This is a genomic window from Gracilinema caldarium (assembly GCF_029265695.1).
GTDB lineage: Bacteria > Spirochaetota > Spirochaetia > Treponematales > Breznakiellaceae > Gracilinema > Gracilinema caldarium_A.
In genome coordinates this window covers 1-50,671 of record NZ_JAJUHW010000020.1, presented here as the reverse complement: position 1 = coordinate 50,671, position 50,671 = coordinate 1, and the positions used below count along the sequence as shown (strand labels likewise).

Genomic DNA, 50,671 nt, shown 5'->3' with positions numbered 1-50,671 from the left:
TTACAATAAAGAGCGGTTTCATCAGGGGCTTGATTACCAGACCCCTGATCAAATGTATCAGTCATTCCAGATCATTGATCTGGCAGAACAAGCGGTATAATACACCTTAATGTACTGCAAAATGTGTGTTGACAAAAAGGCTCAGTATAGAAACCGTAGCGTTAGATGGACTATTTACTCCCATATTAACTAATTTTTTACTAGAGAAAGGTTTAAGTCTAACTGATATACTTTTAAAAGTTAGGAACGAAGTATACCATGCATCAGGAGGTCTTCAAATACCTGGTGAATACAACCAACTATTAATAAATGTTTATTTAAATGGAAAAAACACCAATCAATCTGAAAACAAATCTATTTTTACTACAAAGAATCAACCTCTAAAAAGCTCATTTATAGAAATGCTGCGTAATATTAATTTTAAGGATTTTAATACATTTGTTTTAAATAATTATAATGTAATATACGATGCTAGAGGATTTATTGATATTAGAAAAAAATGGGCCTTTTCTATGGGCGGAGATATAAAAGCATCAGATAAAATCATCTTTGCAAATAACAATGAATTCCCGTCAGCAGCAATTTCGCATGGTCCAATATCTATAGACAGTATAGTTCTTTTTAGTTTCACAACAAAAGAAAGCCCAATATTAAATATTAATATTGAAGGATCCGATGATAAAGGCAGAAACGATATTATTTTTATTTCTACAGATGGTACTTATTTCAAACTAAATCACACAAATTCTTTTAATTATGGAATTGTAGATAATATTGATTGGGAATACAGCGATTTACGATATTTACCAAACAAACAATATATAACTGTTTTTCAATATGACAAGAATGGATAATTAATTGTTTTTATTATCGATGATAAAGGTAAATATTGTTATTATAAAATAAATAAACCTTTATATAATTCAAATAAGACATTTGTATTTAAAATAAGAAAAGGTGAAGTAATATTAAATCATTATTTTGAAGTTTGTGAATGATTTTAAAATGTTAAATAATTCATTCAAGGAGTAATTTAAATGAAAAGGGTATCTATATTTGTTATTTTAATTTTTTTATTCGTATCTTCATGTAGTATTACAGATACTAGTGATGTATTAACAACTCCCGCTGATTATATTAACCTGACAGTTGCTGGTATTTAAAAAGGAACTATAAACAATTTAGATTTGTTTGAAAATGGTTATAATTTAATACCTTTCAGAATCGATTCTAGTTTCAGCTATGATGATTTGAGTTTAATGCGTATTTATTACACACTAGACGAAACTCCACCAACTGAAAATTCAAGTAATTTCCTATATTTCAAAACAGGAGAAATTAGCCGTACAAATCCTTTATTTATATCTGAAATTAAACCTTATAGGGTAAGAGCGTATGTCGAATATCAAAACATAAGATCAGAAATAGATGTAACATTTACACCAAAAAACTTACCTTTAACAGAAGATAATACTAATCCGGGATTAGAAGTTGATAAAGAGTTCTTTTTATCAAGTGCGTTTAGCATTGCATCATCAACAAAATACACTTATTTTGATATACTGTCTGATGGAATATTAAATTATTCAATTATTAATAATTCTTTTGGAAAAATCAATATTTATGTAAAGCAAGGTACAAACGATTATATTTTAATAAATACAAACGACTATCCTGTTAATAAAAACGACCGTATTAGAATTGTTGCAAATCCTGGTACTTATTACAGTTTATATGGTTCTAATTCATACAGGGTAAGAATTAAGTTAAATAAAAATTAAATAAAATATTAATTTGTATTGAGTGTGGCAATTCAATATTTATTTTAAACTTACTTTTAAACCAAATCGTTTTAGGAGGATTTAGGAGAAAGCTCTTTTCTACAGGATTTATTTTAATCGTTTTATCATTTTTATCTGTTAGTTGTACTACCATTACTGCAAAGACCTATTCATACCCAGAGGAAAACCAAAGCAAAGCAACAGTTTTTCTTATTAGAGGAAATCCTAGTGTATCAATATTTTCTATTGAAGAAATAAAGATCCCCGAAGCTGAAAAGAATACATACTGGAATCCAATTGAAGTTCCTGCTGGAAAAGAAATTACACTAAAAGTACATGCAGTGTATTCTCAGCAGGGTCAAAATTCTGGCAATTTAATTGTTCTCTTAGCTACATCAGCAATTGCTGCATCGAGAAGCACTGATAAACTTGTTGACTTTGTATGTCCAGCTTTAGACGAAAATACTGAATATGTGCTTGAATATAAAAAAGGATCTGGATTAAAAGGATCAAATACTCTTATCCTTACAGAAAAAAATTCAGGCAAAATTATTAAACAGCAAGATTTTACAAGCTAATATTTTTTAATGCTACGCTCAAAACTATATTAACAAGCTTAATAACTAAATAAATAGATTTTAAATTAATTAAGGGGATGTCCTAAACCTATTGGACATCCCCTTTTTTTTTGTTTATTCCTTCAAGCTGCCCATCGAAATACCGGCAATAATAAACTGTGATGCAAATGAATAGAAAATTATAATTGGTATAAGTGAAATTGCGATACCAAGATATATAGAACCGTACTCCGTTCTGTATATATCGCCACGAAGCATTTGGACAAGCATTGGCAAGGTATACTTTTTAGGATCTGAGATCAAAATAAAGGGGGTCATGAAGTTGTTCCAAGATCCGATAAAACTGAATATCGCCTGGGTTGCAAGGGCTGGCTGTATGACTGGTAATATAACTAGATTAAATGTGTAAAATTCCCCCGCCCCGTCTATACGAGCCGCATCTATCAATTCAAATGACAGGGTTGATGAAAAATATTGTTTAATGAAAAACACAACCGCAGGAGCTGCTATTCCGGGAATAATGAGCGGAACATAGCTATTCAAAAGTTTTAACCTTGCGACAAACTGGTAGAACCCAATAAATGACAGAGAACCAGGCAGCATCATGGTGAACAAAATCAGGGCCCACATAAAGTTTTTCAGCTTAAATTTGTATACATGGAGAGCATATGCAGTAAGCGCCGAGAAATAAACCACGATTAATGTGCTGGTAATAGCGAGAAAGAGACTGTTACCAAAGCCCTGCGTAATCTGGAAATTTCTGTTTGTTAAATTTTTCCAGTTGTTGATCGTATTGTTGCCAGGTATAAAAGATATACCTTCGTTTATCTGGGCATTGCTCCTGGTTGCATTTATTAACATAAGGTATATGGGGACAACAACAAGAATCGTAATCACCAGCATGAAAAGATAAACACCAAATCTGCTCAAACTTGCAGAAAGTCTATAATTTTTTTTCATAACCTTACCCCGTTACCTTTGACTGCCGTTCTTTCATCATAAAGTAGATAATGATAGCCAATATGACTGTAATTATGAAAATACCTACCGAAATCGCAGCCCCGTAGGCATAATTATTACCGCCCTGGAATGCGTTATTGTAAAAATAAACCATCATTGTCCGTATTTTATAATCTGGACCGCCCCTCATATCTGTAAGCAGGAAGGGGATCTCAAACATTTGCATACCACCAATCATCGATGTAATTAGTAAATACAGCATCATAGGCCTGAGTAAAGGAAGGGTAATATACCATGCCCGTTGGGTCTTGTTTGCACCATCAATCATTGCAGACTCAAAGATAGAAGGACTAATGCCAACGATACCGGCAATCAGCAATATTAAAGTTTGGCCAGTCCATAACCACCATTGAATATATGAAACAATTGCGCGAGTCATTGGAACACTTCTGAAAAAGTTAAAAGCCTCATGAATCACTTCTCCATTCTCTCCAATGCGCGTAGCCCAAAATCCTAATTTAGTTAAGACAGCATTAACGGGTCCAATGGGATATCCGAAAAGACTTCGATACAACATTGCTACTGAGGCAGCGCTTAAAAGGTTCGGGAGATAAAAAATGGTCCGGAACACACCCTTATATTTGATGCGTAACGTGTCATCGGTAAACCAAAGCGCAAATAACAGCGCAATTCCTAATTGGGGGACGAAATTAAAGAACCAAACAATTGCGGTATTTTGAATTGCTTCCCAAAAATATTTATCGGCAATTAATTTTTTATAGTTTTCTAAGCCGATCAACATAAAATCTGAACGCAGGCCTTTTAGATCGCTAAAACTTAATATAATTGTATATAGAGTAGGCCAAAACTGAAATGCTGCATAGGTTAACAAAAAGGGTATGACAAACAAATACCCATAAATACTTAAACGTCGTTCTATTCCCGATGACCTTCTCACAGCAACCCCCCATCGAAATAAAAGTAAAAAGGGATGTCTAGTCTCGACCAGACATCCCTTATACAGCTTTTATATTAGAAACCCAGAGTAGACTTTACCTGCTCTTTAAAGTCAGCAAGAGCCTTATCTTTTGTCTTCTCGCCATTTACATAAGCAGTAACCGCTTCGTTAAAGAGGCCTTCGATTGCCTGATCAGTACCCTGAATCAGCTTACCATCAATATTCTGAGCCATTTTGGCAAATTCAGCATAGTGATTCTGGCCGCCAAGGAAAGCTTCGGAATAGGTATCTTTAATTGCATTAACCACATTCTTGTTAGATACCATATCGCCAGTATCCTTTGCCCATTTGGTCAGGAATTCATCGCTCGTGGCAAGATATTTAATAAATTCTTTTGCAAGGTTCGGAGACTTGGTTCCCTTGTAAGCTGCAATCCAGGTGCCGCCCCAGAAATAGGATGCAGGGCCCTGGATCATAGCCCAGTCACCGGAGGTATTAGGAGCATTGGTCTTTAAAACATAATGGAGACCCCAAGTAGGCAGGAAGTAGGAGAAGACTTCGATAGCCTGTCCCTTTTCGTTCTTCAGATCGCCCTTCATACCGGCGAACCATCCTTCTGACCACTGTCCAACCCGGCCTTCGTAACCCTTATCTTTAAGAGTTTTGGCCATTTCCATATAGGATTCCATGGCCGGATCAATTACCAATTTGCCGTCCACAACCCAGGGTTGCTTCCGTGCGCCTTTATAGGGCATGAACATATCACCGGTAGAGGATACGACAACACAGCTGCCCTTAGATTTGTCTTTCAGAAGCGCAGCGGTCTCAAGGAATTTGTTAAGATCAGTAAAGTATTTCTGAACTTCGGCGGGATCGTCAGTACCAAGATATTTCTTTGCCAGGCTGCGGCGATAGAACATTGCACCGGGGGTAACCTGCCAGGAAAGACCGTATACCTTGCCATTATAGGTTCCTACTTCGATCGGATATCCAAACATCTTGGAACGAACTTCATTGGCCACGTCAGTTATGTCCAGAAGCAGGCCAGATTCGATATATTTTCGCACAAAGGCAGCTTCAAGGGCAAATACATCTGGAGCGCCTTGGCCGGAAGCGAGAACGGGATCAAGCTTATTCGGGAACTGATCCGTCGGAGTCAGCGAATACTCAAGCTTTACATCCGGATTAGCAGGACCATAATACTTGTCAATCATGTTCTTTACTTCATCAGTAAAAGACCATACCACCAGCGACTTGGGCTCATTTTTGCCTGCAGCCTGCTGACCTTTCGCACACCCCAAAACGAGGAGCGAAACCGCGACCAAAGCTAAAAGAAGCTTTTTCATGTCATCCTCCTATACAATTCTATATTCCCTATAACGCAATCGATTGCGTTATCATTTACATAGTAGACCCTTTCCCAAATCTTGTCAAATAAAATTCATCAATTTTTTTACAAGTTTGTCGCTCTATAAAACCAACCGGCACACATATTCGCTCATCCACATCCTCTCCGTTTATTTTCTTTAGCAAGGCTTCAGCCGCAAACTCTCCGATCGCATGCCTATTCTGCCGGAATGTCGTTAGAGGTGGATGGCTGTAGGATGCCCATTGGGAGTCATCAAAACCTATAAGCGATAGATCATCTGGAATGCAAATATCACTTTCTTGACAGTACTTCATCACCCCAAGGGCTAGGACATCTGCTGCGCAATAGATAGCGGTATAATGGATTTTCCTTTGATGCAAATCTTTCATTGCATTGTAGCCCGATTCCACATTCCAATGATGGCCGTACACTACCAATTCAGGATCATATTCCAAACCAATATCATGTAAACCCAGGATATAACCTTCCAGACGTTCTATCGCAGGAGATGATGAATATTCTGAGGGGCCTGCAATAAATGCAATCCGACGGTGTCCTAAAGAGTATAGATAGCGAACCGCTTGCATAGAAGGCTCTTTGTTATCCGATGTTACAGTACAAACATGAGGGTAAACAATATTCGCCGATACTATAGGGAATTCACTGTGAATTACATGTAAGACCTCAGGATTATCAATGGTGCTGTTAAGAATGAGTATACCATCAACCTGACGATATCTGCAATGTTCAAGATACGAGAGCTTTTTATTGCCTAAAACTCTAGAAATTATTAAAAGTTCATAACCAGCCCGTTCAATTCTTGCCTTAAACGAATTCATTATACCGGCAAAAAGAGGATGTTCTACATCAAGTCCAAGATGCTCCTCCTCATAGATCATTCCAATAAGCCAATTCTTTTTTGTGATAAGACCTCTGGCTGATGAATTAGGTGTATACCCCAGTTCTTCTGCCAGCTTTCTTACTTTTTCCTTAGTCCTTTGGCTGATATCTGGCTGATCGTTTAAAGCCTTTGATATTGTTGGAGGTGAAAGCCCTAACTTTTTTGCTAAGTCGTAAATCGTAACCATTGGTGAGGTTCTTTCTTTCCTTAAAGCTCTCGATATACGAAATATGGGAAATCAGCATAAATGCTGCTTCCCTGTAGGTCCTGACATGCCATACCAACAAAGGCTCCGGTAAACCCTAGCCCTCCATATTCATCGGAAAGGATAGATGCATCATAGGTATTTCCGATTTGATTCCATGCAGAGCCGTCGAGGGACCAAAACCACTGGGCGTCCGATTTTTGTACTTTTAATTTTAAATACACTTTATGAGATGGGATAAGAGGTTCATCAACAATAGGCATAGAGAACTTTCCGTTATCCATTAAGAGCAGACCGAGAGTATGTTGCTGTCTTTTTTCATCCCAGCTGGTTCGTAGATAATACCAATTTGATTCATCATAACGATATATAAGGCCTGCCATATGCTGGAAGGAATGAAATGTAAATTCTATTGCGGTTTCTGCTTCGAATGAAAATGAAGTTTGCCTGCGGGCTACTAGGGCTTGGCTATGACGAGACACAAGAGATTCCTTGCCAAAAAGCCGCAAATACCCCGGTCTTTCAGAAAAAGAATAAAGCGATCCATCCGCAGGTATTCTTAGGCTCATAAAATCCTTATAAAACAGATCCTTGCATTCCTGAGAAGAAAAATCATAATGGATATGTTGTTTTTTTGGGGGGTCAATGGTCCAAGCAACTGTGAAAGATGAATCTGGAAAAGAGGTGCCATTTGCAAGATAGGGCCAATCATTCTGCCAAACAACCGGTGCAATAGCGGTTTCCCTGCCAAGAACGCAGCGTTTATTTCCGGGTAAGGGCCTGCCTACAAGAAATGCTAGATACCATTGTCCATGGGGCCCTTCACACAGACTGCCATGTCCGGCCTTTTGCAAATAGAGATCCGGTCTTCCGCGGGAAGTACAGAGCGGGTTATGAGGATGAGTTTCGTAAGGGCCCGTAATAGCTCTTGACCGGGCAACGCTTACAGCGTGTTCATACTCTGTACCCCCTTCCGCACACATGAGGTAATACCAACCATCCTTTTTGTATAAATGAGGACCTTCTACAAGACCAATCTCTGTACCCTTCCATATCTTATAAATTGGGCCCACTAATTTCTTCTGAACTGGATCAAGCTCCTGCAACAATATCCCTGAAAATTGTTCAGAGCCCCTTTTACGGTAATCCCATTCCATATTAACCAGCCATTTTTTCCCATCTTCATCATGGAATAGTGATGGATCAAAACCTGAACTGTTAAGATAAATCGGCTCGGACCAGGGGCCTTCTATCCGCTCGGCCGTTACCAGATAGTTATGTACATCCTTGAAGGGCCCATCGTTCCAAGTTTTTACATCGGTGAAAATAAGCCAAAAGAGACCATCGGACCAGGATAGACAGGGTGCCCAAATGCCTCCTGACGGAGGGTTGCCAGTCATATCAAGCTGACTTTTTTTTGTAAGGGCTTGGCATACCGGTTCCCAGTTTGCCAGATCCCGGGAGCAGCTGATCTGTACGCCACCAAACCACTCAAAGGTTGAGTTTGCAACATAGAACCAGCCATCATGATAAATTATAGAAGGATCAGGATGAAAACCGGGCAAAACAGGATTCTGAACAGTACTCATTTTACTACCCTTTAATTCGAAATCGATTGCGTTATGCGTTATTTATAATAAACCTACCTTCTGATTTTAGCAACTTAAATTTTTATGAGGGAGGCTCTTTCAAAACTCGTAAAGCTCTTTCTTGGATTCTCAAAATTGGTTTGGGTTTTAAACAAAAAAAAGCGGTTCCGGAAAACCGGAACCGCCAGCACAAGAGATTATATCAGAAAACCATCAACCGCCATATACGGCGATCATAACACCTGCCGCAATGGCCGTACCAATAACACCGGCTACGTTGGGACCCATGGCGTGCATAATAAGGAAGTTGCTTGGATCTTCTTCTAGACCTACTTTATTGGATACACGGGCAGCCATAGGTACGGCAGATACACCGGCAGAAGCGATAAGGGGATTAATTTTCTCTTTCAGGAAGAGGTTCATAATCTTTGCTACGATGATACCTGAAGCGGTAGCAATCGCAAAGGCAAGGAGCCCCATAAATACAATAGAAAGAGATGCAGGGTTCAAGAACTTTTCAGGGGTCATCTGGCTTCCGACACCCAAGGAAAGGAAAATTGAAACAATGTTCAGTAGTTCATTCTGCATCGTTTTAGAAAGCCGCTCTACCACACCGATTTCCCGGATAAAGTTACCGAACATGAGACAACCAATAAGGGGAGATGCGGATGGAATGAGCAGAATAGAAAGAACGAATACTGACAGCGGGAAGAGCATCTTCTCGACCTTGGATACATGACGAAGCTGCTTCATCTTAATTTTTCGTTCCGCAGGAGTAGTGAGAGCCCGCATGATAGGCGGTTGAATAACCGGTACTAGAGCCATATAGGAGTAGGCAGCCACGGCAACAGTAGCCAAAAGGTGAGGAGCAAGCTTTGCAGCAATATAGATTGTTGTAGGACCGTCTGCACCACCAATAATTGCTACAGAACAGGCTTCTTTCATGTTGAAATTAAAACCGGGTATAAAATTAAAAGCGGTAATTCCAAACAATGTTCCGAATACACCGAACTGAGCTGCAGCTCCGAGTAAGGCGGTTTTTGGGTTTGCGATGAGCGGACCAAAGTCAGTGAGAGCGCCGATACCCATAAAGATGATGAGGGGGAAGAACTCATTACCGACACCGGCTTCATAAATGATATTTAGGAACCCGTGGGGAGCATCACCCATACCGCCAAAGGGAATATTAACGAACACGGTACCAAAACCGATAGGAATTAGCAAAAGTGGTTCAAACCCTTTGGCAGCACCGAGGTAAATGATGACAAAACCTACGATAATCATGAGCAGTTCCTGCCAGCCAAATACGGTAATTGTTTCACCCGCAGGAGTTGCTTTTACTTTGGCATCCACAAAAAACGCATATATTCCAGTGGTTTCCAAAATATTTTTTGCGAAAGAAGCAATGGAAATACGGGGAATATTTTCGCTCCCCTTAATAATACCATCAGGATTGATCCCAGAAGCATAGCCTTGAGCAGGGACTGTTGTATCTGTGGTCTGAGCCAATACGGTTCCCATAAAAGAAAATACAAAGGCAACCGTAATCATAGCGAGTACAATCAAAGTTACCCGTTTCGGGTTTTTATTCATGTTTAACATTTGGTTATACCCCTATTTTAATTCGGCAACAGGCTGATGGGCAGCAACCTGAGTTCCAGGAGAAACCAGGTAATGAATAGACCCAGATCCAGTAGCTTTGATTTCAAGTTCCATTTTCATGGACTCAATAATCATAACAGTCTGACCTACAGAAACCGAGGAGCCTTCATTCACCGAGTACTTAATGATTGTACCAGCCACCGGTGCTTCTATCACATGACCACCAGAGGGAGCAGCGGCAGGAGCTGCAGAAGCGGCTTGAGCGGGAGCAGCACCACCTGCTGGAGCGATGGCCATGGTGCCTTCGGGGCGAACCACAACGGTATAATCAGCGCCGTTCACGTTTACCACATATTTTGCAGCCTGAGAGCCTGCGGCTGATGCGGCACCTGCAGTGGTAGCAGCCTTGGGGGCTTCCGGTTCAGCGGTAAACTTAACCGGTCCCTGATCCCGCTTCTTAAAGAAATCGGGAGCAACCTTGGGGAACATAGCATAGGTAAGAACATCCTCAACAGCGACCTTGTCGGTACCAAGGAGTTTTTTGGTTTCCTCTTCCAGTTTGGAAAACTCGTTCGGAATATCGTCCGCAGGCCGGTGAGTAATTTCCTTTTCCATTTTAAGAGCTTCGAGGGCCTTTTTAACCACTTCAGGATTCTTCGGTGCGGGGCACTTTCCGTACTTGCCCACGAGGAGGTCCATGGATTCGCCGGTGAGTTTGTTGTAGCGACCAAAGAGGACGTTAAAGACCGCCTGGGTTCCAACAATCTGGCTTGTGGGAGTAACAAGGGGTGGATAACCAAAATCTTTCTGTACTACCGCGATTTCCTTGAGCACCTCGTCAATCTTATCAGAAGCGCCCTGTTCTTTCAGCTGACTTTCCAGGTTGGAGAGCATACCGCCTGGCACCTGGGATACGAGGATCCGTGTATCGGCACCGAGGAAGCTGGATTCAAATTTCTTATAATTTTTCCGGACATCCCGGAAATACGCAGCAATCTCTAACAGCAGATTGGTATCCAGCCCGGTATCGTAGGGAGTCCCCTTAAATATTTCTACCATAGTTTCAGTGGGGCTGTGGCTGGTTCCCATTGCAAGGGATGAAATTACCGTATCCATAATTTCAGCACCAGCTTCTGCTGCCTTTGCTAAGGTAGCAACTGACATACCCGTTGTGGAGTGAGAATGGATTTCAATAGGAAGATCTACGGCTTTCTTAATTGCCTTGACAAGCTCATAGGCATCGTAGGGCTTAAGAAGACCCGCCATATCTTTTATACAGAGAGAATCTGCACCTTCAGCGGCAAGTTCTTTAGCTAGATCTACATAGGACTGAATGGTATGGAAGGGAGTGGTTGCATAAGAAATTGCAGCCTGAACATGCTTACCTGTTTTTTTTGCAGCCTCTGTAGCGGCTTTAAAGTTACGAGGATCATTGACCGCATCGAAAATCCGGAATACATCGACACCATTTTTAGCAGCAGCCTCTACAAATTTGGTAACCACGTCATCCGCATAATGCCGGTAACCAAGAAGGTTCTGGCCCCGGAGCAGCATCATAATTTTGGTATTGGGAAGAGATTTCTTCAGTTGCCGAAGCCGTTCCCAAGGATCCTCGTTTAAAAAGCGAATACAGGAATCAAAGGTTGCCCCTCCCCATGCTTCCAAAGCGAAGTATCCAACCTTATCGAGCTGTGGGCAAATGGGAAGCATATCCGCAGTAGTCATGCGGGTTGCAAGTAAAGATTGGTGCGCGTCACGAAGCACCAGATCGGTTAATTGTACCTTAGCCATTAAAAGCTCCTTTCAAGTTACTTATCTGTTTTGCGATATTCATTGACCGCAGCACCAATTGCTGCAACAACTGCAGAATTCCCGGTTGCTGCCGTAACAGAACCAGACTGAACCGATTGCCCTTCCTGAGCATCTTTATCCCATCCGAGCGCATGAATTATCTTTGCGACCAGATCCATAAAAAGGACAAGGATAATCAGAAAGCCAAAGACTACACCCATGCCGAGGAGGGTCAATACACCACTCTGCTCGAACATCTCAATTATTGTCATAGGGCCTCCAAATTCGTTGAATATTCAGCGTTATCGTACCAAAAATATCGGTTGTTGTTCAATAGACAAATCTGTTTTTAATGTCACTTCAGTTCCTTTTTTTATTCTTTTTTTAAGTAAAGCTCCCAACCATTTCACGAGCTCTTTTATTGATCTCACCTTGAACCTTAACAAACTGCCAGGGCTTGCCGTTCATCAATCAATCCTTTTATACTTGAACCAATTTCAAAAGTCGTTTACTTTTGAAATTATTATTGGAGGAAAGCTAGCATGGATCAACAAGAAATAATTGCACGAGCACGTTCTTATATAGAAAAAGAAAAGGATGACCATTTCAGGGCCGAGGTCGAAGAACTCCTTAAAGCCCAGGATTGGAAGGAACTGGAAGACCGCTTTTACCGAAACCTCGAATTTGGAACTGGAGGTCTCCGGGGTGTCATAGGCGGAGGTTACAATCGTATGAATACCCTGGTTGTAAAGATGGCAACCCAGGGCCTGGCCAATTACCTTAAAAAAGCGCTCCCTGAAAAAGCAGCCCAAGGGAAGCTTTCTGCGGTTATTGCCTACGACAGCCGCCGCTATTCGCCAGAATTTGCTGAAGCTACCGCCCTCATTTTAGCTGCGAATGAAATTACTACCTATCTATTTTCTTCCCTCAGACCCACGCCTGAGCTTTCTTTTGCGATCCGCACCTTGCATTGCGATACGGGGGTTGTGGTCACCGCAAGTCACAATCCGCCCCAGTATAATGGATACAAAGCGTATTGGAACGATGGATCCCAGGTTATAGAGCCCCACGATGTGGGTATTATCGATGAAGTAAACAAGGTTACCAATATAACAGAAATGGGCCGTGAAGAGGCAATTAAGAAGGGGCTTCTTAAAATCATAGACAAAGAGATTGATGAACCCTATGCGGCAATGGTAAAGAGCCACCTCTTCCGTCCGCAGCTTATTAAAGAAAAAGCTCGGGAAGTTAAGATTGTTTACACCCCCCTTCATGGTACAGGATCCCGGCATGTAGAGGGCGTCTTGGGGAGCCTTGGACTCGAAGTCGTTACTGTCCCCGAACAACGGGAGCCGAACGGCAACTTCCCCACCGTTGCATATCCAAATCCTGAAGAATCGGCGGCCCTGAAAATGGCTCTTGACCTGGGAACTAAGGTCAAAGCCGATGTGGTTATGGCCACCGATCCTGACGCGGACCGGCTCGGTATTGCAGTCCCCGATACTAAGGGAAATTTTGTACTTGTTACAGGAAATCAGCTTGGGACACTGCTGGCAGATTATATTTTCCTTTCCCTTAAAGAACAGGGAAAACTGCCAGCAAAACCCGCTATGATCAACTCCATTGTTACCACGGGTATGCAGAAACGAGTTGCCAACAGCTACGGGGCTGAATGTTTTGAATGCCTTACGGGCTTTAAATGGATTGCCGATGTATGGCGCAAAACCGAGACCGACGGCCGGGGTTACACAGTCGTATTCGGTACCGAAGAAAGCTATGGTTTCCTTATTGAACCGGAAGTACGCGATAAGGACGGAGTCTCCGCCGCGGCCCTGACGGCCGAAATGACCCTTTATTGGCGGAGCAAGGGCAAAAGCCTTCTTGACCGTCTGAACGAATTATACCTTCAGCACGGTTATTGGCAGGAAATTGGAATCTCCAAATATTTCCAGGGCCCCCAGGGACCGTCAATTATGGCAGGCATCATGGCTGAGTACCGGAAAAACCCGCCCTTAACGCTGGGGGGCATTAGGGTGAGCAAGGTGCGGGACGTTCAGGAGTCGGTTTGGAAATATCCAGGACAGCCGGGGAAAACCGATCCGGTAGACCTTCCTAAAAGCAATGTACTCCAGTTTTTCTTGGAAGATGGCACCATAGTGAGTGCCCGTCCGAGCGGTACGGAGCCAAAAATTAAATTCTACGCAACCTGCTGTGCAGAAGTAGGAAAAGAAGGGCTCGAAGCGGCTAAAAAGGTTGTTGCAGAGAAACTGGCAGCCATAGAGAAGGACCTTCGGGCGGTCATTGGTAACTAATGGGCACCTACGACTGGGTCAGGGATCTCCTCTTTGGGGATCCCGCAGCTGAAGCGGACCGTGCAACCTTTATAGCCTTTGATACAGAAACTACGGGACTAGAACCAAAAACCGACAGAATCGTGGAGATCGGTGCTGTAAAATTTGACAGCCTTGGCCCCATAGGAAGGTTTTCTGTCTTAATCAATCCCGGCATGCCAATGCCTCTAGAAGCGTCCCGGGTAAACGGCATTACCGATGACATGCTCAGTAAGCAGCCTCCCATAGAGGAGGTGCTTCCTGATTTTCTCAGTTTTATCGGTTCAGGAATTCTGGTAGCCCACAACGCCCCCTTTGATCTATCATTTATCAATGCCGCCTTAGCAAGGCTTTGGAACGCTGCGGAAGACCGAGAAAAAAAAGCATTCGATCAGCCATCATTACTCGAAGAAGAAGAGCCAGGACAAAAATCGCAGATTGATGAAGAAAGGCTCTTATGGAAGCCCCCCTACCCTGCGCTGCCGAACCGGGTTGTGGATACACGAATGATGGCAAAGGAACTTATCCCTGGCCGTTATTCTTACAAATTGCAGGACCTGGCAGAATACTTGCAAATAAAAGCACTGGAAGCACACCGGGCCGAGGATGATGCCCGGGTATGCATGGAAGTGTTCTTAAAATGCGCACAACTGATTCTGAGTATTCCTACTGGTCAGTAAATTCATTGAGCTGTTTAAGGTTCCTTAATTTAAAAATAGCCTTTTCCTGAATTTGCCGCACCCGTTCCCGGGTAATTCCTAGAAGTTTTCCTGTTTCTTCCAGAGTAAGCGGTCCTTCACCGGTGAGGCCAAAGCGGAGCTGTATGATTTTTACTTCCCGTTCCGATAGATGGGAAAGCACATTATCAAGGGTTTCCTGCAGGGCCATAGAGAACACCATGTCAAAGGGGTCTTCCAGGGTTTCGTCTTTGATAAGGTCCGAAAGCCTGGTTACATTATCGTCATCGACGGTGGTATCGAGGCTGGTAGTTTCCTGGGATAATTTAACAATTTCCTTAACCTTGGAAACAGGAACCCCCAGATATTCGGATAACTCTTCATCACTTGGATCCCGGCCCAAATCTTGTGTGAGCTGTTTTGCCACAAAATAACATTTTTTAATAGTATTCAGCATATGGATAGGAATGCGTATTACCCGACCCTTGTCAGCCAGGCTCTTTATTATTGCCTGCCTGATCCACCAGGTTCCATATGTGGAAAATCGGCATTTTCGGGTATAATCAAACCGTTCAACCGCTTCGATAAGGCCTATATTTCCTTCATCTATAAGATCGAGTAAGGAAAGCCCCCGGTGCTGGTAATTTTTAGCAATAGACACAACCAGTCTCAGGTTCGAATTAATCATTTTGTTTTTATAATACATAAGAGCGTTTTCAAGCCGTGCCCGTTCTTTTTTATAATCAGGGTCTTGGAGATTCGCTTGATATTGCCGTTCCAGATTTGCTATTTCTTCTCTGAGATGAACTATCTTTTCCCCGATAGCCTGTTCTTCTTCGCTGGAGAGTAAGGGAAACCGGGAAATTTGCTTTAAATACACCGCAAGCGGATCGGTCTCCTTTTGTGTTTTTGCGGTTTTTTTAGGTTTTGCAAACTGATTTAATACCTTCTTTTTAGCTTTTTTCTTTGCTGTTTCCGGGTGACCTTTTATAATGGCTTGACTTTTAATAGGTTCCATTTCAGTGTACATTTCAGACACAATATACCACCCTTTGTTTCCGTTTTCTGGCAAAAAATTCACTTTGTTCTTGCAATTTGAACAAAAAATGTTAGCCTACCCAAATTAATATAACAATTATCGGAATAATTTCCAATTTTTTTTGTTAATAAACAGTTAAGAATGAGGCTCTTTCTTCTCTAGCCCCGGGGAGCTACCAGCGGATCGATAGGTTTATTGTCTTTATAAACCAAGAAATAGAGTTGCGGCTGCTTAGAAATGGAATCAATGCCGATACGGCCGAGAATAGTGCCTGGTTTTATGGCATCCCCTTCTTTAACAGTTAGCATATCGCATCCTCCATACACATAAAGATACCCGTTGGCCGCTTGGATTATGGCTACCTTGCCGAAACCGCGATAAGGCCCGGCGGAAACAACTGTCCCCGAGGAGAGACTGCGGACCTGTTCATCAGTCTCAGCGGTAATGACTACTCCAAATAATTTACCGGTTAAATAGGATACGCTTTTTGCCGTTACCGGCCACTGGGTTTTAGCAGAAAGGGGAGCTTCTTTTACGGACCGAACCTCGGTTGTATCTGCCCCTGGTTTTGAATCGCTCTGGGATACCGTTGCAGGTTGTGCTTTTCCGGGTATGGTAAGAACCATACCTTCCTTAAGTACCGACGACTCGGTTAAATTGTTTGCTTTGCGGATTGCATCCACCGTAACAGAGAAGGTACGGGAAATATTAAAAAGGGTATCTCCCCGTTTTACCCGATATGTCTGGCTGGTAGATGATGTTACGGTGGCAGCATTTTCACTTGCTGTACTGCCTTTATCGGGAATACTTATTTTTTGTCCAACATAGATTTTTGATGGATCCGCTATTTTATTTAATTCCAGCACAGCTTGATAGGGAACACCGTATTGCCGTGCAATGGAGTACAGGGTTTCTCCTTTTTTTACGGTATGTACCGTTTCAGCCCAAACCAGAGGCCTGCAGATTAGAGAGAAGACAAAAAGTACCAACAGTAGTATAACAGAATTTCGGATGTTCATGCCCTTAGAATATCGGCGGAGCAATAGAATTTCTACAGCATTCATCAGGGAGTCTATGGATTATTTAGGTACCTTCCCCGCAGGTTTTACTGAACTTGTAAAACGTCTTTTACTTCGGGATCTCGAAAGAGCAACTATTCTTTTCAGCGATGAAAGCGTTATAGCCTTTCGTACCCAAACCGTCCCTGTTAAGTTACCCTATCTCAAAAACCAGTACATCCTGATCGCTTGGGAAAAAACAGAGAACCTTGCATCGGCCTATCAAATTATCTTGGACCGGAAAAACCTTGGCACCTTTGAAGCCTTGTCAGACAGGCTTGCCAAGAAGCGCTTTGTTATTAGAACCTTTATTGAAGGTAAGCCCGCTCCTGTTATACCGCATCTGCATCGGCAAGTGGAGAAGGAAATGGTAAACCGTCTCAGCGGAAAGCCCAATTCGGAACGTCCAGAGCTGGAGTTTCACCTCCATGTCCGGAAAAACAAGCAATGCTTTTTCGTCTTGCAAGAAAAGGACCACCGGGAAGAGCCTCTACCAGCAGGGACGTTGCCACCCTATTTATGCCGGCTCCTCATAGAGTTGTCGGATCCTCAAAGGGATGATATTTTCTTGGACCCCTTTATGGGATCCGGCGCTATTCCATTTGCACGGGCCCAGGTGGGGCCCTATGGTTTGATCTTTGCTGGGGACAAGGATGCTGAAAAGGTTGCCAGTTTTAAAGCGCAACTTAAAAATAAGCGGTGGGAAAAGCGGCGAAAAACCATATTTCCTAAACTATTGGATGCGGCCAAACTCGACATTTTCCAAGATGCCTTTATAACGCGGATCGTAAGCGATCCTCCCTGGGGACTATATGAAAACCTTAATGCGGCATCTTTGTACGAATTATTTGAAAAGTTCCTTGACGAAGCAGCGCGGGTTCTTGCCAAAACAGGCAAGATGGTGCTACTTCTGGGTTCCCATATTCCCCTGCCAGCGATTATAGAGAAAACAAGCATACCATTTCGTATCACTGAGTATTATCCTGTCCTTGTTTCTGGCCAAAAGGCCCTTGTGTATATCCTCGTTCCGATTTAGTCTAAAGCTATGGCAACAGAAATTGAGTTAAAAGCCTGGGTAAATGACCCTAAGCAAGTAAAAGACATAATAGAAACCTTTGCAGAACCTCTTGGTTCCTATGTAAAAGAGGATTCCTATTGGCTCCCTTTGGCAGATATATCATCGGATCCACGGGAACAAAAACGAGGGAGCCTCGGTTCTGGAGTGCGGATTCGACAGGAAAATGGTCAGGTATTGGTGACACTTAAAAGAAAGGAAGTCCAGGAAGGGGTGGAAATAAACGATGAGCTTGAATTTTCAGTATCCAGCGCCTCTGACTTTGAATCTTTCTTGCAGTTTCTTGGCTTTGCCCCCTGGATCAGGAAACACAAGGAAGGCGAGGCATGGCGCTGGCAAAATATAACCATTGAACTATCTCTGGTGCAAAACCTGGGATGGTTTGCAGAACTGGAAATACTTGCAGAAAGTCCAGATCCGCAGACCCTTGAGCATGCCCGAAAAAGCCTGCTCAATTGTCTTGAAAAAATCGGGATTCCAGAGACCAACATAGAAAGCCGCTATTATACCGAGTTATTGCTCGAACGGGGTATCACTCAAAGATGAAAGGACTGCATCCATTTCGCTCATGGCTATAAGCAAGCGTTTTTTATCCTCTTCCGATAATCTTTCTAAGTGATGGGCCAGCTGTTCCAATGCCGCATGTTCTGCGGTCATAAGGCGCTCCCGGCCCTTTTCTGTGCAGCTGTAACGAACCTGCCGCCGGTCTTGTTTACTCCGGTGTCGTTCCACAAGACCTTCTTCTTCAAGTTTTCCGAGCATAATACACAGGCTGGAGGCCGAAATAGAAAGCCTCTCACTTAAATCTGAAAGCCCAGCCTCCCCCATTTTGAGAAGACACAACAGAGAACGGTGCCGCTCCTCGGAAAAGCTCCGGTCGGCCCGGCTGGATAGGGACCTAAAGAATCGCTTCAGATTTAAAGCAAAACTAAAAAACTGCCGGGCAAGCTTCATTTCATTCTGTCTTGAGGAAGAGGGGCCTTCTGCGTTCATTCAGCAGCTTCCTGGACCGGCTGGCTGGGCCTGGATTTCACAACCACCTTATTTTTCCAGCGGCCTGTCTTATAATAGGAATAGGCAATCAGCATACCGAACAGCCAGCCGGTCGGCATAGCCCACCATATGCCAATTTCACCCCACAGGGACGAAAACAGCACCGCGCTGGGAACCCGCACCAGCCACATGGCAAAAAGGGTAGATAACATGGGGACTATTGTTTCCCCAGCCCCGCGGATGACCCCGTTCGTAATAAACATCATGGTAAATGCTATATAGAAGGGAGCGATTACCGTAAGATAACGGGCACCTACATCAATGACTGCCCCATCGGAGGTAAAAATTGCAACCAGGACCTTGCCAAACAACAATAATACCACCATAAGAAGGAGGGTGATGCTCATGGAAATGAGCAGGGCTGCCCGGTATCCTTTTTTAACCCGATCGGGCTTCCCTGCCCCTAAATTCTGACCTACAAAGGTAGAAAGGGCCATACTAATATTCATTGAGGGCATACCCACAAAAGAGTCGATACGGCTGGCAGCAGAGAATCCTGCCATGACGATGGAACCGAAACCGTTGACTACCGCAGTCATAAACATCATACCCATGGCAACCAAGGCTTGCTGTATACCCGAAGGCAGCCCGATTTTAAGACTCAGCGCGAAAAGGTCTTTATCAAACTCTAAATGACGGAAATCAGTCCTAAGAAATTCATGGGTCCTGTTGAGGTAAATAAGGGAGCCTATAAAGGATACTCCCTGAGCGATAATGGTTGCCCAGGCTACGCCGGCAACACCCATATGCAGCACCAAAACCGAAACAAGATCAAGCACCACATTGAGGAGCGTTGCAGCAATCAGCATATACAGGGGAGTCATGGAATCTCCGAGTCCTCGCAGAATTGACCCGACGCCATTATAACCAAAGGTAAAAAGAAGACCTGCGAAAATAATGCGAAGATAGGTAAGAGCCTGGGGCATCACATCATCCGGAACCCGCAGCAGTATCAGTATGGGTCGCGCCCCAACAAGACCAATAATTGTAAGACCTATACCCATCCAGAAGAGCACAATATAGGTAGTGTCAATGACAGAGCGGACCTTTTTCATATCCTTTGCGCCATAGTATTGGGCAATCAGTACATTAGCGCCCATACCAAAGCCCATGACGAGGGCCACCATTAAAAAGAGTATGGGAAAAGAAGCACCCACCGCAGCGAGGGCGGTGGTTCCTACAAACTGGCCCACAACCCAGCTGTCGACCATGTTGTAAAATTGCTGGAATATGTTTCCCACGAGCATAGGCAGGGCGAAAAAAATGATTTGGGTAGTTTCATTACCCTTGGTTAAGTCTTTCATAAGTAAAATATTTTTATCATAAAATGATTTTACCTGTCAATTGAGGCTCAATTATTCATAGATTACCCCTGGCCGAAACAGGCTCGCGTTCAAGGCGCCGCATCGGAGCCCTTCCTGGACTGCAGCAGAAAGGGAAAGGCCATCATCCAGAGCAGAGGCAAGGCCAGCGGTAAAAGCATCTCCGCTACCAGTCGTATTCAGCGGAACTACCGCTTTAAGCGGAACTTCATAAAATTCATCCCCTTCGATAACCCATATTGGTTTTGAACCGCGGCTAATTATGACAGCGCAGCCATAGTCACGGGCTAGACGACGGGCCTGAGTGATTACCAGCGCCTTTATCGAAACCTGGTAAGGTTCATCAACCTGTACCCTTCCTACATCAACCTCTGGTAGGTAGGTCGTGCAAAATTCCAATAAATTAGGCTTGATAATATATGGTTTGCATGGGAGGGAGCTTTCTAAGTCTTTGCCCTTAATGTCCAGAATAATACGAAAGCCCTGCGCTGCCGCCAGCTCTGTCATAAGTGGAATTATCTGACTAGAAAAGCCTTGAGCCTTAGTGCCGGAAATAACCAGAGTTGGCTGACGTGAAGAGGCTTCCGACATGTGTTTGATCTCGTTCTGATATAACTCTAAAACCCGTTTTTCCGTACCGGGGCCAACTGGTTCCGATTCTTCCACAAGTTCAGTAACACTGTGATCATTCTGGTCCAATATGGTATAGCAGAATCGTATTTCACTTCCACTTTCGGCCCATTTTAATGGAACCCGGTCTCGTTCACACAGGTTGATGAACAGATCCCGCAAATGTCCCCCAAGCTGTGTAATATGCAGCGCATTTTTCCCCAGTTGAGTAAGAACACGGCAAACATTAACTCCCTTTCCAGAAGCATCAAGAGAATAGGTTTCAGTCCGGTTTACCTGATCCCGCTGCCAGGAAGCAAATTGGAGCGTTTTTTGCAGTGTTGGATTCAGGCACACACAGAGAAAAGATGGTGTAGACATAGGGGGTAACCTCTCGGTCATACTTTACATAAAAATCAAACATGATACAATGGAATAAGAGAGGGTTCTTTATTTTATGGCAGAATCGAATTATAAACGGCCCAGCTGGGATGAATATTTCATGGAAGTCTGCAATGCCATTGCCAAACGAGCCACCTGTGACAGGGGCCGTTCGGGATGTGTTATTGCAAAGAACAACCAACTGCTCGTGACCGGCTATGTGGGCGCACCTGCGGGACTACCCCACTGCGACGAGGTTGGCCATCAATTAAAAAAAATGGTCCATGAGGATGGAACTATTACAACCCATTGTGTGAGGACCGTCCATGCGGAACAAAACGCCATTTGTCAAGCCGCAAAGCGGGGAATCGCTATAGAAGGTGCAACCCTCTATTGCAAAATGACTCCCTGCCGGACCTGTACGATGCTTATTATCAACTGCGGTATCAAACGGGTTGTGTGCCAAAAGAAATACCACGATGCAAAGGACTCAGAAGACATGTTCGAAAAAGCGGGCATCGCCCTGGAATATATTAATACAGAAACCGAAACCTACGAAAATCAATAGGAGATAACAAGGGGCCCTGTAAAGGATAATGATGCGATGAAAATTTTTGCAAAACTGCTTTCCGGTATTGGACTCATATTGCTGCTCATGACAGCCCTTGTAGGTTATGTGGGCTATCAGGCCTATACCATTTATGGTTACATGCAGGTTTCTAAACAAACCACTAACCTTATCTACCAATGGGATCAAATACTGGTTGCGTCCTACCAGTTTTTAACGACCCCGGAAACTCTGGATAAACAGGAAGAACGGCTTTTTTCCAACATCGATCTTTTTAACACCATGCTCGATTCCTTTGTAAAGGACAAACGGGTAGAGCGTCTTGGCAAAGATGCTATAACACAGCGGGACAATACGGTAAGCCTGTGGAATTTTACACTTACCAATTTGGAAAGTGTGCGAGTTTCCCTGGAAGACTTAAAAAAATACACCATAGAAAAATATCCCATTATTGCAAGAAGCGGTAATGATGGCATCCAGGCAGAAGTAGATCGTCTTATTAAAAGCAATCAGTTTGATTATCAGGCAGGCTACTATTATGATAATTTTAAACGGAACTTAAGAACCATTGCCTTGGCTAACGAGGGCTTTAAAAATATCCTGAAAAAACTTGACAGTACGGTCAATAAAAGCGTCTCCCAGTCTATACGCCTTACCCTGCTGCTCACCCTCATTCTTTTTACCCTTTCGGTTATAGCTTCTCTTGTCTTTACGATTTCTTTTGCTCGGCGTATTGCCCGCAGGACCCAAACAATTGAAGGGGCTTTAAGAAAATTAGCCGAACGGGACTTCACTTCCATTCCGCCGAACCTCGGGAAAGATGAAATTGGCATGATTTCCCTTCACCTCAAGGATGTGATTGAATCGGTTGGGGGGTTGTTTGGAGCTATAAAAGTGGCAGCCGCAAAGGTAACAAACCTTAAAGAAGCCCTCTCTGCAGGCAGTGCGGAATCGGCCGCATCGATAAACCAAATAAACAAAAATATTGAGAGCATAAAAAACCAATTTGTTGTTTTAGATTCAGCCATAGACCAGGCATCGGAGGCTTTGGAAGATATTGGTAAATATCTAGAAAACTTTAAGAACGAAACAGAAAACCAAACCCATGCCATGGAAAATGCCGGAGAAGAACTGGAACTTGCCATAAACCAGGTCAGCAGGGTTACCCAGGAGCTTTCTACACAGTCCCAGGGGGCTGAACATTTGCGGCAGCTTGTAACAGAGGGCGCAGAAAAGGTTCAATCCACCAACGATATTATTAAATCGGTAAGCCGGGACGTGGAAAATATTTCTGAAATTATCGAGCTTATAGATCAGATTTCAGAACAGACCAACATTCTTTCTATGAATGCTGCCATAGAAAGCGCTCACGCAGGAGCTGCTGGTGCAGGCTTCGCGGTGGTAGCCGATGAAATTAGAAAACTGGCCGAGTCAACCCAGGACAATGCACAGCGGATAGAGGATGCCCTTTCATCAATTATGATTAAAATAAACCAGGCCCTGGAAGCGAGCAGCAATTCGGCCCAGTCTCTGGAAAGCATTAGCTCTAATGCAACTGATTTTGTAAAACAGCTGGATTCTCTTGTTTCCAGTTCTGAAGAAACCAACCGGAGAAGTCTCCAGGTAGGACAGGCTATCCAGACCTCGATAAAGTCTATTAAGGGTTATAACGAAGGCACCAAAAAAATGTATCAGCAGCATCATGCTATACTGGATGCCATGGAAAATATTAAGGTGATTTCTGACCAGACACTTTCGGGTATTACGGAAATAGATCAAGGCTCCCGTGAAATATTGGGAAGTATCATACATCTGGAAGAAATCAGCCAGCAGAGCCGAGAAGGTGCGGCCGAGCTTGAAAATGCATTGGCCCAATTCAAGACGGTTACAAGCGCTGAATGTATAGAATCAGACTCAGGTATTGATGAACGGGGTGTAGATGTAAAGCGAGCCCCGGAAACCCTATAGGAGTAATATATGAAACAGCAGCTTTTGTTAACCGCCGTTGGCAAAGACCGCATAGGCATTGTAGATGATCTTTCCAAGGAGATCCTTGACCGTTCCTGCAATATAGAAGAAAGCAGAATGTCCCTCTTAGGCGGGGATTTTGCTATTTTGGTGCTCATTTCCGGTCCCGAAGAACGGCTAAAAAAATTGATAGAGGACAAAAACCTTCTGGAAGACCGGTTACAGCTATCCCTGCAGATGCGCTATACTTCAGGCTCTCAACAAACAAGCAGAGCCCTCCCCTATATTCTTGAGTCATCTTCCCTTGACACACCAGGAATCGTTCATGGGGTTTCCAAACTGTTACGAAAATACGGTATTAATATCACAGACCTGGAGACAAACACTGAGAGTGCACCGATGACGGGAGCTCCCCTATTTATCATAAAAGCCCAGCTTCTTATTCCCGCCGATGTCTCTATTATGCTGTTGAAAAAAGAATTGGAAGAACTGGAAATGAACTACAATCTGGACCTGCGGCTATCCCCCGCGGTGTAAACCCTTTATTCCTGGAACATCCGGTACATGAGGTACAATTCTTCCAGTGTTCGGTGAGGACCGGGCGCTTTTGAACGCCTCCGGTATTGTGCAGCGTCCCGTCGTTCTGCATAAAAGTCATAAATCGCCCGGGGATCCCCATGATGAGAAAGTCCCGCATAATCGCCATAGGCAGGTTCCCCCCCGAGGTATGAGCGGACTTCAGGATAATCTATGGCGCATATTCCGTATTTTACAAGCCTATTCCTCAGCTGCTGAATTTCTTCGAAAGACAGGCCGAATAAAAATTCTTCCAAAGCAGCCTTTGTTTCTTCGTTGTGTAGATTATGCAATAAAAAATCCTGCCATTCATCATCCAGATCCATGGAAAGACGCACCAGTTCAGATGAACCATCCAATGTCCCGAAGGTAGGGGGACTGGCATCCCGGGCAGTCCACAGGGCCTGCAAAGATGGAACATGCTGTACTGAGCGGGGATCTATACCATGTTCCCAGAGATGCACCAAGTCACTGGCAATTCTTACCTTTTTTTCGATAGTAAAAATAGGATTTTCAAGACAAGCCAGATACACATCCTCGGCCATAAGGGCGCAGGATATTTTAAACACCACCGACTTTAGGGCTCCATTGAGCGGGTGGTTATGCTCCAAGAGGATGCATAACAGGGAAAATGCATGGGATTTAGCTACCAAATAACTGCGGGATGCTACTACACGGCTCGGGGTATGCAAAATACGGCTTGAGCGGGAGAACTGGGAAAGGGAGGCCACGAGGGTTTTCCCATTCCGTTCGACACCGCGGATAAGTTGGGATTCCATGACCGAAGGGAACCGGGAAATTGCCTTACCGAGCAATTCCAAATCCTGGAAACGGCGGCGCGCAAGCTCCGCATCCTCTGGATGTTCATTCTGTAAGAGCTGTAAAGTTTCCTGGACAAGAGCCCGTTCATCTTCATTCAAGCTCATCTGAGAGGCAACTAAATCTTTTATATCTTCCTCTATATGTCCGGAAATCATAAAATCAGAGTACCCTAGCTTTTTAGTTCGGTCAATTATCGGAGCCTAAATTAAGAGGCCCTTTGAATTGACCATTTTTTGTATTTAGCGTATATTGGATTTTGGCAAACGTTTCGGGGGTGCACCGGTTTCGACTGGTACGGTTCGGGGCGTAGGCTGCAGGTGGAGTGCCGACCTCCTAACATTCGGCAAAAAAATTAACTGCCGACAACGACAGTTACGCTCTCGCTGCATAAACAGCGGAACGCGGAACCCAGTCCCGCCGCCTTGAGGGACTGGCTTTCCGTCGCAACCAAGGCTGGTCAACTTCTGGGCCCGAACGGAAGAAGACGAGAATAACCGGGCTACGGATCCGCCGCACGCCGTGTAGCTAAGCGGGTCCCGACAATCATGATGCACGGCTAAACCTGTAGATGTTTACGCAACGCGTATTAGGACGCGGGTTCGATTCCCGCCACCTCCAATAAAAGATCGAGGAAAATGAACACAGTCGAAATTATGGCCCCTGCGGGATCCTGGGAAAGCCTTATTGCAGCCCTCAAGGCAGGAGCCAATTCGGTGTATTTTGGCATTGGCAAACTTGATATGCGTGCCCTTACAAGCACGGCCTTTACCATAGAAAACCTGCAGGAAGTCGCAGAGCTCGTACATCAATATAGAGCAAAAGCTTATCTCACACTGAATGCGGTTATTTTTAATGCTGAAATCCCCGAGGTACATAAGACTGTAGCAGCGGCCCAGAAAGCAGGTATAGACGGCATTATAGCCAGCGATTTGGCAGTTATTACCGCAGCACGAAATAGCGGTATACCAATCCACCTTTCTACCCAGGCAAATATAACCAATATAGAAGCAGTTCAATTTTACAGCAGCTTCGCCGATGTGATGGTCCTTGCGCGGGAGCTTACACTCGACCAAATACGGGAAATACGGAGACAGGTTGATGAGCGTAATATCCGGGGGCCATCGGGCAAACCGGTGCGGCTCGAAGCCTTTGTCCATGGAGCGGTTTGTATGGCCTATTCGGGCAAGTGCTACCTGAGCCTGCATCTTATGGGATCCTCTGCTAACCGTGGAGCCTGCCTCCAGAGCTGCCGCAGAACCTATATTCTTAAAGACCGGGAGACCGAGCAGGAAATTGAGGTAGACAACGGCTACCTCATGTCGGCGGCGGATTTAAAAACAATCGGTTTTGTAGACCAGATTATCGAGGCGGGAATAGAGGTACTGAAAATCGAGGGCCGGGCCCGGTCGGCCGAATATGTGGATACGGTGGTACGCTGTTACCGGGAAGCGGTGGATGCAGTTTTTGATGGCACCTATAGCCGGGAACGGATCGCCGACTGGGACCGGCGCCTGGCAGCGGTATTCAATCGAGGCTTTTGGGATGGACACTACCTGGGCCAAAAAATGGCAGTCTGGGCGGATTCCTATGGGTCTAAGTCGGAATGGACCAAGGAGTTTGTCGGAACATGCGTAAACTATTATCCCCGGGCTCAGGTTGCGGAGATAGAGCTGCGAACGGGGCACATTGCTCAGGGAAATACTATTCTTATTTCCGGTCCCACAACCGGAGTAGTTTACCTAGAGGCCAACGAAATTCGAGTCAATGATATTATGGTCCCGGAGGCCCGCAAGGGTGAAATTTGCACCCTGTCCTGCCAGGAACGAGTCCGGGAAGGGGACAAGGTTTATCTCTGGAAAACGCGCAATTCTTGAGATATCTCATTATTATTGAGCTTCTTCACGGATAATAGAAGCAACCGTAGCTAATTCTTTTTCCGCCTGTAATAACAATTCCCCTAAGAGGACGCTATCGTTGTGTTGTTCCCTTTCTATTTTTACAAGAATTTCAGCCAGCTGGTTAAAAGCCATGGTCCATGCAGCCCCCTTATATTTATGGGCCAACTCTCGCAACTTAGAAAAATCTCCATTTTCCAGCAGTTTGGACAGCTCTGACTGGTATTCGGCAAACTGAACCATGCTCATGGCAAGCATCTGAGAATAAAGTTCCAATTCTCCGCCTAAGCGTTTCATGAGCTCTGATTTATCAAAATGACTTTGTGGTTCTAAAGATACTTTATTCTCAGCAGCATCTTTTGGCTTGATATCAATCGTAATTCCAAGGGCCTTAAGGAGGGCTGACCGTAATTGTTTCTCATCGATGGGTTTGGTAACATAATAATCCATACCCGATTCAAAGCCCTGTTTTATTTCATCTTCCATGACACCTGCGCTGAGGGCGATGATGGGTATATGACTGCCTTGTCCTATTGGTATTTCCGAATTTTTTTCTAAATCCCGAATGATTTTTGTTGCGCGGTATCCATCCAGGATGGGCATTTGAATATCCATGAGGATTGCATCAAGAGAAGTCTGTTTACAGATTTCAACGGCTTCTTGACCGTTCGAAGCCTCCAGTATTTCAGCTTTAGGCAATAATCGATGAACGAGAACTTCGACAAGTTTGCGGTTCAGAATGACATCCTCTACGATGAGAATTTTAAAGGAATGATCAGGATTATATTGAGCGTTCAGCAATGTCTCTTTGTTTAATTTTTCAGAGGCTTCATCTGATTCGTAGGGCTTTACAATAGTGAAATAAAAGGAGCTGCCTTTGCCTGCTTTGCTGGTAAACTCCAGATTCCCGCCCATTTTTTTTACCAGGTTGCTCGAAATAACAAGCCCCAGCCCAGTACCGCCGAAGCGGCGGGTAATTGAAGTATCGCCCTGACTAAAAGCCTTAAAAAGCTTATCCTTTTGATCATCGGATATACCGATCCCCGTATCACGAACCTGAAAGGTAAAACGAGCCACCTTTTGCCCATGGTGTTTTGTGGGGAGTGGCTCCATGGCAACCGCTAATGTTACCGATCCTTGTTCGGTAAATTTAACTGCATTACTCAATAGGTTTACGAGAATCTGTTTGCAGCGGACCGGATCTATAATCACCCGTGCAGGGAGCGGATTCAGCAATTCCATGTTAAGATCTATACCTTTTTTATCCGCCTGGATTTTAAACATCTTTATTGTCTGACGCAATAATTCTTCTAAATCCCAGCTCACCTCATCGAGCTCAATTTTTCCTGCCTCAATCTTTGAAAAATCAAGGATGTCATTAATGATTTCCAGCAGTGTATGGGCTGCATTGTTAGCATTTTCCAAGTATTCCCTCTGTTCGGCGGTAAGGTTTGCGTCCCGTAAAAGGTCAGTAAAACCAATAACCGCATTTAAGGGCGTACGTATTTCATGGCTCATGTTGGCAAGAAATTCGGACTTTACTTTGCTCGCCCGCTCAGCTTCTTCTGTGGCCTTTTTTAATGCTGATACATCAAAAACTACTCCGCTCAGTGAAAGGGGCTGGCCCTCTGAATCCCATACATTGGCGACTCCAATATCCTGAAACCATTTATATGAGCCATCCTTTGCCCTAATCCGATAAAGTCCGCCATAGGTTTCTCGCTTACCCGCCAAATAGTCCCGCATAGACTGCATGATACCTTCATAGTCTTCCGGGTGTACGAGGTTGGTAAAATGGGAATAATGGGTAAATGCTGCAGCCTCATATCCTAACATTTTTGTTTTATTTTCATTAAAGGTAACCTTGCCGGTAGGAACATCCATTTGCCACCATGCAAGGTTACCAGCCAGCATAACCCCTTCCAGCCGATCGTGATACTGCTGAAGTTCCTGATTCTTTTCTTCTAACAAAAGACTTACTTGTCTCAACTGGTTTTCCAGTGCAACTTCCTGACTGATATCCACCAGGGCACTGCGGAATACCTTCTTGCCATCCTTATCATTTATAGTGCTTTCCATCATGAAGGTCCGCAGCTGATTATCCTGCCGTATCTGGATCCGACATTTTTGGGGCTCTTGCCCTTTCAGCAAGGCTCTGATATGAAAGTAAAACACATCCTGGCTGTCTGCAGAAAGGAGCGCATCGAAGCGAAGGGCCTTATGAGAACGCTGCGGCAATAGGGTGCTAAAGAGATTATTCATAGAAAGAATGGTGAAGTTTTCATCATACAGCACATAGCCAACAGGTGCATTCATGAAGAGATCTTCGTATTCGGTTTTTACATTTTCCAGATTTCGGGAAACCCGTTAGAGTTCTTCATTTTGAAATTCAAGTTCCTGATAATAAACATTTATTTGCTGGATGAGCTCTTCCACCGATAAATTTGAATAATCTACGCCTGATCCCTTTTTATGGCGCAACACCTGAGCAATGCGTTTTTTTAGGTCCTCTATTTTTTCATCACCCATAGTTCTTACTCTTCTGCATCCGTTCTGATCACAAATATAGCGCCTTCAAAGGAACCATTGGCTGCAATGATAGGCGTTCCGTCGATGTGTAACAATTTTTTAATTTTTCCTGGGATTTCAATATAATGTTGAAAATCCCTTATAGATTTAAGATTTTTCTTAACCAGCGCAAAGGGCAGATCCTCAGCATTTAATGGGTTCCCCTGCAGGTCCGTAATTTTCCATTGGGAATCATTATAGGTTCGGCGTTCTATCTCTTCTTTGGTGATTCCGAAAAGTTCTTCTGCCTTTTCGTTTGCATAGGTGATGTGCCCATCGGAAGAAACCATGGTGGCTGCGACCGGAATTTTATCAAGAATGGTTTCAAGCAGTTCCTGTCTTTTAACCAATTCGGTTTCCAAATCACGTATTCGGCTGAAATCTATAACCGTTCCCATAAGCCGTTTCGGCTTTCCATCTGAAGTTCTTTCAATAATGATTCCACGATCATAATACCATGCATAAGTACCGTCTTTTCGCCTTATGCGATACAAGCTGTTCCATTCTTGGCTTTTTCCCTCTAGATAATTCCGCATCGATTCCATGGTAGCGTTGTAGTCATCGGAATGAATATAGGAACAAATCGCATAGATTTCTTTTGGAAATTCCTTTGCCGTATAGCCAATCATGGTGGCTTTGCGTTCATCATAGTCTACAATGCCGGTTTCTACATCCCATTCCCACCATGCCATATTCCCAAGCATTTTCAAGACGCTGGCTCAGGGTCTGCGTTAATTTATGCTGTTTTTTCAAATCAGATATATCGACAAAAATAATCAATACACCGTCGACCGCATTATAGTCCGTCCGATAGGGCCGGATGCGCACGAGATATGTTCCGGAACCTTCAAGTTCAATTTCCCGATCCCGTGGCTGCAGGGAATCCACCACATCCTGAATATCCTGAAACAAATTCTCAAGGCCCGGTCCAAGCGAAAGATGATAGATAGGCCTTCCAAGATCCGAAGCCATGAGAGGAGTCAGCTTAGATATTACAGGAGTAATTTTACGGATACACAGATTTCGGTCCAGATAAATAGCACCGATTTCTGTATTTTTAAGAAGATTGTTAATGTCGTTATTGAGCCGTGTTAGTTCCTCTATCTTAACCTGATATTCGGTATTTACCGTATAGAGCTCTTCGTTAACCGATTGCAATTCTTCGTTAGTACTCTGCAATTCTTCATTGCTGGCTATCAGCTCTTCATTGCTTGATTGCAATTCTTCGTTAGATGTCTCCAGTTCTTCAACTGTAGCTTGAAGACTTTCTTTGGTAAACTGTAATTCTTTTTCCAGCTCCGAGACCCGATCCTGATATTCCTTTTGGGAATGAGACTTCGGAAGCACTGCCTTTGGAGCGGCTATCGTTTTAGCATTTTCTGAGAAACTTATAATATAATAGTTTGCACGTTCGGTTTCGATTTTCTTTCCCGTTAAAAGAATTTGTTTTTCCTCAAATCCTTTAAGATCAAACACAGTTTCTGTAGCTATGCTTTCGTTTTCATGTTTGAGTTTCCTTAAAAGAGAGCTGACAAAAAGAGACATATCAGCAGGAAGGTTATCAAAGAGGTTCTGAGAAAAGCGCCCCGGTTTAATTTTAATATAGGGATTAATATCGTTTATGGTATGAATGATGTTAAATGATTGATCGACGATAACACTGGGGGGCAAAAAAAGCGAAAGGGTACGATCCAAAATCTTTTCTATTCTGATACCTTCTTCGGCAATTACTTTTGTTGGAAACGTGTTGGGCTGTTCAATGAGTCCGCTTTTCAGAAGGGGAACTATTTTGCCATATTGTTCTTTGTAATTGGATTTAATTCGGAATATTTTCCATTTGGTGTCTATGTATTCAAAGGCTTCGGACATTTCCCCCAAGGTTTCGCTGGTCCCTAGAAACAGGTAGCCATCCGTATTAAGACTGTAATAGAACATGCTCAGCAGTTTGGTTTGTATTTCCGGTCGTATATAGATAAACAGATTTCTGCATACGATAAGATCTATCCTGCTGAAAGGTGAATCCTTAAGCAGATTATGGGTCGCAAATACAATCATTTTGCGGATCGAGTCATTGATTTGGTAACCATTGTCCTTTCTTAAAAAGTACTTGGTGAGCAGAGTTGGTTCCAAATCGGCAACTACACTGTCGGGATAAAATCCCTTCCCCGCATATTCTATAGAATTCCGGTCCACATCGGTGGCAAAGATTTTAATATCCATCGAAAGGCCCTGCTGCTCCATATATTCGATCAATAAAATTGCAAGGGAATATACTTCTTCCCCGGTTGAACAACCAGCAGACCAAATTCTAATGGATGTTTTTCCTTTCCATGAAGGGAAGACCTTAGTTCTCAGGGCTTCGAAGGCTTCCACATCCCGGAAAAAACGGGTTACCCCAATAAGAAGTTCCCGCTGTAATGTTTCCTTTTCTTTATCCGAATCTTTTAAAAACTCCAGGTATTCTTCCAGGGTCTGATGACGGTTTATACTGAGCCGCCGTTCAAGCCGGCGGAGTATGGTTGTATCCTTGTAAAATGAAAAATCGATGCCGCCGAAATTTCTTAGAATAAGTATGATTTTGGTCAGCGTGTCGAGATTATCCTGCAGGTCCCCTTCCAGGCTCTTTTTCTCCCTCACCAAGGGATGTTTGATATAATTGACCAGGGCTTCGGGCATTTTTGCAGGGGGCAGTATATAATCAACGAGGCCTGTGGCAATACAGCTCCGCGGCATACCATCGAATTTTGCACTTTCTTCGTCCTGGACCATAATCATGCCGCCCGCTTCTTTAATAGCCCTGGTCCCGAGTGTTCCATCGCTGCCTGTGCCTGATAATATTATACCAATTGCATTTTTTCCCTTATCCAAAGCTAGAGAACGGAAAAAGATATCCACCGGCAAATTCAAACGCTTTTTCGGTTCCTGGTTTTCCAAATATAATTTGTCATGAAAAATTGAAAGATTTTTACGGGGCGGAATCAGGTAAATATGGTCAGGCAGGACATCCATACCATCTTCGGCAATTTGAATAGGAATAGATGTTTCGCGGGCAAGCAGTTCATCCATTAAACTTTTGTAATCCGGGGACAGGTGTTGAATAACAACAAAGGCCATACCGGTGTTAACCGGCATATTCTTAAAAAAATCTTGCAGAGCTTCCAATCCCCCTGCAGAGGCTCCCACCTCAACAACTATAAGATTAGATTGATGAAAATTCTCGCCCTTTGCCTTTTTCATGTTCCCCTCTGCAGCCACTTACAAAAGCAGCCAATTTTAGTTAAACCAAAAACCATTCTTAATTTATAATAATTAAAATAAGAGGCCTCAGGCTAAAAAGCAAGGGATGCCTTTTCAAAATCCTGCCAGAGCCGGTCAGGCTCTATAATGGGGGCTACAACCTGAATATAAGGCCTTTTTGCAGGATTGGTTTCGCCTGAAAGGGGATCAGGAAAGGCAAGGGAACGGGCATGGAGCCGGATGCCACCGTTTTTTTCGCTCCGGCGGCTTCCATATTTTAGGTCACCCTTGATATGAAGTCCTACCGATGCAAGCTGGGCTCTAATCTGATGGTGCCGGCCGGTAATAAGTTCAATTTCCATAAATAGGTAATGCTCACCCTCTCCTACCAGCCGGTAGCGAAGAACTGCCTGTTTACGGTCAGGAGCTTCTTCCGTATGGGCATAACTTTTATTGTGCTTACTGTCTACGGCGATCCAGTGAACCAGTTCGCCCTGTTGCGAAATTGCTATGCTCGAGTTTTCCGGTTTTTCAACTATAGCCCAATAGACTTTGCGCGCCAGTCCCTGAGCAAAGACTTCGTTAAGGAAGGCAAGAGCCTGGGGATTGCGGGCAAAAAGGGCACACCCCGTGACAGGCACATCGAGCCGGTGGACCGCCGTGGGCGCAAAGGGTTTTCCATCCCGGTTACAAGCAGTACCGTAGGTCTTTGCAAGCAGGGCTGGAAGATCTAAAACAGAACCGGAAGCTCCTTCCATGGCTTCTCCGCACCGTTTATTCACTACAATACAAGCATCACTTTCGTAGAGCAACACAATCTGTTCATTCATCGCAAATTCCTTTCCCGTAAAAATTGTTCGGTAGCCTTTCTCATACAGCCGTAACCTTCTTCATTAAAAGGTTCTGCAGTTAAACCATCTTGGCCATCCGGATGCCCCTGGACAAGAGAGTAAATTAGTTTTTGGTAAATAATACGGCCCGCTGCATCGATAAGCCGCTCTCGAAACAGTGTATCCGTTTTGGCCTCTTGAACCAAGTGTCGATGAAAGCGTCCCAGATCCCGGGGCCACACCATGATCATATCAGCTCCGCTCCTCAGAGATTCTATCATTGCCGTTTCAGGAGTAAAGCCGAGGGATGTTATAGCCTTCATAGTAAAGTCGTCGGCTATAACAATTCCCTGAAAACCAAGCTCTTTTTTTATCCAGTCCTGCATAACAGAAGATGACAAACTTGCAGGAATATTCGCCTGGACAGAGGGAATAATCGTATGGGCCACCATGACAGCCCCAGCTCCGATGGGAAGACTGAGCAAGCTAGCAGGATATAGACTGTTTTGTCCCAATATGGGGCTTCCTGTTTTTAGTAAGGCGCTGAAGGGAGAAACCAGGTAATCGAGGCGTTTTTTGTCCACATCGAGGACGGATCGGCCGTGGTGGGGATCGGCGGCGGCGCTGGCGGGAAAATGTTTGACCACAGAGGTAACACCGGCCTCACCCATGCCCTGTATAAAGGCCGCCGCCGCCGATGCGGCCGCTTTGGGATCGGAAGCGAAACTGCGGTTTTTTAAAAACGCAGCGTTTTCTGGGGCTAAGGGTTCTGCCACCGGGGCCAGGTTCATGGTAATGCCCAGGGCCCGTAGTTCCCGGCCGGATAGATAAGCGGCCTGGCGAATTTCAAGCCAGGCAGATTCAGGCAGGGCCGTCTGGGAAGTGTTCCGAAGATAGCGATCTGCCGGAGGCAGGCGGGTAGCGACTTGTCCGAGCCGGTACACATCGCCCCCTTCGTGATCAATAGCTACAAAGGGCAGAAGCCTGTTTACCGCAGGGACTTCCTTGTTTGCAGCATCCACAGGAAGCTGCAGGGCGGCATTTTCGGTACACTCTGAAATAAAACTATGAACCGCAGCGGGCGAGTCAGCGATATTGTATCTAAAGAGCATAATCGCCCCTACCGGTATTTCATGCAGCAATTTTTTCATATCCGAGCTCAGTACTTCCTTTCCAGCCACCCCGGTCATAAGGACCTGGGCAGCAAGCGCTTCGGAAGACAGGGAATGGGCAATGCGGGAAGCGGTTTCCCAATATTGTTTCTGCCGCGACTTGAGTTCATCAATATTACGGTGCTCAGGTCTTTTACAGGCAGCAAAAACAAAAAGATTCATCACAATAATTGCGGCGATTAACAAGGATTTTACATGAGCCAAGCTCAAAAGAGGAGCTACTAGGGTGTTTTCTTTCATAATTGTTTATTGTTTTGGATTATACCGATTTTGATGCTATCTGCACAGCATATCCTGGTTGAATATCTGATTTTTAGTATATTTATAGTATGTCAAATCTAACATACCGCCGAGCAAAGGCTGACAGGCTTATGGGTAGAAACCCGCTTTTTTACAAATTGGCAGAGCCTGTATTCTTTAGCCGTAATTTTCAGAAGCTCAGGGACATTATTCATCATGATGCAAGTATTGCAGACCATGTGGTGTCAGTAGCCTTCCATTCATTTCAGATTGCCCATGCCCTGGGGCTGCGGAAGCATCTCAGGGAACTGGTTCGAGGGGCCCTGCTCCACGACTACTTTTTTTACGATTGGCGAAGCGCCCGGCCTCGGAGCGGCAAGCTCCATGGCTTTGAACACCCCAAGGAAGCCCTCGAAAATGCCCGGCAGGATTTTGGAAGACTCACCCCCATTGAGGAAGATTGCATCAGCAGGCACATGTTTCCCCTGACGCCTATTCCGCCCGTCTATGCAGAATGCCTCCTCGTCTGCCTTGTAGACAAGATTGTAGCCCTGGCGGAACTGGTAGCAGCGACCAGAATCCACCAGGGTTGATGAAAGGTTATCTGTTTACCGGCCCTTACAGGCCGCACATAAAGTCCAGGATGTGGTCATGGAGGCCTGGCAAATCTTCATGCCCAAAATCGGGGTACAGGATATACCTCTTTTTGCTTCTTACTTTATTGTAGGCTGCAAACTGGGTGGAAGGGGGACAAACGGTATCCATGAGGCCTATCCCCTGCAAAACCTCCGCTTGAATACGGTGAGCCAGGTGCTGGATATCAATATAACCCAAGGCGGTAAAGATCTGCGTTTCCTGTTCGTGGAGCGGATCGAAACGGCGGAAATAATCGCGAAGTTCCGCATAGGCGTCTTTGGCGAGGTCTATTTCCCACACCCGTTTATAGTCGGATAGGAAGGGATAAACCGGAGCTGCACGGACAATGCGTGGCTCCAAAGCCGCGCAGGCATAGGTAAGGGCCCCGCCCTGGCTCCAGCCCGTTACGCCAACCCGATCCGGATCTACCCAGTCAAGGTTCATGACGATTTGAGCAAGCCGCACCGTATCAAGAAATATGGCCCGGTACAAAAGTTGTTCGGGACGCCCCGCGAGGGCTTCGCTTAAGCCCCGGATGATGTGGCCGTTAAGGGTATTCCCGCTGACAGGGCTGCGATCCTCTGAGCGGCCGCCCTGACCGCGGCAGTCCATAGCAGCGACGGTAAAACCCGCCGCCGCAAGACCGAGCCGGGACTGCCAGTCACCGCTGCTGCCCGCATAACCATGGAATTGAATGATTGCGGGGCCCTTACCATTCCCGCCGCTTCGCCTCCGAGCGGTACTGCCCAGGGGTTTTATCAATTTGGCATAGATACGGCTTCCCCCCACTCCGGTAAAATAGAGGTCGTAGTAGGCCGCAAAGTCTGGTTCATCTCCCCCTCCAGAGGGAGCCCTGTGGTCGGCAGGTACAATCTTGACATCTGGGTCAGTATGTTCCAGTTCCTTAAGAGCGGCTGACCAGTATTGGTCAAAGTCAGAGGGCCGCGGGTTAACGCCCTGGTAGCTTTGCAGGGCATCCAGGGGCATATCAAAAGTCAAGGGCATAAATATCTCCTAATTTAATGTGATGCTAATTTTTCCAAAATTTGAATTACCCAATAGATCAAGGTTCTGCAGTCATCCTTAGTGGTATGGTAGCCGCCGTCATCGGTTTTTTGCCTGATGACAACGGTACCATAGTCTTCATCGCCTCCCGGCTCCACCACAAATTTTCGGTCCAGCCCCATGCTGATAATTTTCTTCCAGGTCTGTCCCTGGCCGTGGGTCAGCACGACCGCATACATATAAGGAACTTCGCCGTTCGGTCCATTATTGACGACTACCTGGACCTGAACACCTACTAGGTCTGCCGGCTTGTTGCGGATTTCATACATGAGCCTGCAGTCTTCCGGAATGAGCAGGCCTTCCCTGTCACGGTCAAATCGGAGATAGGGTGTACAGTGAATACCAGCAGGCAGCGAAACAGTCCGAGCCGCCTGAATGGCGGTCATAATCAGTTCAAATTGGCGGGGAATCCAAATCTTAATTTTGAGAAAATAGAGGGCGGGCCAGAGAAGAATAAGGGCGTCCATACAAAGGATGCCAGGGATAGTGCGTTCAAGGTCAAACACAAAGGAGAGAACCGTCAGGATGATCGTAAAGGGTATGCCGAAACCGGGACGGTACCAGAGGGGGATGCGGATTTTCCGGGCATTCTTAAAGTTTTCAGCAATCCGATCCACTTCCGCATCGGTAACCGCCTGCCAATCCTCTTCTCCTAAATCCTTTGGTTTATTAGTCCAGGGACGGGCGCTGAGCAAAGGAAGCGGCAAAAGCATCATAAAAATTCCTGCGGTCCTGTACTGGGGAACAAAAACCTGTATCAGTATGCCAAGGACTGCTACGATAGAATACACAATAAGGCGGGAGTCGGTAGACAGACCCGAAATTCGATAGGGAACAGAAACCGGAATCATAAGTCACTCCTTTCGACAGACTGAGCCGCCTGCGTTAGTTGTTCCAAACCCGGCGGACAGGTTTTTGTATAGCGCCAGTAGAGGGGACAGGCACCCTGGCAGGCAACAAAGGATGGGCATTTTTTGCAGAGCTGGGGAGCAAAATGTTTTTCCTTAAAAAAAGCGCTTTTTGAGCCAAACCAAATCTCTTTAAAGGATTGTTCAAGCACGTTGCCCATGGGCTCATCCCAGCTTGAACAGGGAAGTACAGAACCGTCGGGAGCCACTGAAAGAAGACCATCCAGGGCAGCGCAGCTTTTATTTCCTTGACCTCGAGCAATAGGGTTATATGAGCAGAATGGGGTGGGACTGTACCAGAAAAAAGTCATACCGAGTCGGCGAGCTTCTTTTATCACCTGGTCTACCAAGGCTCCTATTTCCTCATAGGCCACAAAGAGCCGGTCCGCTTCGGGACCTGGTATGGTTGGTATGTAGAGATTCATAGCAAAGCGCTCTATACCAAGTGTGGCAAGGAAGGCGGGCATGAGGGGTATAAGATCGATGTTGTCCCTCGTGATGGTCGTATTGGTTTGGGTGGGTATACCTGCCTGCTGTAGAGCTGCAATGCCCCGCAGTGTTGCTTTAAAGCTACTTTGGCGCCCCACGAGGCTGTCATGCACATCCGCCGTAGGACCTTCCACCGATACCTGAGCGCTGCCAAGCCCGGCAGCTTTTAGAGTCTGGGCTCGTTTTTCTGTAATAAGCGTGCCATTGGTCACCAGGTTTGTTACAAGCTGTCTTGAGCGGGCATAAGAAATCAATTCTTCCAGATCATGGCGAAGGGTGGGCTCTCCACCGGTAAAGGAAAAAAAGGGAACCTGAGCTTCATCAGCGAATATATCGATAATACGTTTATATTGTGCCGTGGTGCTTTCAGGATATTTTGCTTCTACCGAGCAAGCACCACTATGGTCAGCGGAAGCGGTATCGGCACCACAGCCTGCATAGCAGAAGCGGCACGCATTGTTACATCGGTAAGTCAGAGCGAGTTCTGCTAATATCGGCAGCCGGGTAAACGAAAAATCATAGGTTTGGGTAGATACGGTTCCATTTTCCGGCCGGTCGCCCCGATATAAGGCTGCTAAATCTCCGAAAAACCGGGCCGTATCTTCCCGTGCCTGTTCTGAAGGGAAATCAATATCCTGAATAGAACGCCCCTGTTTCAGAAATGTCAGGAGCCGAATACCCGTTTCATTGGTCCGATACACCCGGTTAGGGGGCAAAATTAATACCTGATCCAGATCACGGCAAAAAATATATGAGCCTGCCCGGTTCCAAAATTCGTCTATCCATGTAAGGCGAGAGGATGCCGGGGCACGGGTAACAAAGGCTTTCAATGAGCGCCCCCTGAAACACACGCGCTGTGGCAAGCTGAATGGCAAGCGCTATGACAAGCGGAATGGCATGCCTGATGACACGCTGAATGACAGGCATTATGACAAGCAGAATAGCAGGCCCCTGCGGTTCCTGAAAGATTCTTAGGTGAATAACAACCAGAGAAACAAGAACTGGAAGCCATAAAAGCCGCATAGGTTCCGGAAAATTCTTGAGGAAGCCCATAGGACCTAAAATGATCAGGATGATGATGAAGATAATAGTATGAATGCCAGTAGGGATAATATGTAGCACCCATGCTACTTTGAGATTGAAGCATGGAGGTTCCTGTAATAACAGATTCATCCGATGCTTCCATTTTTTTACGGTAGTAGGCCTTAGTTGCTTCGATATCGCAGTCCCACACCTTTTCTTGGAGTCCCTTAATGACAGCCTCAAAGAAGTCGGCCAATAGACCTGACAAGACCCAGCCCTCGGTATCGAAGGATCTGAGAAAGAGCTCTCCATAATTGTCTTCTGGTGCTCCAGCAGCCCCAAGCTCTGAGGGACCTTTCAGGATCTGGATCTTAAGGGGTGCTTCCTGAATTAATTTAATAATTCCCTGTGTTTCCAAGGTCTGAATCATAATGGCTATTATCTGCGGAAGTGTAAGCTCAAGAAGCATGGCTACTTCGAGCGGATGCAGGTTTTCTGCCACCTTTCCCGGAACGGAATAGGTTCCTTCTACAAGTCGAGGTGGCATCCACGAATCCCCCGCCCAGGCTATCCCTTCCGCTTTCGCCACAGCTCGGGGAAAACCCTGGACTTTTTTCCGAAAGAGAAAGGCTCCCAGGGCAACAAGTCCACCTGAGAGAAAGATAAATAGCAGTGGATGGGAATCGGGGGTGACGAGCGCTTTGCCGGCTGTTCTCTGGTCGGCAGAAGACCAGTCTTCTTTTTTCTGGCTGGAAGGAGTGGAACTGGAACTCGTTCGAGCTGCCAAAAATGGCTCAAAATAGGCAGCTATTTTAGGTTCTGATAAATACCATTGTATCTCATTGGTGCCACCAGCCTGCACTGGCTCTTCATGAAAACGTAGTGCAAGATAGTATTTTCCATCGTTTCCTGGAAGGGCATACCAGTCGATCTTATTTTTAGCGTTTACAAAGGCTTCGGTAGCAAATCCAAGAGCTTCGAGTTCAGAAGCTCTGCTATCGCCTCGAGCCCCTTGGGATACTAGAATAGGTAAAATGATAGTTATTGTTCGGTGTTCCAATGGTTCGTCCCAAACAGGTGGCGCCCAATGGAATACGATAAGATCTCCACGGTCACTGCTATTGGTAGTATCGAGCATACCAGCTGCAGCGAGATCTGCACCATAGGTCAGTACCCAGTGGCTTGTTCCAGAAAAACGCTGCGCATCGGTCAGCAAAACGTCCCACTTGTCACCGGCCTTGCGGATATCTAACGGAATACGTTTGCCATCAGCCGTATCGGCCCAACAACGCTCCTGATCCCATGCAAAGGGGGCTGCTTCTCCCTGAAAATAAAAGCCCCCCATGGTGCCGGACGCAACCTGCCATTCAAGAGCATGCTGAATAACCGCCTTACCGTCGGTATGAAGGGTTATATATATTTCTGCAGATACAAGGTCTGCTTCGAGCGCATGGAGCTGCGGTGCATGAATTGCGGAAAACATCGCGATCAATAGTGATACAACAAGTAAACGTGTTTTATTTTTCTTCACTCGAATAACCCTCCTTTGCAATTGGTTGCAGATTGTTCTGACATACCTATTGATTCTAATTCAAATAAATACAGCAGTAACTTACTATAGGTTTTCCAACCGGCGGAATACTGCTTCTACCGCTTGCTCTATGATTGTACCTGTATGGGATGCAAGTGTCTCGATTCGAGAGTCCTGATAGGCCGTTTCTGCCGGGACATCTTTTTTATTGAATGTAAACATAGATTCATTTTTTATCATATCCACCTGATGCAAGTATGTATCCACAGTTTCAATAGCTCCCAGGATGGCATCTTCCACAACAGGATCTCGATCCGATCCCTTGATAGTAGCTTCCAGATAGAGTCCCGCCGCGTATACTAGTCTGTCTACTGCATCCTTAACTGGCCCTGGATCCAAACGAAGGAGACCCAGTCGTTTGCGCGCAGCCGCTACACCTCCTAAAATACGGGCGTCCCGTTCGGCCCGTTCCCGATCCTGCTCCGCAATTACCGATCGAGCTCCTGGCTCGGTCTGTAAAAGCATAATGATATCCACCAGAGCAATAATGAGAAAGACAGGTACAACTACCACCAGGGGGAAATGAAATAAAAGAATAGCTAACACTGCACCTAAAAGGTTTAAGCTCATAACAAGAAGGCCTAAAGGGGACCTCAGGAGCCTGAGCATCGCACTTTTTATATCCATAGAAACAACATAGCATAGAAACATAAAAATCGGTAGACACAAGAGGGATTTATAGGGATATAAGCAGTGTTCGCATTCGCTCATCTTGCAGTAAGGTTTTACAAAAGTGTACACTAATAATGGAGAATTTATGTCCCTTAATTGGAAAGAAATAAATCTTATTCTCTCTGAACTTTCCTTGGAAGGCTCTCAAATTCAGGGAGTCATTCAAAGCGCCTTTGATGTGCTCGCACTCCAGCTCTATAAAGAAGGAAAGGCAACTACCCTTCTTGTAGCATTAACACCAGGAGCATGTAGGCTGCATGCAACCTATCGCGCAGTTCCAAAGCCGGAAAAACCACTGCGTTTTGCAGAGTTTTTTAAGTCCCGTATCGTAAATGGCTGGATAACCGAAGCAGTCCAATTGGGAGAAGATCGCATTGTGCGCATCTTGGTACGCCGGGGAGATCTTTTGTACCGGATATACCTACGGCTCTGGTCAAATGCAGCAAATGTTATCGTAACCGATGCGGATGGCAAAATTCTGGATGTTATGCGCCGTAGCCCCAAGCGGGGGGAAATCAGTGGCGGCTCATACATGCCCGAAGCAACACAGCAAGCAGCGCAGGGAACACCACAGGGCACCCCTGAGATGCCAGATCAGATTGAAGATGCATCGGCAGCGATTCGTCCCAAACGAAATTTCGAAATCCGCTCCTTTGAAGGCCCAGGTTCTTTTAATGAACACATCGATGCTTACTATGCTGAACAGGGCAGCTCCCTTTCGCTAGAAGCCCTCAGGGAGCAGACAAAAAAACTCTACGAAGGTCGTTTGGGCCGTCTTGCCGCATCTTTGGAGCGGCTGCGAGAAAAACGGGCAACCTACGAACAGGGAGAAACATTAAAAGAATACGGTGATATATTGATGGCAAATCTTCACCAGATAAGAACCGGTGACAGCTGGTTCGAGGGTCTTAATTTTTATAACAACGAACAGGTACGCATCAAACTGGATCCGCACAAGAGTCCCCAGGCTAATGCGGAAGCGTACTACGAACAATACCGGAAAGCAAAATCGGGACTATCAGAAGTTTCTGAGGAAATTGAACGAGGCGAGGCAGAACAAAAGCGGCTTGAACAGGAACTCGCCGCTCTGTTATTAGAACAGAATCCATTACGGCTCCATCGGATCCTTTTTAAACAACGCCAGGTAATCAAACCGGAAGATAAAAAACGCCCCGGGCTCACCTTTCTCCGCAAGGGCTGGATGCTTATTGTCGGACGGGATGCAGCAGAAAACGATGATTTGTTACGGCATTATGTTAAAGGATCAGATTTGTGGCTCCATGCCCGGGACTATCCCGGATCCTATGTATTCATTAAAGCACGGGCAGGAAAAACTGTTCCTCTTGATATACTGCTCGACGCGGGAAACCTAGCTCTCTTTTATTCAAAGGGACGCAACAACGGTGAAGGGGACCTGTTTTATACACCGGTCAAATTCCTTCGCAGGGCAAAAAATGGCCCCAAGGGGCTCGTTATACCAACCCAAGAAAAAAACCTTCATATAGTGCTAGAAGACCGCCGATTAAAAGAATTAGAGCAGTGTCGAAACGATAGCCAATAGGAAGATATAAGGATAGGCTTGCCATGAATCATTCTGGTTTACTTAAAAAGGCAGAAGAAAGGCTGCATGAACATGCAAATACTACCGATACCACTACTGGAATCAGTCCAGAGGATCGGGCGGAAATTATATCACAGATTGATAAAATTACTCGGCAGAACCGGCGCACCTTTGATTCCTCTGCATTTGCAGTAAAAGCTCAAAAACATGGCCTATTATTTCCTTTAGCGGTCAACATTATTGTTATCTGCGCTACTGCTTTTGCTCTTTATGGACTTTCCCAGTTTTTTTCCCAGCGAACTACAGAAATCCAGCGGTCCGGTACTGTCTTGAACAGTGCGGAAGGAAAACTCATCCAGGAAATAAAAAAAGAAGCTGAAGGGCAGCTTGCCCAGAAAGAAAAAGAAATAGCCGAATTCCAAGCGCGCTTGGCGAGCCTTGAAAAAGAACAGGCGAATCTTAAAGCGAGCTTCCAGGAGCGGCTTGCACAAAAAGAAGCGGAATTTAAAGAACTCCTCCGCAAAGAAGTTGAGCAGGAACGGGAACGGCTCTTAAAACAAGGGCTATCTGAAGCGGCCATCCAAGAACGGCTTAAAAAATTCGAAATCGAACGCTTAGCCTACTACAAGCAAAAGCTCGAAGAATACCAGAAACAATTGGAACAGGAACGCATTGCGGCGGAAGCATCCTATGCTAAACTGCGGCAGGAATATTCCAGCAACATATCAGCCCTGAATGCGGAACGGCAGAAAATACAGGAAGAAGCTCGCCAACGGGAACAGCAGCTCCGCAGCAGCCTAGAACAAAAAAATCAGGAATTAGCTTCTACCGCAGCTCAAGCAAGTGCAAGCCTGGAAGAAGCAAAAAAAGAATTAGCGAGGATAGATGAACAGCGTCGCGCAGCTGCCGCTGCGGAGGACCAAATTGCGGGACTATATCAATCAATCCAAACTGCCTTCCAAAACCGCCGTTTTGATGAGGGGTTAAGAGCGATTAACAGCTTTAAATCGCTCTTAAATGATCCAGCAATTACAAGCCTCCCATCGATCCAGAAACGGCGGGCTGGAGACCTTTTTGCTTTGGACGTAATGGGTCAGCTTGCCCGGCTCGAGGTAGAACGGAGCAGCATAGACACCAATGTTCTGTTAGCCCAAGCAGAAGCACTTGCAGCCATACGTTCTGCGGTTCAGGAAGGCCGTACAGCGCTGCAAAACAATAATGCCGACGAAGCAGCAGCAGCGTATCAAAAAGCACTGAGCCGTATACCAGAAATTACCGAAGCTCATAACTATTTTGTGAACCGTACCATGAGCGACCGGGAACAATCCGTAAAAACCGCTCTGGCTGCCTTAAGCCGAGCAACATCAGCTCGGATATCTAAAGACTTTAACGCTGCAGCCCTTGCCTATGGGGAAAGCCTCCGGGCGTTAGGGCTATCCCCCGAGGAAAGCCTCCAACTAACCGAAGGAATTTCTGCACTGGCTGTGGAACAAAACAGGGCAAATCTTGCAGCAAAGGATACGGCTGAAGCAAAGAATCTGATCCGCAAGGGAAAAACTGAGCTAGACCAGCAAAACTGGAATGCGGCGATCCGAACCTATGCAAGTTTGTTAAAAAAACATCCCAATGCAGAACAAACCGCCTCTGCCCTAGAAGGAATCGAAACAGCACTCATTAATATGACTCGGGATGCAGAACGGAGTAACACAGAGACGCAACAAAAGGTACAAGAGCTGGAAGCAAAAATTGCTCAACTTACTATAGATCTTGAAAAGAGCCTCGCTGAGGTAAAAAGTCTCCAAAGCGGAAGCAGCCAGACCATACCGGAACGGGATAACAAAATAGCCGAATTGGAGCGGCTTTTGGAAGAGGAACGACAACGGTCAAAAGCGATGGCCAACCAAGCAGGTACGGCATCTGCTGTAGCCAGCTCGGAAGCTGGTACCGGCAATACCACTGGCCTTGAACAGGATCTTACCAAACTACGAACAGAAAACGAACAGCTCACTCAGGTTGCAAAGGAATATGACACACTCTCTCAGGCATACAAAACATACCAGGCGGAAGAAGATCAATTGCTTACCCAGACCGGCGCAGGATCAATCCTTGCCGCCCGATCACAATTAGAAACCTTTTTAACCAGCCCTGCGGTAAAAAAAGTATTCCCCACCCTGCGGGATCGGATTGCTCGGTATGAAAAAGCCTTTGTGGAAGCAGGTCAGAAAGAAAGTTTGTACAATGCCATGACGATTGCCGATACGGCATTTAAGCTAAAGGACGAAACAAGCCGCAGCAGGTATTTCCAGGACCTTAAATTCCGATACAAGGACGACCAGGCAATGCTAGCCTTTGTGGACGCCCTGCAACGAGGACTGCGGTAATAGCGCTTATAGAGAAGGAGCCACTTTTATGCCACCAAAACGGAACAAAAGTATATTAATTTCCTATAAAACGCTTCGACGCCTTATCGGTATACTTGGCATGGCCTTACCACTGGCCCTCATTACAGGGGGATTCCTGCAGCCCGGTGGGGGTATCCAGGGTTCTATTAGCGCTTATTACCACACCAACATGCGGGACCTTTTTGTAGGAATCCTTTTTATGGTAGGTCTCTTTTTAATAAGCTACCATGGGTATGACAAGGAAGATAATCTTGTTACTAACTTTTCAGGCCTTTTTGCCATCGGCGTAGCCCTGTTTCCGACGATCGTTCCGAAGACAACATCCGCAGCGATTTCACATGCTGGAGGAAGTCCTGCCGATGTATCTGAGTCGGCTCTCCTCGGTGTTTTCCAGTTAGAACCTGAGCTGTCTGGAACTTTGCATCTGCTCTGGGCTCTACTTTTCTTCATCCTATTAGCTTATAACGCCTATTTTCTCTTTACCAAAACGGGAGATAAAAAGCCAGGGCCACAAAAACTAAAACGCAACATTATGTACCGGATCTGCGGCATCCTGATTGTGGCAAGCCTTTTAGGAATAGTCTTCTATCTTACATTTCTGCAAAAAACAGTGCTGCGTCTCTATGCCCCCGTTCTTATACTCGAAACCATAGCCCTCTGGGCCTTTGGTTTTTCTTGGCTTGTAAAGGGCGAAACAATTTTTCGGGATGAAAAGTGAGCTGAGCAGCCGCCCCACAAGCGATGGCTTTTTAAAGGGCCGCTGTACAAGCGACCGCCGCTACACAACCGGGAACTCACTATCGGGCCAATTCTGAAAGCCGGCTTGTTGGTATCTCGTAAATAGAAATAAGGTAGTCAGAATCGGTGCTGTGGGGAACCGGAGTTTCAACGGTTCGTGTAAAAACCGAAATCCAGCGCGACTGAGCGCTGTCGTACCGTTCATAGGAAAAGTGGAGCGCTCCAGTAGAAATAACAAAAGATGAAGAGCCATCAGGGCTGTAGACATAGAGCCGATCTCCCGAATCGGCAATAAGCCTCCCGTCTGACAGAACCCCTGTAAGAGGCTTGTCTATGGGGAGGATGTACGGTGTGTCTGACAGTCCAGGCCAAAACCAGGTAACAGCTGACCCATCGGATTTTGTGCCAGAGAGGTACAGAGCCCCAGAAGAAGTCGGAACAGCCAAGGTTACCGTGAAAGGCAGCTCGGGGGGAAGGATAAGATAAGTATTCAATTCTCCAAAATCAAATGATGACACATATCCAGCTACACCATATTTATATAATTTTATTTGATCAGACACTAACTGGGCAATAAATAATATATCCATAGTATCAGTTTCATAACGAAAACCTGTACCTAAAAAGCCTGGATATTCAAGTGAAGAAACAAAATAATTATTCGTATTATAGATGAGCCACTTATCCAAAAGAGAAAAACTCATGAAAAAAACGCTCGGAGCTCCAATGGAGGGAATAATTTTTTTCCCCGCATCTGAGGGAAGCGTAATTTCCATATAGTGATCTATTAACGCTTTGCTAAAATTGTAATAAAATTGGCTAAGGCTCAATCTGTCGTTATCATAGCCTATCCATAATCCCTGTTCATAGTTAGTTCTCGATGGCACATAGTAAGCCCTCGTGATATATGAGGGGAGCCGGGTTCGGACTTCCCAGACAGGGGTCCCCAGTTTTTGGCTTGTTATGACCGAAGCAGAAATATCGGGGTTAAAGGGTGGGTGCCAGCAGGACGCAAGGGCTAGGCTCGTGAGCCCAAGGAGCAGCAAGGCATACTTCAGTGGTGTGTCACCAAAAAACCGTATCTGTTTCATAAGAAATATCGTACCCCTAGCCGAAAAATCGGAAATTCCAAGAACCAGTCCTCCGCAAAAAGATAATTCGAAAGGGCTCTATTTATGCCAACCTTGCTCGCAGCCAAGAAACGCCCCATGCTCAGAGGATAGTAGGCTGTGCTGGTTTCCGCAAAGAAAGCCACGGAACGAAATAGTCGCCACTCAAGGCCTCCGTTTCCATAGATAACCATGGGAGCTACTGGATCAAGCATCATAAGGCTCGTATTAAGCCTGGCCATTATAAGAGCGGACAGGTAGGGACGCAAAAAAGATGTATCATCAAAGAAGCGGTATCCTAAAGAAAGGCCCGGCTGTATCATAGGTAAAGATATAACCGGCTGCGAATAGGGAAATGGATCCTCAGGGCTCGGATAGTTAATGCCGATCCAATACTGCTGAAGACCGAAGCCTAACCAGTATTGTTCCTTCGCAAAAAGCTTAGAAACCCAAAAATCACCGAATTGGCCCATCAGGGCCCCTGCTTCGAGGGTCCAAGAGCTTGACTGCCGCTGCGAAATGTTGAGCTCCGCGGGACTTTCCCGGAGGCTTATAATACCTGAAGCAGTTGCCATTCCGCCGACTATGGCTTTCCAGCGGTAGGTACCGGGGATCGTTATCTGCACTATAGCCTCGCCACTTTCATCTATCAGAGGCAGATCAGAACCAAGACCTATAACCTTAGTTCCTGGCAGGGCCCGCACCGTAAGGAGTCCCACGTTTTTCTGGGCTTCCAGGGTGTCTAGTTCAGCCATAAGGGGAAGCCAGAAGATTTCCTGCAGGTCTCGTTCATTGGGGATCTGGTCCTCAAGAATTCCCGAGAGCCGCTCCTGTCCAGAAATAACATCTACCACCCGGTAGGAAATCCTAACCAGCTCTGGTCCAGTATCGGCTTCTCGTTGGAGAACAAGAATAAAACTATAGTCATGCAGGGCTGCCCAGCGGCGGCAGGCTTGTACTTCCGATTCGCCGATAGCCAAGTTCACGTCGGGCCTATCGTCAGTGGTTGCTGCGGATTCTGCCTCAGACTTCTTACCGGGCACCCAGCGGTAGAGTTCCCGCAGTCGGGAAAGACGGCCCAGGTTGTACCAGAGAGAATCGAACCAGATGCTATCCATGGACGTGGAGGCAAAGACCACAAAGGACCGCGGCGGGGAGGCATCCTGGGTTTCTTGCGGCTCCTGGGCAAAGAGGGGCAGACTCCCAAGGAGGATAAGGCTTACTATAAAGAGAACAAACCTACCCTTTATCAGAGCAAGCCATAGATTCATTTGCCGCAACCTCCGATATGTGGTTCCCATAAGCTACCACCAGGGCCTTAACAGATGGATCTTTCCATCCCGCTGATTGTAGAGTACCCAGGCTGAGGCATCCCGAAAAAAAGCAAAACGGCCACGAAAGTTATCCGGCATGGTAAAAACAGGTAATTCTTGTTGTCCCGTTGATGTATTTCTTCGGTCAAGGATTGTCTTTTTTGCATATCCATACATGAGCTGAATATACCCAGCATTGGTAAGTCCGCCTGCTTGTCCGTCTCCCCGGGGGACAGAAACAACGTTGGTCGCATTTTCTGCAAAAAAATGTAGATTACTAAAGGCATTGACAAATTCTGTAAGAGTGCTCCATGAAATAACAAAAGATTCCTGGGTTATTTTATTGGTCACCGCGAGCTGGACCCCAGTGCCGTCATAAAAGAGGTCTCGGTATTCAAAGTTTGTTATAGATTGGGAATCAAACAGATTACTTTGTGAATAAGAAGAACCTGAAGACCAATCATTGTTATATACAATTAAATTTAGACAATCAGACTCTATACCTACTAGATAGGTTGTAATATCACTACCGACTTCAGCGGTAAAGGCGAACTGGGCAAAATCAATAGTTGGGCTTGGATTGGGAGGAGTATTTTCAGGTTCAAGGGTATCCGGATATAAACGGACCAGTTGAGTATTCCACCCGGTTACTATATATCCACCCATATCCACCGTAAGGAACTTTCCTATCGGTATATTTGTAAAGGAGCGAAGAAAACGGAGATCCGTACCATCTAAGAATATAAGGGTCTCAGGACTCATGAACTGCCCTACCCTTAAGACCACAAACTTTTTACCCGACCCTGGTACGGTTAAGAGATAGATCTCATGCAGCTCCGTTGTTTCCGAAAGCCCCGCGGTTTTTACAATTTCCGAAAAATGTGCCACGGCCTTTTCCTGGCCCAAGTAGGCAGGGAAATAATCTATTATAAGGAGCGCGCAGCTAGCAAGGATGAAAGCAGCTATACAACAGAGGATAAGGAAACCTGAAGTACGGCGTAGGTTCATCAATGTGCTCATTTTATCAGCACCCCCACAGATATAAAGGGTCCCACTTCACCGGCGCTTAACCAGCCCTGGTTTATAAATCCAGACCCAGTTGCATAGGGAAGGCGGTATTCATAGATAATTGCCCAGGTTGGAAAGTGCCACTCTAGGCTTACCCAGAGGGGATCCAAGAGAATATCCAGGGCGGAACGAGCCTGAGCACCCTCCAGGGGCGGGATAACCGAAAATATACCTGAAGCGCCAGCGCCGATACTGGCACGGAGGGGGCTGTCATTACGGTGCTGCAAATAGAGTCCGAGGCCAAAGCGAACTTCATCATGAAAAATCGGAATTGCGCCCGGTAAAAACGCATAACCTGCCCAGAGGGCATTGTCGAACCTGAAATAGAGCCGGTCTGGCAGGGGGTAAAAACGATACAGATAGGTCGCCCCGAGGAGCTTGCCAAGCCCCGTACCCAGCCCCCAGGCATGGACTGCTTTTTTCTGGAGATTTGGCAGCTGTACCGGCTGATCCGTAACCCCTTGGGGCAGAACCAGGCTTTTTGGCCAGTATCCATCCTTATATACCTCTACATAGAGGGAGCTTTTTTCAGGGAAGGGCAGATACAGGGCTTCCAGAGTACCAGAACGTAGGGTACCTGCAAGAATTCCCTCCCCATGGGAGCCGTACCAGACCTCCACACTATTTTGCTTGCCTTTGAACACCTGCGATCGTTCCGTAAGGTCTCGGACTTCCGCATCCTGTGCAATAGCCTGTTTCCAGCCCTGTAAAAGCCTCGCTACAGCTTCATCCAAGGCAGGTAGAACCGACAGTCCCGGATAAGCAGCATATATTTCGCTAAAACGGAGACTTTTACGCTCAGCGTCATAGACTGCCATACGCCATGAAAGGCGCTGGGCTTCAAGGACCAGATCTACCGTAAAAACCCAGCGGCTCGTTTGTTGAATTCCCGCATCTACTGCGGCGTCAACCAGGCTTCGTGTAGGGTCTGTAACATTATGA

The 50,671-nt window shown here is 45.5% G+C and carries 44 protein-coding genes and 1 other RNA gene; 16 read left to right on the top strand and 29 right to left on the bottom strand.

All coding sequences use genetic code 11. The features are described 5' to 3' along the window. Nucleotides 1–125: 125 nt before the first annotated feature. The 3 genes from Q7P68_RS08130 (at nt 126) to Q7P68_RS08120 (ending at nt 2,359) form a co-directional block, all read left to right on the top strand. Nucleotides 126–854 (top strand): hypothetical protein, encoded by a 729-nt coding sequence (locus Q7P68_RS08130; protein WP_304224659.1) that lies wholly within the window; start codon nt 126–128, stop codon nt 852–854. Between the two features lie 333 nt (nt 855–1,187). Continuing rightward, nucleotides 1,188–1,781: a hypothetical protein gene (locus tag Q7P68_RS08125; protein ID WP_304224658.1), complete on the top strand. Its 594-nt coding sequence runs from the start codon at nt 1,188–1,190 to the stop codon at nt 1,779–1,781. Between the two features lie 341 nt (nt 1,782–2,122). Further along, nucleotides 2,123–2,359, top strand: coding sequence for a hypothetical protein (locus tag Q7P68_RS08120; protein WP_304224657.1), 237 nt, complete (start codon nt 2,123–2,125; stop codon nt 2,357–2,359). A gap of 114 nt (nt 2,360–2,473) precedes the next feature. Here Q7P68_RS08120 and Q7P68_RS08115 read toward each other — a convergent pair whose 3' ends face one another. The 8 genes from Q7P68_RS08115 to Q7P68_RS08080 form a co-directional block, all read right to left on the bottom strand. Then, the gene (locus Q7P68_RS08115) at nt 2,474–3,319 is read right to left on the bottom strand and encodes a carbohydrate ABC transporter permease (protein ID WP_304224656.1); all 846 of its coding nucleotides are present in this window, start codon (nt 3,317–3,319) and stop codon (nt 2,474–2,476) included. 4 nt (nt 3,320–3,323) lie between these two features. Next, nucleotides 3,324–4,277 carry a carbohydrate ABC transporter permease gene (locus Q7P68_RS08110; protein WP_304224655.1) on the bottom strand — a complete coding sequence of 318 codons (954 nt, stop codon included), beginning with the start codon at nt 4,275–4,277 and terminating at the stop codon, nt 3,324–3,326. 74 nt (nt 4,278–4,351) lie between these two features. Then, complete coding sequence (locus tag Q7P68_RS08105; RefSeq protein ID WP_304224654.1) at nt 4,352–5,623, bottom strand: ABC transporter substrate-binding protein; 1,272 nt, start codon at nt 5,621–5,623, stop codon at nt 4,352–4,354. A 55-nt stretch (nt 5,624–5,678) separates the two neighbouring features. After that, nucleotides 5,679–6,734, bottom strand: a complete 1,056-nt coding sequence (locus tag Q7P68_RS08100; protein ID WP_304224653.1) for a LacI family DNA-binding transcriptional regulator — start codon at nt 6,732–6,734, stop codon at nt 5,679–5,681. 20 nt (nt 6,735–6,754) lie between these two features. Next, nucleotides 6,755–8,341, bottom strand: a complete 1,587-nt coding sequence (locus tag Q7P68_RS08095; RefSeq protein ID WP_304224652.1) for a glycoside hydrolase family 43 protein — start codon at nt 8,339–8,341, stop codon at nt 6,755–6,757. A 213-nt stretch (nt 8,342–8,554) separates the two neighbouring features. Next, nucleotides 8,555–9,943, bottom strand: coding sequence for a sodium ion-translocating decarboxylase subunit beta (locus tag Q7P68_RS08090; RefSeq protein WP_304224651.1), 1,389 nt, complete (start codon nt 9,941–9,943; stop codon nt 8,555–8,557). Nucleotides 9,944–9,955: 12 nt separating this feature from the next. Continuing rightward, complete coding sequence (oadA, locus tag Q7P68_RS08085) at nt 9,956–11,734, bottom strand: sodium-extruding oxaloacetate decarboxylase subunit alpha (RefSeq protein WP_304224650.1); 1,779 nt, start codon at nt 11,732–11,734, stop codon at nt 9,956–9,958. A 17-nt stretch (nt 11,735–11,751) separates the two neighbouring features. Continuing rightward, entirely contained in the window at nt 11,752–12,006 is a 255-nt protein-coding gene (locus Q7P68_RS08080; RefSeq protein WP_304224649.1) for an OadG family protein, read from the bottom strand. A gap of 270 nt (nt 12,007–12,276) precedes the next feature. Between Q7P68_RS08080 and Q7P68_RS08075 the strand changes: the two genes are divergently transcribed. Together Q7P68_RS08075 and Q7P68_RS08070 are read left to right on the top strand one after the other, a co-directional pair. Then, complete coding sequence (locus Q7P68_RS08075) at nt 12,277–14,046, top strand: phospho-sugar mutase (protein ID WP_304224648.1); 1,770 nt, start codon at nt 12,277–12,279, stop codon at nt 14,044–14,046. Next, the gene (locus Q7P68_RS08070; RefSeq protein WP_304224646.1) at nt 14,046–14,744 is read left to right on the top strand and encodes a 3'-5' exonuclease; all 699 of its coding nucleotides are present in this window, start codon (nt 14,046–14,048) and stop codon (nt 14,742–14,744) included. The genes Q7P68_RS08075 and Q7P68_RS08070 overlap by 1 nt, the downstream gene beginning before the upstream one ends. On the opposite strand, the gene Q7P68_RS08065 is transcribed toward Q7P68_RS08070, so the two are convergent. Both Q7P68_RS08065 and Q7P68_RS08060 read right to left on the bottom strand, forming a co-directional pair. Then, nucleotides 14,731–15,771, bottom strand: a complete 1,041-nt coding sequence (locus Q7P68_RS08065) for a sigma-70 family RNA polymerase sigma factor (RefSeq protein ID WP_304224645.1) — start codon at nt 15,769–15,771, stop codon at nt 14,731–14,733. The two genes, Q7P68_RS08070 and Q7P68_RS08065, sit on opposite strands and share 14 nt — an antisense overlap. A 167-nt stretch (nt 15,772–15,938) precedes the next feature. Then, entirely contained in the window at nt 15,939–16,799 is an 861-nt protein-coding gene (locus Q7P68_RS08060; RefSeq protein WP_304224644.1) for a M23 family metallopeptidase, read from the bottom strand. Between the two features lie 55 nt (nt 16,800–16,854). Between Q7P68_RS08060 and Q7P68_RS08055 the strand changes: the two genes are divergently transcribed. Next, nucleotides 16,855–17,874 (top strand): TRM11 family SAM-dependent methyltransferase, encoded by a 1,020-nt coding sequence (locus Q7P68_RS08055; protein ID WP_304224643.1) that lies wholly within the window; start codon nt 16,855–16,857, stop codon nt 17,872–17,874. A 9-nt stretch (nt 17,875–17,883) separates the two neighbouring features. Continuing rightward, on the top strand, nt 17,884–18,459 hold the full coding sequence (gene cyaB / locus Q7P68_RS08050; protein ID WP_304224642.1) for a class IV adenylate cyclase: 576 nt from the start codon (nt 17,884–17,886) through the stop codon (nt 18,457–18,459). On the opposite strand, the gene Q7P68_RS08045 is transcribed toward cyaB, so the two are convergent. Genes Q7P68_RS08045 through Q7P68_RS08035 form a run of 3 tightly spaced genes read right to left on the bottom strand, consistent with a single transcriptional unit; the run spans nt 18,427 to nt 21,278 of the window. Then, a complete protein-coding gene (locus Q7P68_RS08045) occupies nt 18,427–18,906 on the bottom strand; it encodes a MarR family winged helix-turn-helix transcriptional regulator (protein WP_304224641.1) in 480 nt (159 codons plus the stop codon). The two genes, cyaB and Q7P68_RS08045, sit on opposite strands and share 33 nt — an antisense overlap. After that, nucleotides 18,903–20,270, bottom strand: a complete 1,368-nt coding sequence (locus tag Q7P68_RS08040; protein WP_304224640.1) for an MATE family efflux transporter — start codon at nt 20,268–20,270, stop codon at nt 18,903–18,905. The genes Q7P68_RS08045 and Q7P68_RS08040 overlap by 4 nt, the downstream gene beginning before the upstream one ends. A 51-nt stretch (nt 20,271–20,321) precedes the next feature. Beyond that, nucleotides 20,322–21,278, bottom strand: a complete 957-nt coding sequence (locus Q7P68_RS08035) for a 1-phosphofructokinase family hexose kinase (protein ID WP_304224639.1) — start codon at nt 21,276–21,278, stop codon at nt 20,322–20,324. Nucleotides 21,279–21,354: 76 nt separating this feature from the next. Between Q7P68_RS08035 and Q7P68_RS08030 the strand changes: the two genes are divergently transcribed. Genes Q7P68_RS08030 through Q7P68_RS08020 form a run of 3 tightly spaced genes read left to right on the top strand, consistent with a single transcriptional unit; the run spans nt 21,355 to nt 24,351 of the window. Further along, complete coding sequence (locus Q7P68_RS08030; RefSeq protein ID WP_304224638.1) at nt 21,355–21,846, top strand: deoxycytidylate deaminase; 492 nt, start codon at nt 21,355–21,357, stop codon at nt 21,844–21,846. A 36-nt stretch (nt 21,847–21,882) separates the two neighbouring features. Continuing rightward, entirely contained in the window at nt 21,883–23,814 is a 1,932-nt protein-coding gene (locus tag Q7P68_RS08025) for a methyl-accepting chemotaxis protein (protein WP_304224637.1), read from the top strand. A 9-nt stretch (nt 23,815–23,823) separates the two neighbouring features. Beyond that, nucleotides 23,824–24,351, top strand: coding sequence for a glycine cleavage system transcriptional repressor (locus Q7P68_RS08020; RefSeq protein WP_304224636.1), 528 nt, complete (start codon nt 23,824–23,826; stop codon nt 24,349–24,351). Between the two features lie 5 nt (nt 24,352–24,356). Here the strand turns inward: Q7P68_RS08020 and Q7P68_RS08015 are convergent, their stop codons facing one another. Further along, complete coding sequence (locus Q7P68_RS08015) at nt 24,357–25,367, bottom strand: hypothetical protein (protein ID WP_304224635.1); 1,011 nt, start codon at nt 25,365–25,367, stop codon at nt 24,357–24,359. Between the two features lie 115 nt (nt 25,368–25,482). Here Q7P68_RS08015 and ssrA point away from each other — a divergent pair. Then, nucleotides 25,483–25,833, top strand: a transfer-messenger RNA (tmRNA) gene (gene ssrA / locus Q7P68_RS08010). Between the two features lie 14 nt (nt 25,834–25,847). Further along, nucleotides 25,848–27,086, top strand: a complete 1,239-nt coding sequence (locus Q7P68_RS08005; RefSeq protein ID WP_304224634.1) for a peptidase U32 family protein — start codon at nt 25,848–25,850, stop codon at nt 27,084–27,086. Between the two features lie 12 nt (nt 27,087–27,098). Here Q7P68_RS08005 and Q7P68_RS08000 read toward each other — a convergent pair whose 3' ends face one another. The 6 genes from Q7P68_RS08000 to Q7P68_RS07975 all read right to left on the bottom strand — a co-directional run bounded on the left by Q7P68_RS08000 (nt 27,099) and on the right by Q7P68_RS07975 (nt 35,154). Further along, on the bottom strand, nt 27,099–29,423 hold the full coding sequence (locus Q7P68_RS08000) for an ATP-binding protein (RefSeq protein WP_304224633.1): 2,325 nt from the start codon (nt 29,421–29,423) through the stop codon (nt 27,099–27,101). Between the two features lie 51 nt (nt 29,424–29,474). After that, on the bottom strand, nt 29,475–29,636 hold the full coding sequence (locus tag Q7P68_RS07995) for a hypothetical protein (RefSeq protein WP_304224632.1): 162 nt from the start codon (nt 29,634–29,636) through the stop codon (nt 29,475–29,477). Between the two features lie 5 nt (nt 29,637–29,641). Further along, nucleotides 29,642–30,367, bottom strand: coding sequence for a PAS domain-containing protein (locus tag Q7P68_RS07990; RefSeq protein WP_304224631.1), 726 nt, complete (start codon nt 30,365–30,367; stop codon nt 29,642–29,644). After that, the gene (locus Q7P68_RS07985; protein WP_304224629.1) at nt 30,321–32,912 is read right to left on the bottom strand and encodes a chemotaxis protein CheB; all 2,592 of its coding nucleotides are present in this window, start codon (nt 32,910–32,912) and stop codon (nt 30,321–30,323) included. The genes Q7P68_RS07990 and Q7P68_RS07985 overlap by 47 nt, the downstream gene beginning before the upstream one ends. A gap of 92 nt (nt 32,913–33,004) precedes the next feature. Further along, nucleotides 33,005–33,742, bottom strand: coding sequence for an RluA family pseudouridine synthase (locus Q7P68_RS07980; protein ID WP_304224627.1), 738 nt, complete (start codon nt 33,740–33,742; stop codon nt 33,005–33,007). Then, on the bottom strand, nt 33,739–35,154 hold the full coding sequence (locus Q7P68_RS07975) for a glycoside hydrolase family 3 N-terminal domain-containing protein (RefSeq protein WP_304224625.1): 1,416 nt from the start codon (nt 35,152–35,154) through the stop codon (nt 33,739–33,741). The genes Q7P68_RS07980 and Q7P68_RS07975 overlap by 4 nt, the downstream gene beginning before the upstream one ends. 89 nt (nt 35,155–35,243) lie before the next feature. Between Q7P68_RS07975 and Q7P68_RS07970 the strand changes: the two genes are divergently transcribed. Then, on the top strand, nt 35,244–35,747 hold the full coding sequence (locus tag Q7P68_RS07970; protein WP_304224623.1) for an HD domain-containing protein: 504 nt from the start codon (nt 35,244–35,246) through the stop codon (nt 35,745–35,747). A 25-nt stretch (nt 35,748–35,772) separates the two neighbouring features. On the opposite strand, the gene Q7P68_RS07965 is transcribed toward Q7P68_RS07970, so the two are convergent. The 5 genes from Q7P68_RS07965 to Q7P68_RS07945 all read right to left on the bottom strand — a co-directional run bounded on the left by Q7P68_RS07965 (nt 35,773) and on the right by Q7P68_RS07945 (nt 41,493). Further along, a complete protein-coding gene (locus Q7P68_RS07965; protein WP_304224621.1) occupies nt 35,773–36,795 on the bottom strand; it encodes an alpha/beta fold hydrolase in 1,023 nt (340 codons plus the stop codon). A gap of 14 nt (nt 36,796–36,809) precedes the next feature. Continuing rightward, the gene (locus Q7P68_RS07960; RefSeq protein WP_304224619.1) at nt 36,810–37,706 is read right to left on the bottom strand and encodes a hypothetical protein; all 897 of its coding nucleotides are present in this window, start codon (nt 37,704–37,706) and stop codon (nt 36,810–36,812) included. Then, nucleotides 37,703–39,082 carry a radical SAM/SPASM domain-containing protein gene (locus tag Q7P68_RS07955; protein WP_304224617.1) on the bottom strand — a complete coding sequence of 460 codons (1,380 nt, stop codon included), beginning with the start codon at nt 39,080–39,082 and terminating at the stop codon, nt 37,703–37,705. Before Q7P68_RS07955 ends, Q7P68_RS07960 begins: the two co-directional genes overlap by 4 nt. Next, nucleotides 39,079–40,806, bottom strand: a complete 1,728-nt coding sequence (locus tag Q7P68_RS07950) for a hypothetical protein (RefSeq protein WP_304224615.1) — start codon at nt 40,804–40,806, stop codon at nt 39,079–39,081. The genes Q7P68_RS07955 and Q7P68_RS07950 overlap by 4 nt, the downstream gene beginning before the upstream one ends. Nucleotides 40,807–40,890: 84 nt before the next feature. Further along, entirely contained in the window at nt 40,891–41,493 is a 603-nt protein-coding gene (locus Q7P68_RS07945) for a hypothetical protein (RefSeq protein ID WP_304224614.1), read from the bottom strand. Nucleotides 41,494–41,623: 130 nt separating this feature from the next. On the opposite strand from Q7P68_RS07945, the gene Q7P68_RS07940 reads away from it, so the two are divergent. The 3 genes from Q7P68_RS07940 to Q7P68_RS07930 all read left to right on the top strand — a co-directional run bounded on the left by Q7P68_RS07940 (nt 41,624) and on the right by Q7P68_RS07930 (nt 46,219). Next, entirely contained in the window at nt 41,624–43,099 is a 1,476-nt protein-coding gene (locus Q7P68_RS07940) for an NFACT RNA binding domain-containing protein (RefSeq protein ID WP_304224613.1), read from the top strand. 23 nt (nt 43,100–43,122) lie between these two features. Further along, on the top strand, nt 43,123–45,480 hold the full coding sequence (locus tag Q7P68_RS07935; protein ID WP_304224612.1) for a coiled-coil domain-containing protein: 2,358 nt from the start codon (nt 43,123–43,125) through the stop codon (nt 45,478–45,480). A 100-nt stretch (nt 45,481–45,580) separates the two neighbouring features. Continuing rightward, entirely contained in the window at nt 45,581–46,219 is a 639-nt protein-coding gene (locus tag Q7P68_RS07930) for a hypothetical protein (RefSeq protein WP_304224611.1), read from the top strand. A 79-nt stretch (nt 46,220–46,298) separates the two neighbouring features. Here Q7P68_RS07930 and Q7P68_RS07925 read toward each other — a convergent pair whose 3' ends face one another. The 4 genes from Q7P68_RS07925 to Q7P68_RS07910 all read right to left on the bottom strand — a co-directional run. Beyond that, nucleotides 46,299–47,330 carry a hypothetical protein gene (locus Q7P68_RS07925; protein ID WP_304224610.1) on the bottom strand — a complete coding sequence of 344 codons (1,032 nt, stop codon included), beginning with the start codon at nt 47,328–47,330 and terminating at the stop codon, nt 46,299–46,301. After that, the gene (locus Q7P68_RS07920) at nt 47,327–48,619 is read right to left on the bottom strand and encodes a hypothetical protein (protein WP_304224609.1); all 1,293 of its coding nucleotides are present in this window, start codon (nt 48,617–48,619) and stop codon (nt 47,327–47,329) included. The genes Q7P68_RS07925 and Q7P68_RS07920 overlap by 4 nt, the downstream gene beginning before the upstream one ends. Nucleotides 48,620–48,652: 33 nt before the next feature. After that, complete coding sequence (locus Q7P68_RS07915; protein ID WP_304224607.1) at nt 48,653–49,669, bottom strand: hypothetical protein; 1,017 nt, start codon at nt 49,667–49,669, stop codon at nt 48,653–48,655. Nucleotides 49,670–49,677: 8 nt separating this feature from the next. Then, a partial coding sequence (locus Q7P68_RS07910) for a hypothetical protein (RefSeq protein WP_304224605.1) occupies nt 49,678–50,671 on the bottom strand: 994 nt, incomplete at its 5' end.

Bases quoted from the DNA above. Each gene is read 5' to 3' on its own strand.
- Q7P68_RS07995 (WP_304224632.1), bottom strand. From the start codon at position 29,636: ATGGGTGATGAAAAAATAGAGGACCTAAAAAAACGCATTGCTCAGGTG.
- Q7P68_RS08065 (WP_304224645.1), bottom strand. From the start codon at position 15,771: ATGTACACTGAAATGGAACCTATTAAAAGTCAAGCCATTATAAAAGGT.
- Q7P68_RS08060 (WP_304224644.1), bottom strand. From the start codon at position 16,799: ATGAACATCCGAAATTCTGTTATACTACTGTTGGTACTTTTTGTCTTC.
- Q7P68_RS07925 (WP_304224610.1), bottom strand. From the start codon at position 47,330: ATGAAACAGATACGGTTTTTTGGTGACACACCACTGAAGTATGCCTTG.
- Q7P68_RS08055 (WP_304224643.1), top strand. From the start codon at position 16,855: ATGGATTATTTAGGTACCTTCCCCGCAGGTTTTACTGAACTTGTAAAA.
- Q7P68_RS08035 (WP_304224639.1), bottom strand. From the start codon at position 21,278: ATGTCTACACCATCTTTTCTCTGTGTGTGCCTGAATCCAACACTGCAA.
- Q7P68_RS08015 (WP_304224635.1), bottom strand. From the start codon at position 25,367: ATGATTTCCGGACATATAGAGGAAGATATAAAAGATTTAGTTGCCTCT.
- Q7P68_RS07940 (WP_304224613.1), top strand. From the start codon at position 41,624: ATGTCCCTTAATTGGAAAGAAATAAATCTTATTCTCTCTGAACTTTCC.
- Q7P68_RS07935 (WP_304224612.1), top strand. From the start codon at position 43,123: ATGAATCATTCTGGTTTACTTAAAAAGGCAGAAGAAAGGCTGCATGAA.
- Q7P68_RS08115 (WP_304224656.1), bottom strand. From the start codon at position 3,319: ATGAAAAAAAATTATAGACTTTCTGCAAGTTTGAGCAGATTTGGTGTT.
- Q7P68_RS08080 (WP_304224649.1), bottom strand. From the start codon at position 12,006: ATGACAATAATTGAGATGTTCGAGCAGAGTGGTGTATTGACCCTCCTC.
- Q7P68_RS08025 (WP_304224637.1), top strand. From the start codon at position 21,883: ATGAAAATTTTTGCAAAACTGCTTTCCGGTATTGGACTCATATTGCTG.
- Q7P68_RS08030 (WP_304224638.1), top strand. From the start codon at position 21,355: ATGGCAGAATCGAATTATAAACGGCCCAGCTGGGATGAATATTTCATG.
- Q7P68_RS08090 (WP_304224651.1), bottom strand. From the start codon at position 9,943: ATGTTAAACATGAATAAAAACCCGAAACGGGTAACTTTGATTGTACTC.
- Q7P68_RS08075 (WP_304224648.1), top strand. From the start codon at position 12,277: ATGGATCAACAAGAAATAATTGCACGAGCACGTTCTTATATAGAAAAA.
- Q7P68_RS08040 (WP_304224640.1), bottom strand. From the start codon at position 20,270: ATGAAAGACTTAACCAAGGGTAATGAAACTACCCAAATCATTTTTTTC.
- Q7P68_RS07985 (WP_304224629.1), bottom strand. From the start codon at position 32,912: ATGAAAAAGGCAAAGGGCGAGAATTTTCATCAATCTAATCTTATAGTT.
- Q7P68_RS07945 (WP_304224614.1), bottom strand. From the start codon at position 41,493: ATGGATATAAAAAGTGCGATGCTCAGGCTCCTGAGGTCCCCTTTAGGC.
- Q7P68_RS08070 (WP_304224646.1), top strand. From the start codon at position 14,046: ATGGGCACCTACGACTGGGTCAGGGATCTCCTCTTTGGGGATCCCGCA.
- Q7P68_RS08095 (WP_304224652.1), bottom strand. From the start codon at position 8,341: ATGAGTACTGTTCAGAATCCTGTTTTGCCCGGTTTTCATCCTGATCCT.
- Q7P68_RS07980 (WP_304224627.1), bottom strand. From the start codon at position 33,742: ATGAATGAACAGATTGTGTTGCTCTACGAAAGTGATGCTTGTATTGTA.
- Q7P68_RS07960 (WP_304224619.1), bottom strand. From the start codon at position 37,706: ATGATTCCGGTTTCTGTTCCCTATCGAATTTCGGGTCTGTCTACCGAC.
- Q7P68_RS08105 (WP_304224654.1), bottom strand. From the start codon at position 5,623: ATGAAAAAGCTTCTTTTAGCTTTGGTCGCGGTTTCGCTCCTCGTTTTG.
- Q7P68_RS08100 (WP_304224653.1), bottom strand. From the start codon at position 6,734: ATGGTTACGATTTACGACTTAGCAAAAAAGTTAGGGCTTTCACCTCCA.
- Q7P68_RS07965 (WP_304224621.1), bottom strand. From the start codon at position 36,795: ATGCCCTTGACTTTTGATATGCCCCTGGATGCCCTGCAAAGCTACCAG.
- Q7P68_RS07975 (WP_304224625.1), bottom strand. From the start codon at position 35,154: ATGAAAGAAAACACCCTAGTAGCTCCTCTTTTGAGCTTGGCTCATGTA.
- Q7P68_RS07915 (WP_304224607.1), bottom strand. From the start codon at position 49,669: ATGAACCTACGCCGTACTTCAGGTTTCCTTATCCTCTGTTGTATAGCT.
- Q7P68_RS07990 (WP_304224631.1), bottom strand. From the start codon at position 30,367: ATGGCATGGTGGGAATGGGATGTAGAAACCGGCATTGTAGACTATGAT.
- Q7P68_RS07930 (WP_304224611.1), top strand. From the start codon at position 45,581: ATGGCCTTACCACTGGCCCTCATTACAGGGGGATTCCTGCAGCCCGGT.
- oadA (WP_304224650.1), bottom strand. From the start codon at position 11,734: ATGGCTAAGGTACAATTAACCGATCTGGTGCTTCGTGACGCGCACCAA.
- Q7P68_RS08005 (WP_304224634.1), top strand. From the start codon at position 25,848: ATGAACACAGTCGAAATTATGGCCCCTGCGGGATCCTGGGAAAGCCTT.
- cyaB (WP_304224642.1), top strand. From the start codon at position 17,884: ATGGCAACAGAAATTGAGTTAAAAGCCTGGGTAAATGACCCTAAGCAA.
- Q7P68_RS07970 (WP_304224623.1), top strand. From the start codon at position 35,244: ATGTCAAATCTAACATACCGCCGAGCAAAGGCTGACAGGCTTATGGGT.
- Q7P68_RS08000 (WP_304224633.1), bottom strand. From the start codon at position 29,423: ATGAATGCACCTGTTGGCTATGTGCTGTATGATGAAAACTTCACCATT.
- Q7P68_RS08045 (WP_304224641.1), bottom strand. From the start codon at position 18,906: ATGAACGCAGAAGGCCCCTCTTCCTCAAGACAGAATGAAATGAAGCTT.
- Q7P68_RS07920 (WP_304224609.1), bottom strand. From the start codon at position 48,619: ATGAATCTATGGCTTGCTCTGATAAAGGGTAGGTTTGTTCTCTTTATA.
- Q7P68_RS08020 (WP_304224636.1), top strand. From the start codon at position 23,824: ATGAAACAGCAGCTTTTGTTAACCGCCGTTGGCAAAGACCGCATAGGC.